This window comes from Indolivaga capnocytophagoides DSM 22835 (genome assembly GCF_000426485.1).
Taxonomy (GTDB): domain Bacteria; phylum Bacteroidota; class Bacteroidia; order Bacteroidales; family Dysgonomonadaceae; genus Dysgonomonas_A; species Dysgonomonas_A capnocytophagoides.
Genome location: NZ_AUFL01000017.1, coordinates 57672 through 110871, shown reverse-complemented (window position 1 = coordinate 110871; position 53200 = coordinate 57672). Strand labels below are relative to the sequence as shown.

Annotated in this window: 36 protein-coding genes (1 of these 36 running past the window's edge); 23 read left to right on the top strand and 13 right to left on the bottom strand. The window is 39.5% G+C overall.

Annotated elements, in window-relative coordinates; all coding sequences use genetic code 11:
- Nucleotides 1–242 precede the first annotated feature (242 nt).
- On the bottom strand, nucleotides 243–1307 hold the full coding sequence (locus K322_RS0110495) for a hypothetical protein (RefSeq protein WP_026626852.1): 1065 nt from the start codon (nucleotides 1305–1307) through the stop codon (nucleotides 243–245).
- A gap of 396 nt (nucleotides 1308–1703) precedes the next feature.
- On the opposite strand from K322_RS0110495, the gene K322_RS0110490 reads away from it, so the two are divergent.
- The 4 genes from K322_RS0110490 to K322_RS20290 all read left to right on the top strand — a co-directional run bounded on the left by K322_RS0110490 (nucleotide 1704) and on the right by K322_RS20290 (nucleotide 6212).
- Nucleotides 1704–2327 (top strand): porin family protein, encoded by a 624-nt coding sequence (locus K322_RS0110490; RefSeq protein WP_051290754.1) that lies wholly within the window; start codon nucleotides 1704–1706, stop codon nucleotides 2325–2327.
- A 9-nt stretch (nucleotides 2328–2336) separates the two neighbouring features.
- Nucleotides 2337–4790: a replication restart helicase PriA gene (gene priA / locus K322_RS0110485; protein ID WP_026626850.1), complete on the top strand. Its 2454-nt coding sequence runs from the start codon at nucleotides 2337–2339 to the stop codon at nucleotides 4788–4790.
- Nucleotides 4741–5541: a M15 family metallopeptidase gene (locus K322_RS0110480; RefSeq protein ID WP_260203789.1), complete on the top strand. Its 801-nt coding sequence runs from the start codon at nucleotides 4741–4743 to the stop codon at nucleotides 5539–5541. The genes priA and K322_RS0110480 overlap by 50 nt, the downstream gene beginning before the upstream one ends.
- 71 nt (nucleotides 5542–5612) lie before the next feature.
- Nucleotides 5613–6212 carry an energy transducer TonB gene (locus K322_RS20290; protein ID WP_051290753.1) on the top strand — a complete coding sequence of 200 codons (600 nt, stop codon included), beginning with the start codon at nucleotides 5613–5615 and terminating at the stop codon, nucleotides 6210–6212.
- Nucleotides 6213–6304: 92 nt separating this feature from the next.
- Here K322_RS20290 and K322_RS0110470 read toward each other — a convergent pair whose 3' ends face one another.
- Nucleotides 6305–6958 carry a DUF1349 domain-containing protein gene (locus K322_RS0110470; protein ID WP_026626848.1) on the bottom strand — a complete coding sequence of 218 codons (654 nt, stop codon included), beginning with the start codon at nucleotides 6956–6958 and terminating at the stop codon, nucleotides 6305–6307.
- Between the two features lie 96 nt (nucleotides 6959–7054).
- Between K322_RS0110470 and K322_RS0110465 the strand changes: the two genes are divergently transcribed.
- Nucleotides 7055–7819, top strand: a complete 765-nt coding sequence (locus K322_RS0110465; protein ID WP_026626847.1) for a helix-turn-helix domain-containing protein — start codon at nucleotides 7055–7057, stop codon at nucleotides 7817–7819.
- Nucleotides 7820–7886: 67 nt separating this feature from the next.
- Here the strand turns inward: K322_RS0110465 and guaA are convergent, their stop codons facing one another.
- Complete coding sequence (gene guaA / locus K322_RS0110460) at nucleotides 7887–9404, bottom strand: glutamine-hydrolyzing GMP synthase (protein WP_026626846.1); 1518 nt, start codon at nucleotides 9402–9404, stop codon at nucleotides 7887–7889.
- Nucleotides 9405–9682: 278 nt separating this feature from the next.
- Between guaA and K322_RS0110455 the strand changes: the two genes are divergently transcribed.
- The 4 genes from K322_RS0110455 to K322_RS0110440 all read left to right on the top strand — a co-directional run bounded on the left by K322_RS0110455 (nucleotide 9683) and on the right by K322_RS0110440 (nucleotide 12131).
- Nucleotides 9683–10168 (top strand): DUF4252 domain-containing protein, encoded by a 486-nt coding sequence (locus K322_RS0110455; RefSeq protein ID WP_026626845.1) that lies wholly within the window; start codon nucleotides 9683–9685, stop codon nucleotides 10166–10168.
- Between the two features lie 73 nt (nucleotides 10169–10241).
- The gene (locus K322_RS0110450) at nucleotides 10242–10736 is read left to right on the top strand and encodes an RNA polymerase sigma factor (protein ID WP_026626844.1); all 495 of its coding nucleotides are present in this window, start codon (nucleotides 10242–10244) and stop codon (nucleotides 10734–10736) included.
- A gap of 28 nt (nucleotides 10737–10764) precedes the next feature.
- Nucleotides 10765–11298 carry a hypothetical protein gene (locus K322_RS0110445; protein WP_026626843.1) on the top strand — a complete coding sequence of 178 codons (534 nt, stop codon included), beginning with the start codon at nucleotides 10765–10767 and terminating at the stop codon, nucleotides 11296–11298.
- Nucleotides 11295–12131 (top strand): DUF4252 domain-containing protein, encoded by an 837-nt coding sequence (locus K322_RS0110440; protein ID WP_035331871.1) that lies wholly within the window; start codon nucleotides 11295–11297, stop codon nucleotides 12129–12131. Before K322_RS0110445 ends, K322_RS0110440 begins: the two co-directional genes overlap by 4 nt.
- An 88-nt stretch (nucleotides 12132–12219) precedes the next feature.
- On the opposite strand, the gene K322_RS0110435 is transcribed toward K322_RS0110440, so the two are convergent.
- The 9 genes from K322_RS0110435 to K322_RS0110395 form a co-directional block, all read right to left on the bottom strand.
- A complete protein-coding gene (locus tag K322_RS0110435; protein ID WP_026626841.1) occupies nucleotides 12220–13707 on the bottom strand; it encodes a UxaA family hydrolase in 1488 nt (495 codons plus the stop codon).
- An 88-nt stretch (nucleotides 13708–13795) separates the two neighbouring features.
- On the bottom strand, nucleotides 13796–14218 hold the full coding sequence (locus K322_RS0110430; protein ID WP_026626840.1) for an HIT family protein: 423 nt from the start codon (nucleotides 14216–14218) through the stop codon (nucleotides 13796–13798).
- Nucleotides 14219–14272: 54 nt separating this feature from the next.
- Nucleotides 14273–15712, bottom strand: a complete 1440-nt coding sequence (locus tag K322_RS0110425) for a tagaturonate reductase (RefSeq protein ID WP_026626839.1) — start codon at nucleotides 15710–15712, stop codon at nucleotides 14273–14275.
- A gap of 28 nt (nucleotides 15713–15740) precedes the next feature.
- Nucleotides 15741–17177, bottom strand: a complete 1437-nt coding sequence (locus K322_RS0110420) for an MFS transporter (protein ID WP_026626838.1) — start codon at nucleotides 17175–17177, stop codon at nucleotides 15741–15743.
- Between the two features lie 17 nt (nucleotides 17178–17194).
- Nucleotides 17195–17869 (bottom strand): bifunctional 4-hydroxy-2-oxoglutarate aldolase/2-dehydro-3-deoxy-phosphogluconate aldolase, encoded by a 675-nt coding sequence (locus K322_RS0110415; protein WP_026626837.1) that lies wholly within the window; start codon nucleotides 17867–17869, stop codon nucleotides 17195–17197.
- Between the two features lie 44 nt (nucleotides 17870–17913).
- On the bottom strand, nucleotides 17914–18951 hold the full coding sequence (locus K322_RS0110410; RefSeq protein WP_026626836.1) for a sugar kinase: 1038 nt from the start codon (nucleotides 18949–18951) through the stop codon (nucleotides 17914–17916).
- An 81-nt stretch (nucleotides 18952–19032) separates the two neighbouring features.
- Nucleotides 19033–20439 carry a glucuronate isomerase gene (gene uxaC / locus K322_RS0110405; protein ID WP_026626835.1) on the bottom strand — a complete coding sequence of 469 codons (1407 nt, stop codon included), beginning with the start codon at nucleotides 20437–20439 and terminating at the stop codon, nucleotides 19033–19035.
- A 257-nt stretch (nucleotides 20440–20696) separates the two neighbouring features.
- The gene (locus K322_RS19150; protein WP_051290752.1) at nucleotides 20697–21941 is read right to left on the bottom strand and encodes a DUF4861 family protein; all 1245 of its coding nucleotides are present in this window, start codon (nucleotides 21939–21941) and stop codon (nucleotides 20697–20699) included.
- Between the two features lie 437 nt (nucleotides 21942–22378).
- Nucleotides 22379–26839, bottom strand: coding sequence for a hybrid sensor histidine kinase/response regulator transcription factor (locus tag K322_RS0110395; protein WP_035331879.1), 4461 nt, complete (start codon nucleotides 26837–26839; stop codon nucleotides 22379–22381).
- A gap of 389 nt (nucleotides 26840–27228) precedes the next feature.
- Between K322_RS0110395 and K322_RS0110390 the strand changes: the two genes are divergently transcribed.
- From K322_RS0110390 to K322_RS0110325, 14 genes are all read left to right on the top strand, one after another.
- A complete protein-coding gene (locus K322_RS0110390; RefSeq protein WP_035331869.1) occupies nucleotides 27229–30378 on the top strand; it encodes a SusC/RagA family TonB-linked outer membrane protein in 3150 nt (1049 codons plus the stop codon).
- An 18-nt stretch (nucleotides 30379–30396) separates the two neighbouring features.
- Nucleotides 30397–32055 (top strand): RagB/SusD family nutrient uptake outer membrane protein, encoded by a 1659-nt coding sequence (locus K322_RS0110385; protein WP_026626832.1) that lies wholly within the window; start codon nucleotides 30397–30399, stop codon nucleotides 32053–32055.
- Between the two features lie 323 nt (nucleotides 32056–32378).
- A complete protein-coding gene (locus tag K322_RS0110380) occupies nucleotides 32379–35600 on the top strand; it encodes a SusC/RagA family TonB-linked outer membrane protein (RefSeq protein WP_260203786.1) in 3222 nt (1073 codons plus the stop codon).
- A 12-nt stretch (nucleotides 35601–35612) separates the two neighbouring features.
- Nucleotides 35613–37529, top strand: coding sequence for a RagB/SusD family nutrient uptake outer membrane protein (locus K322_RS0110375; protein WP_026626830.1), 1917 nt, complete (start codon nucleotides 35613–35615; stop codon nucleotides 37527–37529).
- 60 nt (nucleotides 37530–37589) lie between these two features.
- Complete coding sequence (locus K322_RS0110370) at nucleotides 37590–39212, top strand: DUF5123 domain-containing protein (RefSeq protein ID WP_026626829.1); 1623 nt, start codon at nucleotides 37590–37592, stop codon at nucleotides 39210–39212.
- Nucleotides 39213–39272: 60 nt separating this feature from the next.
- Nucleotides 39273–40883 carry a glycoside hydrolase family 28 protein gene (locus tag K322_RS19145; RefSeq protein ID WP_035331867.1) on the top strand — a complete coding sequence of 537 codons (1611 nt, stop codon included), beginning with the start codon at nucleotides 39273–39275 and terminating at the stop codon, nucleotides 40881–40883.
- A gap of 115 nt (nucleotides 40884–40998) precedes the next feature.
- Nucleotides 40999–42168 (top strand): glycoside hydrolase family 88/105 protein, encoded by a 1170-nt coding sequence (locus K322_RS0110360; protein WP_026626828.1) that lies wholly within the window; start codon nucleotides 40999–41001, stop codon nucleotides 42166–42168.
- Between the two features lie 64 nt (nucleotides 42169–42232).
- On the top strand, nucleotides 42233–43621 hold the full coding sequence (locus K322_RS0110355) for a pectate lyase family protein (RefSeq protein ID WP_035331878.1): 1389 nt from the start codon (nucleotides 42233–42235) through the stop codon (nucleotides 43619–43621).
- Nucleotides 43622–43671: 50 nt separating this feature from the next.
- Nucleotides 43672–44631 carry a pectinesterase family protein gene (locus K322_RS0110350; protein WP_026626826.1) on the top strand — a complete coding sequence of 320 codons (960 nt, stop codon included), beginning with the start codon at nucleotides 43672–43674 and terminating at the stop codon, nucleotides 44629–44631.
- 133 nt (nucleotides 44632–44764) lie between these two features.
- Nucleotides 44765–46312, top strand: a complete 1548-nt coding sequence (locus K322_RS0110345) for a glycoside hydrolase family 28 protein (protein ID WP_026626825.1) — start codon at nucleotides 44765–44767, stop codon at nucleotides 46310–46312.
- Complete coding sequence (locus K322_RS20285; protein ID WP_026626824.1) at nucleotides 46312–47694, top strand: rhamnogalacturonan acetylesterase; 1383 nt, start codon at nucleotides 46312–46314, stop codon at nucleotides 47692–47694. Before K322_RS0110345 ends, K322_RS20285 begins: the two co-directional genes overlap by 1 nt.
- Before the next feature lie 7 nt (nucleotides 47695–47701).
- On the top strand, nucleotides 47702–48490 hold the full coding sequence (locus K322_RS0110335; protein ID WP_026626823.1) for a rhamnogalacturonan acetylesterase: 789 nt from the start codon (nucleotides 47702–47704) through the stop codon (nucleotides 48488–48490).
- A complete protein-coding gene (locus K322_RS0110330) occupies nucleotides 48487–50118 on the top strand; it encodes a glycoside hydrolase family 43 protein (RefSeq protein WP_026626822.1) in 1632 nt (543 codons plus the stop codon). Before K322_RS0110335 ends, K322_RS0110330 begins: the two co-directional genes overlap by 4 nt.
- 28 nt (nucleotides 50119–50146) lie before the next feature.
- Complete coding sequence (locus K322_RS0110325; protein ID WP_051290751.1) at nucleotides 50147–51133, top strand: alpha/beta hydrolase; 987 nt, start codon at nucleotides 50147–50149, stop codon at nucleotides 51131–51133.
- A gap of 29 nt (nucleotides 51134–51162) precedes the next feature.
- On the opposite strand, the gene K322_RS0110320 is transcribed toward K322_RS0110325, so the two are convergent.
- Nucleotides 51163–53200 carry the 3' portion of a helix-turn-helix domain-containing protein gene (locus tag K322_RS0110320; protein WP_026626820.1) on the bottom strand. The gene runs 116 nt beyond the window's last position, so only the last 2038 of its 2154 coding nucleotides appear in the window; its start codon lies off the right edge, out of view — the gene reads right to left on this strand; the stop codon is at nucleotides 51163–51165.

Genomic DNA, 53200 nt, shown 5'->3' with positions numbered 1-53200 from the left:
TTATTTCGGACTGAAATATATAACACGCTGATATATTATGAAATAATTATCTCCGGTCGTGCTACATGAGAAGTCGCTTTTATAGCGGCTTCTTTTTGTTTTTAACGATATTTCCAAGAAATGGTACGGCCTGAGTATCTGTTTACTATGCAGATTCGATTTTTTACTTTTTATATAAACATAAAAGCCAGATGTAATTTAATATCCTACATCTGGCTTTCTCTTTGTATCTTTAGTTCTGTTTATTTATTCAGATATGCCTGATATGCCTTTGTCAAAGCTTCTTTCTTAGCGGCATCTGCAACGAATTCATAAATGGGGATTACAGCTCCTTTGAGTGATCTTTTTCCGAAATCGACAAGAACTGTACTTTCTCTCTCAATCGCATTTTTACGTAAATCAAATTTTACCTTGTCCTCATAGTTCGTAATGTCAAACATCCAGGCATTTGGCTTTTCAGTCGGATTTACCCCACTGATATATTCGGAATAGAGATTCTCCTTTTCTTCTGGATCCTGAGGAAGAGGTTCCATTAATATGCCCGGAGTAGAACTCAGAAAACGACCGCTGGCACTAACCATTTTTTCTTGCAGCTGTGAATTGGATGTAGACCTGTAATAGAAGTCCTGTCTCCAACCTGCGATAATATCCATCAAAACGTGTGTTCCGTATAATTTTATGATCTCATCAGCCGATTTTGAATTTAAATCCGATTTAAATTCGTCCGTTAGGTAATTGGTAAGAATAGATAGATCCTCATAACTTCGAAGATCAAAATAATGTTCGTACCAACTACTTACAAATGCATCCATTGCATAAAAGTATTTAAGATCGCTGTAAGTAGTGTCGTTTTCGAACGGCATTTCGAACATGGCTTTGAATATGTTATTATGTTCTGTTGAAGAATTTCCGATTACAATTTTTTCATCCTTTAATAATTGAGCTGTAATATCTTCTCTTGTCCCGGTCTTAGTTCCCCAACCTCCATGCACAAATACCTTCCAATGATGCATAACATCATAATAATGGTCATCTTCAAATTTCTGAGCATCTACAATCTTTTTTCTTATCCAATCGGGGTGAGCATATTTACCCGTAATGTCGTAGCCATAGCCTAGGGCGTGGAATGCTTCGCCGGTAAACGTAGAGTGGGGCTTTGCTAAAGGATAAGTTTTAGAGAGATCGGTTCCTGTTTTGTATTTGTTTTGTTCAGTTGGCTGATCAATAGGATCCTGATTATTATTATCATCATCCGAACAAGATGTAAATAATATAATTGAAAATAAAAGAAAGAGTAGTTGTTTCATCAGTAAAATATATTGTTGGTTAGTTTTACAAAACTATAAATATTTACCGAAATAAAGGTGATTGATGTCTATTTTGGAAATATCGATTTCTTAAATAAAAAGTATCCTATATATGTAGGATGAAAAAAAGCAGGAACTTATGAACCAAAAAAAACAATAGATTGTTTCATTTAGTAATACACAGTATGCGTGAACTAATGAACGCGGGACATCTTATTATTCCGGAAGTATTTGATTTAAGAAGAATTCTTATCTTTGTACCTATTAGGAATTGTATAGCATCTGTAAGAAATACATCAGTTATAGTCAAAAGCCTGTTTAGAAAAGAATTATGTGTGCTCTTTATCTGCTGATAGACTAACTGACAGAACTCTTTATTTTCTAACAAATTTTATTATGAAAAAAAATTACATGAGTTTTATGAAATGCTTGGCTGTTGCAGCCCTTGTTTTTATCGGAGCAGCTCAAGCGAACGCTCAATTACGTTTTGGGGTGAAAGGTGGTTTTGATGTAAGTAGTAACCGTATCAATAAAGACATCTTGAATGCGAATAACCGTTTAGGTTTTCAAATTGGAGGAACGATGGAATTAATGGCTCCGATTGTAGGTTGGGGTGGTGAATTGTCTGTTTTGTACGGACATCAACAATATGATGTAAAAGGACTTAAAGACGGCAACGATGATGTTAGTTTATCCGATTATAATTATCTGAGAGTTCCTTTGAATCTTAAAAAGAAATTCAGTATAATGGGTCTTTTCGGAGTATTTATCCAAGCAGGACCTTATGCCGAGTTTAAACTGAGCGGAGGTGATGTTAAGGGTGTTGACCAGCAATGGAAATCAAAATCATATGGTATGGGTTTGAATGCCGGAGCCGGTGTTGAATTGCTTAATCATCTTGAGGTGGGAATGTATTACCGTAAGTCATTGACCGATAATTATGGTGATAATGCACATTGGGGTAATATAGTAAAAAAACGCCCTGATAACTGGAGTGTAAACCTTACTTACTTCTTCTGAGAAATATAAATGACGTATATTGATGTAATAGTTCCGTTGCCTTTGCAGGGAGTTTTCACCTATTCGGTTCCCGATTCGATGAAAGATGAGATTGATATAGGCTGCAGGGTAATAGTACAGTTCGGAAAGAAAAAATACTATGCGGCTATTATACATCATATACATGAAAATAAAAAGATAGAAACGGAGATTAAAGAAATAATCTCCGTTTTAGATAAATATCCGGTCGTATTGCCGGAGCAACTGCAATTCTGGGAATGGATTGCATCGTATTACATGTGCACCTTGGGCGAGGTAATGAAGGCTGCCCTTCCTGCAGCCATGAAGCTCGAAAGCGAAACTCACGTTCTGCTTGATCCCGATTTCGAAGCACATCAGAAATTTACCCCAAATGAAGAAAAGATATACTATCTTCTCTCCGACACAAAACCTTTACGGATATCCGAAATAGAAAAACAGACTAAGATCGCAAATGCTATTCCGTATGTAAAATCACTTGTTGATAAAGGAGCTGCATATATCAGCGAAAGAGTCAAAAACAAATATTCGGCAAAGACCGAAACTGCATACAAATTAGCAAGAAACTACACAGAAGAAGAATTATCGCTGATTATAGATGACCTGAAACGGGCAAAGAAACAACAGCAATTACTCTTCGTATTTCTCCAACTGAGACACGAAGCCAATAACTCGGATGACTTTTATATTCTGAAAAAACAGTTATTGGAAGAAGCGGGAGTAACCGCTGCTGTTGCAGATGCTTTGGTTGAAAGAGGTATCTTCGACAGCTTTCAATATGAAACCGGACGCTTCGATTATTCCGATACTGCTGTTAACTATCAAAAAATATTAAGTCCCGATCAGGCAAAAGCCCATGATGAAATACTTACTGCTTTCGAAAGCAAGCAGATAGTTTTGCTGCACGGGGTAACATCATCGGGTAAAACCGAAGTTTACATCAAGCTGATACAGGAAGCCATTGCACGGGGGGAACAAGTACTATATCTTTTGCCCGAAATATCTTTGACTACACAGATCACAGACCGGTTGAGATCGGTATTCGGCAGTCAGCTGATGGTTTATCATTCCAAATTTAATGATAATGAACGTGCCGAAACGTGGCAGTCATTATTGTCGAAAGACGAATGCAAAATTGTACTAGGTGCAAGGTCTGCTATATTTGTTCCTTTTCGAAAACTGGGGTTAATCATCGTTGACGAAGAGCATGAAGCATCTTACAAACAACAAGATCCGTCGCCTCGTTATAATGCTAAAAACGCAGCGATAGTATTAGCCGGAATCACACAGTCGAAAGTACTGCTGGGAACCGCTACTCCAGCTATCGAAACATATTATAATGCTTTAAACGGACGCTTTGGGCTTGTGACTTTGTCGAAGCGTTATGCCGATATTGAATTACCCGAAATTATCACGGTTAATACCAAAGATCTGCGAAAACGCAAGCTCATGAAGACCATTCTATCTCCGCCCTTAGTGGACGAAATGAAGGCTGCGCTGAGTAAGCACGAGCAGATTATTCTCTTTCAGAACAGAAGAGGGTTTGCTCCATTGCTCGAATGTAAAACCTGTTCGTGGACACCCAAATGTGAACATTGCGATGTAAGCCTTACCCTGCATAAAGGACAGCGGGTGATGGTTTGCCATTATTGCGGAGCGGTGTATTCTATCCCTACCATATGTCCCGAATGTAAGACTCAGACTCTGGATATGCAGGGATATGGAACCGAGCGTATAGAAGAACTTGTGCAGGAACAGATACCTGAGGCGAATGTTGTACGCATGGATATGGATACGACCCGAAGCAAACGTGCTTATGAACGTATAATTACGGACTTTGAACTGAACAATACGAATGTACTGATAGGTACACAAATGGTATCGAAAGGATTGGATTTTGATAATGTAAGTGTAGTAGGCATCCTGAATGCCGATTCGATGTTGAATTATCCCGATTTCAGGGCTCACGAAAGAGCTTTTCAGTTGATGATGCAGGTCAGTGGGCGTGCCGGACGGAGAAATAAACGGGGGCGTGTATTGCTTCAAACCGCACATCCGGGGCATCCTGTTATTGCTTATATACGAACGAATGATTATCAGGCATTTTATGAAACTCAGATAAACGAACGGCAGTTGTTCAGGTATCCGCCGTTTTTCCGTCTGATAGAAATTGTCCTGAGAGCAAAAGACGAAAGGTTGGTTGATTCGATGAGTAACGATCTGGGCAGGATACTCAATCAGACATTTGGAGAAAGGGTTCTTGGTCCCACCAAACCGATGGTTTCCCGTATTCAGTCGTTGTATATCCGAAAGATATTACTTAAGATTGAGAATCAGGCTTCGCCATCGAAAGTAAGGGAAATAATAGACCAATGTCACAGCTACGTTTTGCAAAATGAAAAATATAAATCAGTACTTATTCATTATGATGTCGACCCGATGTAAATTGATCGTGTCTTTGGCTTGTATACTCTTGGTGTTCTCCGCTTGTTCGGATTCACGTGATAAAAAGTCAGACAATCATACAACAGAAGATGTACTTTCGGAGGTAAAACAAGATACCATTTCGGTTGAGAAAATAGAACCCGTTAAGTCCCGAATATCTCTTTATTTAGAAGGGTTGGGTTTAAAAGATGTACAGTTATTAGATTCTTCTATATTTGTAGAGATAAAATATTCGACAACAGACAATTTTACGAAAGTTGTACTTTATGATTCTTTATATCAGGCTTATCTGCATCCTATGGCAGTAGATAAACTGCTAAGAGCTCAGCGTTTGTTGAAAGATGGGCATCCCGATCTGTCTTTGCTCATTTATGATGCCGCCCGTCCTATGTCGGTACAGAAAAAGATGTATGCAGTAGTTCAGAATACACCTTTTCATGCTTATGTAGCTAACCCTTCACGCACAGGAATGCACAATTACGGAATGGCTGTGGATCTGACCATCTGCAAAGAGAATGGAGATCCTTTGGATATGGGCACTCCGTTCGATTTCTTCGGGCGTGCTGCCGGTATCAATAAAGAAGACCTGCTTGTGTCGGAAGGAATTTTGACAAAAGAGCAGGTCGATAACCGCAAACTTCTCCGCCGTATAATGACTGATGCCGGATTTATAGCTATTCGTGGTGAATGGTGGCATTTCAATGCATCGTCTCTCGAATATGCGAAAAATAACATACCTCTGATTGAATAACCTCTGATTGAATATTTATGGAATACAAGATGGAATATACTCTATTAAGTATAATCTAAACTTGTGAGACCATGAAAACAGACAACTTCTTACTTATCTTTCTTATTTTTGCGCTGATAGCGTGTACTGATAAACGAGCGGAAGCTCAAGGTAAGGTGATGGAGAAAGATTCTTTATCTAATCGTATTAGTCTTAAATCTGTAAAGGATACTTTGGTCAAGACTTTTTCTGTTTCTGAGATATGCTTTACTCCTCCTGTTATTACTGACTGCGTAGATGAGGTCGTAAACGTTCTTACTTGTTCCTATCCTATTTGCAGAGAGCCTGTACCCGATAGTATTCCAGAGAAACCGGACGGATTTATTTGTTGTATATCAGAAGAAATGCCTTCATTCCCCGGTGGAGAAGAAGCTTTACGGCAATTTATAGCCGAGAATCTCCAATATACAAATTCAGAATCGTGTATTCAAGGGAGGGTAGTGCTTCGCTTTGTAGTTGATAAGCAAGGTTATATTAAGAATGTAGAAGTCATGAGAAGCTTAGATCCCCAATTAGATAAAGAAGCTGTGCGTGTAGTCGAAGCTATGCCTCGCTGGAATGCAGGGAAGAGTAATGGATTCGCAGTTGATACATATTATACATTGCCTATATCTTTTAAAGTATCGCAATGATTCTGCTTCGAAATATCCCGTGCTTGGCACGGGATATTTTGATTATTACAACTAATTCTAGTAAGTTATATCAGACAAAGCGAACCTTACTCCTAATTTTCTTGAAGCCATTTTAAACGGCGTTGATCGGGAAGATGTTTTACTTCGAAGTTTTCGAATTTGGCGGTGAATCCACTACCATCAGGACAAGCACCCATCAATCCTACCATGATCGGACGATTGTCTTGCATCCAAGCATTACGCATCATGATATAGTCTTTATCATCAAACGAATAGAATATTTCAACTGCATCAAGGCGTCTTACTGCCTTTATCCAGATAGACGATGCGGGTTTGTCTAATACAATTACACTCCAATCGCTGGTTTTATGGGTTACAACAGTGCTGAGGTTGTATTTGCCATCAACAAATTCTATTCCGGCTTTGATATAATTTTCATGATCTATTCGGAGCATTAATCCCGATTGGTCGAAACGGGTTTTATAATCTCCCGATATTTTGACTTTCGTCTCGAATTCTCCGCCATACGTCGAATACAAAAAAGGAGCATCATCTACTGTAAAGCCATAGTGGGATATTCTCCAATAATCACTTTGTGGTGTGACATACATTGATAGTACGTTGTTTTTAACCTCCCATTTTGCGGGTTCATTAAACCATTGCATTTTCTCCAAAGTTTGCGACATAGCTTTATGTATAGATAAAATAGATAGAGCTATGCTCAATAAAACAGTAAGCTTTTTCATATAATGTTTGTTAAAAAGATCATTCAAGATAAGTTACACCAAAGGTAAAATACTCTATATTTATAGTCAATACTGATAGATAACCATTTTTGCAGGATGAATATAATCACGACATTAAATGAAAAGCTGTTGGAACAGGACTTTTCAGAAGAGCAAGACAGCAGCCATTTGTTGTCGCAATACAGAGTTGTCGCGAATGCGTATGCAAAGATCGAAAACTCGGTAGCTGTTTTGAGTGATTTGAAATCTGATAAGAGCTATATTTATTATGGAGGTCTTGCAGTGCAATTAGGACTTGCTCTTAAACACACACAGAAAGAGATTGATTCTATCTGGGAAGAAGATATCTTCGCCAAAATTCACCCCGATGATCTGGCTGCAAAACATATGCTCGAATACCAGTTCTTAGACCTGTTGAAAACCGTGTCGATTGAAGACCGAGCCAATTTTTATGTTTCGAGCAGGATGCGTATGCTCAATGCCATTAATGAGTATATATCGGTGCATCACCGGATGTTTTATTTATCGAGCAGTCCATCGGGAACTCTTTGGTTTTCATTGTGCTTGTACAATAACTCTTATGCTGAAGATACGGTTTTACCTGTATCGGGTAATATATTGAATTCAATGACAGGAGAAGTCATTAATCTCGACAGGCAGAAGTACGAGAATATCCTGTCTGTGAGAGAAAAGGAGATATTGAAGCTGATAGAGAAAGGGAAAATAAGCAAAGAGATTGCCGATCAGTTGTCTATCAGCAAAAATACGGTAGACAGACATCGACAGAATATACTGGAAAAGCTGAGGGTTAAGAATTCTCTCGAAGCTTGTAGGGTAGCCAAGTTGATGGGTTTGTTATAAAAAACAAGGAGCGGTAAAAATTACCACTCCTTGCGTTTATGATTTATAGAGGGGAGGTCTGAGACCTTTATTCCCATTCGATTGTAGCTGGTGGCTTAGAGGATATATCGTAAACAACTCTGTTTACTCCTTTAACTTTATTGATGATTTCATTCGAAACCTTAGCCAGAAACTCGTAGGGTAGGTGAGCCCAATCGGCGGTCATGGCATCGGTTGATGTTACGGCACGCAATGCAACCGTATATTCGTATGTACGCTCGTCGCCCATTACTCCTACCGATTTTACGGGAAGCAATATTACTCCTGCCTGCCATACCTGATCGTATAAATGAAACTCATTCATTGTACGCATATATATATCATCGGCATTTTGCAGTATCTCTACTTTTTCGGGTGTGATATCTCCTAAAATACGGATACCAAGTCCGGGACCGGGGAAAGGGTGACGTTTGATAAGGTGTTCCATCATTCCCATTTCCAAACCTACACGGCGAACTTCATCCTTGAATAACAAACGAAGAGGTTCTACCAGTTTCAGATTCATCTTTTCGGGTAATCCGCCTACATTGTGGTGAGATTTAATCACGGTTCCCGTAATAGACAGCGATTCGATGATGTCTGGGTAAATAGTTCCCTGTCCGAGCCATTTTATATCTTTCAGCTTATGTGCTTCTTCGTCAAAAACATCAATAAAGCCTTTTCCTATGATTTTTCTTTTCTGTTCGGGATCACTAATCCCTGCTAATGCTGAGTAAAACTTGTCTTTAGCATTTACTCCGATAACATTCAGCCCAAGGTGTTCATAATCTTTCAGTACACGTTTGAACTCATCTTTACGTAGCAAGCCGTGATCGACAAATATACAAGTCAGATTTTTGCCTATTGCCTGATTCAAGAGAACGGCTGTAACTGATGAATCAACACCTCCCGATAATGCAAGAATAACTTTATCATCTCCGAGTTTAGCTTTCAGTTCGGCAACGGTAGATTCTACAAAAGAAGCCGGAGTCCAGTCTTTCTTGCATCCGCAGATGTTCAGGAAGTTATTCAGTATGCGGGTTCCGTCTGTTGAGTGGTAGACTTCGGGATGGAATTGTACACCCCATGTTTGTTCTCCTTCTATTTTATAAGCTGCCGCCTTTACATCTTCGGTACTTGCTATGATTTCGAAGTTTGAGGGAAGTACTGTTATTGTATCTCCATGCGACATCCACACTTGAGAACCTTCTTTTATCCCATCAAATAAAATATCTTTGTTTATTGTAACCAAATGAGCACGGCCGTATTCGCGCGAATCACCTTTTTCAACTTTTCCTTCGGATGTATGAGCAAGGTATTGAGCTCCGTAGCATATGCCGAGTAAAGGCAGCTTATTTCGGATTTCGGACAGATCGGCACGGAATGCGTCTTTGTCATTCACCGAAAACGGACTACCCGAGAGGATTACTCCTTTTACTGTAGTATCGTCTTTCGGAAATTTGTTGTAGGGTACGATTTCGCAATAAGTGTTTAGCTCGCGGATGCGTCTTGCAATCAATTGGGTGGTTTGTGAACCAAAATCAAGGATAATGATTTTTTCCGTCATGGATATTGTCTTATTTTATTTAATTCTTGTCTTTCAGTTTTTTATGTCAAAAGGTTACAAAGGTTACACGAAAACTGTATTTTGGGCGGTGTTTCCTTTTTCGACTTATATTATTCACCTTCTGTATAGATAAAAACATAATAAGAGGGTATGTGTCCCCAAAGATAAGAAAAGATTATCAAAAAATATTTTTAATCGGTGTAACATCTGTTGTTTATATTTCGTCTTATAGATAAAATCAGGAAATTTGAGTGGAAATTGATAATGTCTAAAATAGAATGAAGAGAGTAATATATATATTTACGTTTATACTTCTAAGCCTTTCGATTCAGGCTCAGGACTTAAATAAATTAATTAAAGATTTTTCGAAACGGCCGAATGCCGAGAGTGTTCATTTAAGGAAGTTCTTATTTTCGATAATGAAAATAATGCCTGTAGGAAAGGATGCTTCACAGGCTATGAAGAAGATAAGTTCGATACAGGTTGTAGATCTGAGCGATTGCTCTCCGCCTGATAAGGAAAGTTTTGCTCGATCCGTTTCAAATATAAAAGAGAAAGACTATGATTTACTTTTGCAGGCGAAAGACGATGAAGATAATGTGCTGATTTATTCAAAAACAAAGAAACGAAAGATACGGGAACTGGTTGTTATCAACTGCGATTCTAAGGAGCCCGCAATAATAAGGCTGAAAGGAAAATTCTCACTCGATGATTTGCCGGGTATCAAAAAGGAATATGGAGGCAAAAAGAAGAATAAGATATAAATAGTTTATTGTGTTGTCCTTTAGTTATAAATAGGCAGGTCTGTGGACTTAATAGAGCTGATTGCTGTAAAAGATGGATTCATCCACGTTTAAAGAAAAATATATACCTTACCATCAGAAGATGTTCAGAGTTGCATATCGTCTTGTCGAGGATGTATGCGATGCCGAAGACCTTGTGCAGGAAACGTATATAAAAATGTGGAACAAAAGGGATGATCTTTTATTGGTAGATAATGCCGAATCGTACTGTATAACTATGTTGCGCAATTTGTGTCTCGATTTTATTCGATCGAGAGCCAGACATCCCTCTCAATCATCAGAAGATCTCCAGATTGCGGATAAAGTGGAGATTGTATCCGAGATTGAACAAAAAGAAGATATACTCTATGTGGAGTCATTGCTGAAACAGTTGCCCGAGCAACAGCAGCAAGTTATAAAGCTGAGGCACTTTGACGATTGTTCGTCCGAAGAAATAGAACAAATAATGGGGCTTACCAGTGTAAATGTGAGAGTATTATTATCAAGAGCAAGGAAAAGAATTAAAGAGTTGTATAATGTGAGCCGCTGATTATGCTGAGACCTTTAAAGTGAAAGTTATGGATATTAAATATATAGAACAATTATTGGAGTCGTTTTATGAAGGAGCGACCTCGATAGAAGAGGAAAGAGTTTTGTTTGACTTCTTTCAGGGAACAGATGTACCCGAATCGATGAAGGATGAGCAGCAATTGTTCCTTAAATTATACCGTTCGGAAGAAATAGCTGTTCCGTTTGGTCTGGAATCTAAGCTGGAAAACTTGATTGATGAACTGGATAAAGACAATAAAAGCGATACGAAGCCTGCTAGGCCAAAGATAAAATCAATAAACTGGAAATGGGTTTCGGGAATAGCTGCAAGTATTGTTATCTTCATTTCTGCGGGATTGTTCTTTCATAAGAGTTTTGATAAGAAATCGGATTTTGTGGTACAGGATACCTATTCTGATCCTAAGGAAGCCTATCGCGAAACACAAAAAACGATGCTCCTTGTGTCTAATAAGTTGAACAAAGGATTACAGCAGGTCGAAACTGTACAGGGAAATGTGGATAAAGTAAATAAGATAATGAACAAAAATAATATTCAGCTATGAAAAAGTTAGTAATGCTGATGATAGTTCTCGCTTTAGTTATTGTGCAGGGATATGCACAAAAGAGAACGGCGACTGATCATATTGATTGGGCCAAAATGTCTGAGGAGATATCCCGGAGTGTAGAAGAAAGTTTAACGGGATTGGATATTGATCTATCTGATATGGAACTGCAGATAAAAAATATTCCTGAGTTTACGATGGATTCGAATACTCTTAAAGAGTTGAGTAATATCAAAGTCTATGCTTATAATATGGATGTACAGGGAACGGGAGAAGAATTAAAAGCACAGCGTGAAACCGAAAGGGCACGCCGTGAAGCAGAGCGTGCCCGAAGAGAAGCAGAGCGAGCACAACGTTCAAATAATAAAACTTATTCGTACGCTTATTCCTATAATAGTAATGAGTCTCAGCAAAGCAGCAAAGGAGATACTTTTGAGAATCTGAGTAACATAAAAGGAGTTGAGGTTGTATACATAACAAAGGCTCTTTTGGGCATGATGCCCGATATGGATATGCCCGGAGTGAATGTAGGAAAGGTCGCCGGTAAACTGGAATCTTTACAGATATATTCGGCGGAAGACCGCAGTCCTGCAATAATTCTCAAGCAGACTATAAGCCGATTGGTTAAGTCTGGTAATTATGAAACTCTTATGTTGGTGAAAGACAGCGACTCGAAAACTGCATTTTATCTTAAATCCGAAGGTAAAGGTAAGAAATCCGAGCTACTGATGGTTACAGAAGACGGTTCGGATGTAAGTGTAATCAGAATGCTAGGAAACTTTACATTACAAGACATCCAAAGTCTGACAAAAGGGCAAACGATAAAGAAGTAACGGTTCAGTCTTTTTCAGGACGGTTCAGATATATAAGAAAGCCGATAAGTTATTTACTTATCGGCTTTTCTCAATTTACTAAAACATTCTATAGAGTAACACCGGTCTTGAATATCGCTATTTCTTTGAATCCGGTGATTTCGTGCTTCAAATGTTCTCCGTCACACGTTTGAACAATGAAGTTTACAAAGTCTTTTAATACATTCTCCATACTATTTCCTTCCAAAAGTACTCCGGCGTTAAAATCGATCCAGTTACTTTTGAAATTAAACAGGCGAGTGTTTGTCGAGATTTTCATTGTGGGAACAAACGCCCCGAATGGGGTTCCACGTCCTGTAGTGAACAGTACCAACTGACAGCCCGAAAGAGCCAATGCCGATGCTGCAACAAGGTCATTACCCGGTGCATTAAGCAGATTTAAGCCGTGTTTGGTTACAGGCTGAGAGTAATCCAATACATCTACCACCTCGGAGTTTCCTCCCTTTTGAGTACATCCCAGCGATTTATCTTCTAAAGTTGTGATACCGCCCGCTTTATTTCCCGGTGAAGGGTTTTCATAAATCGGCTGTTCGAATTTGCGGAAATAATTCTTGAAGTTATTGATCAAGGCTACCGTGTCATCAAATACTTCTTTGCTTTCGGCTCTGTTCATCAGAATGGTTTCAGCACCAAACATTTCGGGAACTTCGGTAAGTATAGTTGTTCCTCCCTGACCTATCAGCCAGTCTGAGAATTGTCCTACTAGCGGATTTGCTGTGATACCCGAGAATCCGTCGCTACCACCGCATTTCAATCCTACTTTCAGTTTAGATAAGGGTAGGGGCTCACGTTTGTCTTTGCGCATACGCTCTACTAATTCGGACATCATTTGAAATCCTACCTCTATTTCGTCCTGTACTTCTTGCGAAATAAGGAAACGAACCCTTTCGGGATCCCATTCTCCCATTTCTTTTTTGAAATCGGCTTGTTGGTTGTTTTCACATCCTAAGCTCAAAACAAGTACTCCTCCTGCATTCGGATGTTTTGCGAGTGCAGCCAGAGCTTTTTTTGTATTATTATGGTCGTCTCCCAATTGAGAACAGCCGTAGTTGTGGGTATATACCCGTATATCATCAATATGGGCAACATCCAATTCTCGTTTTACCCTTTCGATAATTGCTTGCGCCTGACCATTTACACAACCTACAGTCGGTACAATCCACAATTCGTTGCGGATACCCATATCTCCGTTGTAGCGCAGGTAACCGTTGATTTTGAGGTCGCTTTTCGGGATGTTCAGTTTTGGATGTACCGGAACATACGAATATTGCAGGTTGTCATGCAGGTTTGTTTTCACATTCTGGGTGTGTACATGTTCACCTGTATGAATATCGGTTGTGGCATGTCCGATTGGATAGCCGTATTTAACAACATTCTCATCGGTCTTTATTTCTTTGATGGCAAACTTATGCCCTGTTTCTATCGGATTCTTAATCTCGACAGGTGTCCCTTCTACATTGACAATATCACCGGGAGAAAGATTCTCTATGGCAACGCATACATTGTCGTTCGGGTTGATCTTTATATATTTATTCATATCTATAAGTGAATGAGAGCATTTAATAATATATTATAATATTATAGCTGGCGGTGGTATTTATCCTTGGCAAAGCTATAAAAGAGGTCTAAGACCTCAATTCTTTTTTTATGGAGTCGATCATTTCTGTATATTCTGAGTCGGTAAGATATACCTTTTGAGGATTCATTACAAAAGTTGAACCATAATCAGCCCCGTCAACATATTTCGGAGCCAGATGTATATGAAGATGAGGCAGCTTGTCGGAATATGCTCCGTAGTTGATTTTTGCCGGATTGTAAAGTTTTGCAATAACTGAAGCTACTTTGTTTACATCAGTCATGAACGCCAGAAGATCTTCAGGCGACAGTTGGTATAATTCAACGTTGTGATCTTTGTAAGCTATCACGCAACGTCCTTTGTATGTTTGTTCCTTAAAAAGGAAAACGGTAGATACACTAAGAGAGCATATCTCTATCATCAGGTCTTTTTGAGTCTGATTTTTATTGCAATATAGACAATCATTATTCATATTGGCAGTTTATTTAAGGAAGGAGGATTTAGTTCCTCCTTCCTGATCTTGTGATTAAGCTATGATCGATTTAAGAGCTTTAAGCATACCTCCGTTCAGAATCAGTTTGACATCGTTTGCAACTTCATCTGCGAACTGAGGAACTTCATTGAAGTTTTCTTTCCACATATCTTTATGAGAAATAATACCTTTTACCCATCCGTTGATATCGTATTCTTTGAATGTCGATTGTATGAACTCGATAAATTCGGCTGTATCGTTCGGTGTAAATGCTATTTCAGATTTTCCGCTATAAAGCACGAGCAATGCGGCAAAAGAGAAGATAGTGAGTTTAGCATCCTTATCCAATTTTTTGTAATTGTCGAACACTGTCGGATAATCGCGAGTTTCCCATTTCGAAAGAGAATTCAATGAGATATCTTTCAGATAATGTTTCAGGAAAGGATTGTAAAATCTTTCGAGAATTTTTGCAGCGAAAGCTTTCAATTCTTCCGGATCTTCGTTGATTACTGCCAGTACTTCGTTGGCTACCATCTGATTGATATATTTTTCTACTTCGGGCGTATTGAATGCGTCCATCACAGTTTCGCACCCTAATTGTAAGGCAACAGGAACCATTGCGGTATGCGCACCGTTGAGGATACGTACCTTTTTTGCACGGAATTCTTTGATGTCATCCATATAGATCACATTCAAACCGGCTTTATCCAATGGTAGTTTTTCTTTGATGATAGAATCACCTCCGATTGCCCATACATGGAAGTATTCGCCTTTTACAACAAGATTGTCGTCGAAGCCGATTTCTTCTTTGATTTCGTTGATGGTTTCTTTCGGAAATCCCGGAACGATACGGTCTACCAATGTATCGTAGAAATGACATGCTGTATTAACCCAATTGATAAAATCGTCACCCAGTTTATTGAATTTCGCATGTTTCAATACATAGTCGTGCAATGTCGAACCATTGTCTTCGATCAATTCGCAACATACGATAAGAAGTCCTTTGTCGGCGTTACCATTGAATTTTTTGAAACGCTTGTACAATAGGGCTGTCATTTTTGCGGGGAACGATTTCGGAGGGTTTGCATTCAGGTCGTCTCCTTCTTCGTAACGGATACCCGCTTCTGTTGTATTCGAAATGATCATTTCCAATTCGTTACTCAAAAATATCTTTTCGTATTCGGCATATTGGGTATATGGATTCAGTACTTCGTTGATACTCTTTACCAGTGATACTTCTTTTACAGGTTTTTTGTCTTTGATACCTTCCAGATATACATGATACATAGAATCTTGCTCTTTGAAAAGGTTCGCAACGAATTCTCCTCCGGGGATGGGTTGTACAGCCACAACTCCATGATTCATTACTCCTGCATCGTTTGCTTTGTCAATCATCCAGTCAACAAAGGCACGTAAGAAATTACCTTCTCCGAATTGAAGTATTTTAACGGGAAGTTCTTTCTTTTCTACTGTCGATTTATTTAGCTTTTTCATTTTATATAATTTTTTTTTGATTCGTTACTTATAGATCTGTAATTGGTTTGTATTTCGGAACGAGAGACTTCATAATTGCCCATCCTATCAGATAAGCCACAGCACATACACAAAAGATGATAAAGTATCCGGCCGGTTTTCCCGAAAATCCCATAAACTCCATTTGTACTTCATCGGCATATACAAAGAGGTTTCCTGCACATTTTTGCAGCAGCATAGATCCTATACCTCCGGCCATTCCCCCTATTCCGGTGATGGATGCGATTGCTCCTTTCGGAAACATATCTCCTACCGTCGAGAATATATTGGCAGACCACGATTGGTGAGCCGCTCCTCCTATACCGATCATAATTACCGGTAACCACGGAGAAATAGTACCTAAAGGTTGTGCAAAGAGTACCACCAGCGGGAAGAATGCGAATATAAGCATGGCTCTCATTCTGGCTGCATAGGGATTCAGTCCTGTTTTATTCATGATTATCGTAGGCAGTTTTCCTCCGTATATCGACAACATGGTGATGGCATATAGTGTAAATATGAGGGCGATACCTAAGCCTTCGGAAGTTTTGATCCCGAATTGTGTATTAAGGTAAGATGGCGTCCAAAATAAGAAGAACCACCATACCCCATCGGTCATGAATTTACCGGCGGCAAAAGCCCAAGTTTGTTTGTATGAAAAGCATTTCCAGAAAGGGATTTTCTTTTCGTCGCAGTGGCTTAGTCCGTCTGCTTGATCTTCTACTTTATCCTGCTCGATGTATTCCAATTCAGCAGCATTTACATGCTTACTTTTGTTGGGGGCATCGTATAAAAATACCCAGAATCCCATCCATATAAAACCTAAAGCCCCTATAACGATAAAGGCCATCTCCCATCCCCAATGTTTAGCCAACAGCGGAATAGAAAGAGGTGCGATCAAGGCTCCGATAGATGCTCCTGCGTTGAAAATAGAAGTGGCATAGGCTCTATCTTTTTTGGGAAAGTATTCGGCGGTAACTTTAATGGCCGCAGGAAAGTTCCCTGCCTCCCCTAAAGCCAATATACATCGTGCAAAAAGGAAGCAGTACATACTAACTGTTGCGATAACGACTACTACATCTCCTGTTGCGGCAGCCAGTTCGGCCGCAGAGTGCAATCCCACATATTGCTCGGTGGCTACACCGCATAGAGCATGGAGACATGCTCCTAATGACCATATGCCGATTGCCCAAAGGAATCCTTTTTTACTGCCCATCCAGTCAACAAATCTTCCGGCAAATAGCATACATATTGCATAAACGATAGAAAATACGGCTGTGATAGTCCCGTAGTGAGATTCATCCCAATGGAATTCGGGTTTTATAAACTCATCCCATGTGAGGGACAACACCTGCCTGTCGAGATAATTGACAGTGGTGGCAAAGAATAACATGGCACAGATTACCCACCTGTAATTTGTCATCTTTGTATTATTTTGTGTACTCATGGTATCGGTTTAGGTTATTATTTAGTTCTTGCTTTTTTGATGAATTCCAAAGCTTTCTTGCTCATATCTGCAATCTTCGACCATTCCTTCGCCGCAATCACCTCTTTAGGGAAGAGGTTCGAACCCATGCCTACTGCAGTAACTCCAGCTTCTACCCATTTAGTGAGGTTTTCTTCGGTAGGTTCTACCCCTCCTGTCACCATAACAGAAGACCATGGCATCGGAGCTTTCACGTTTTTAACGAACGAAGGACCTCCTACATTTCCTGCAGGGAACACCTTCACAATTTCCGCACCTAATTCCTGTGCATATCCGACTTCTGATACGGATCCGCATCCGGGTATATAAGCTACCTGACGTCGGTTGCATACTTTAAATATATCTGGGTTGAGAAGAGGTCCTACAACGAAGTTTGCTCCCAGTTGAAGAAACAATGATGCTGTTCCGGCGTCAACTATAGAACCTATTCCGAGGATCATATCGGGACATTCTTTAGCAGCCCATTTGTTTAGCTCGCCGAATATTTCGTGAGCAAAATCCCCTCTGTTTGTAAATTCGAATGCACGTACCCCACCTTGGTAGCATGCTTTTACCACTTGTTTTGATATTTCCAGATCGCTGTTATAAAATACAGGAACCATTCCTGTTTCTGCGACAGCCTGACAAACTTGTATTCTTGAAAAACGAGCCATAGTTTTTAAATTATAGAATGTAAATAGTAAATTTTCAGATTGAATTAACGAGAAACACGTCCCGAACCATCTCCCTTCATCAGGTTCTCTACTTCAGGAACAGTCACTAAGTTGAAGTCTCCGTAAACAGTGTGTTTCAGACAAGAAGCCGCTACTGCAAATTCAAGTGCTTTCTGATCATCAGAAGGATAAGAAATCAAACCGTAAATCAAGCCTCCCATAAATGAGTCCCCGCCACCTACACGGTCAACGATATGAGTAATATCGTAACGTTTGGACTGGTACAATTTGTCTGAATATAAACATCCGCCCCAAGTATTGTGGTTGGCATTGATTGATCCACGAAGGGTAATAATTACTTTCTTGGCTCTTGGGAATTTTTTCATCATCTGAGTACAAACCGATTCAAATTCAGCCGCATTAACTTCTCCTCCAGTGTGAGCCACATCGAATCCTTCGGGTTTGATACCGAATACTTTTTCTGCATCTTCTTCATTTCCAAGAATCACATCACATCCCTCTACCAAAGCGGGCATTACCTGATCTGCAGTTTTGCCGTACTTCCAAAGGTTTTTGCGGTAGTTTAGGTCGGTTGAAACGGTTACCCCCATTTCATTCGCTATTTTGATAGCTTCCAGACAAGCATCAGCAGCACCTTGCGAAAGCGCAGGAGTGATTCCTGTCCAGTGAAACCATTGAGCATCTTTGAAAATTTCTCTCCAGTTGATCATTCCGGGTTTGATGTCAGCGATTGCCGAGTTTGCACGGTCATATACCACTTTTGAAGCACGAGCCACCGCTCCTGTTTCTAAGAAGTAAATCCCTACACGGTCACCGCCTCTTTCGATATTGCTAACGCCTACATTATATTTTCTAAGGTCTGATATACACCATTCTGCAATGTCGTTTTTAGGCAGGCGTGTAACGAAGTCAGTGGGTATTCCATAGTTAGAAAGTGACACCGCTACGTTTGCTTCACCACCACCAAAAGTAGCATTAAGGTTTGTCGACTGTATAAAACGTTGGTATCCGGGAGTTGCAAGGCGCAACATGATTTCTCCGAAGGTTACTACTTTTTTCATATTTAGATAAATAAAATATTTTAATAATGTTGTTTTAGGTTATAATAAGCTCACATTGTTGTACTTGTCAAAGCTGTAAAATTAGAATTTAAAGAAGTTTTTTGCATTATAATATGATACATCCTCAACTAATTGTCCTAAGAATGGTAATTCGGATGCAGGGAGTAAGCCCTCTTCGACATCATTACCGATCAGATTACATAGAATTCTTCTGAAATACTCGTGACGAGGATATGATAAGAAACTGCGGGAATCGGTCAGCATACCGACGAAACGGCTCAGTAAACCAAGGTTCGAAAGAGAATTCATCTGTGCCTCCATCCCTGTTTTTTGATCAAGGAACCACCATCCCGATCCGAATTGAATTTTTCCGGCAACCGATCCATCCTGAAAATTTCCGATCATCGTAGCTATCAGATCGTTGTCTCTGGGGTTTAGATTGTAGATGATTGTTTTAGCCAGTTGATTGTTTGTATCCAGTCTGTTGAAAAATTTAGACATTGCTTTGGCAATGGTAAAGTCTCCGATGGAATCGAATCCTGTGTCTGGTCCTAGTTGGTTAAACAGGCGTGTGTTGTTGTTACGGATAGCTCCATAGTGGAATTGCTGAGTCCAGCCTTTTTCCCAATCCATGATAGCACCTTCGACCAACATTGCCGATTTGAATTTTATGATTTCTTCTTTGGTAAGTTCTTTACCTCCGTATACTTTGTTGAATATATTTTCTATCTCAGCTGTTGTGTAATCTTCAGCATAAAATTCTTCGATACCGTGGTCTGATAATTTACATCCTACGCTGGAGAAGAAATCGTGACGGTTGCGCAATGCAGCAATCAGGTCTGCAAACTTACTGATAGATACTCCTGATATAGCAGATAATTTTTCTACATAAGCTCTGAAATCAGCAGGTACCTCTACTCCCATTGCTTTGTCGGGACGCCATGTCGGAAGAATTTTGATCGAGAATCCTTCTTTTTTCAGAGACAGATGATATTCAAGAGAATCTACCGGATCATCGGTTGTACAAACGGTTTCTACATTGTAATGTTTCATCATACCTCTTGCCGAAAATTCGGGAGTACGAAGTTTAGCTGTACAGATGTCGAATATTTCTTTTGCTGTTTCGGGTTTCAGTAATTTAGTAACCCCAAAAGCTGTTTTCAGTTCAAGGTGTGTCCAGTGATAGAGAGGGTTACGCATTGTGTATGGAACTGTTTCTGCCCATTTCTCAAATTTTTCCCAGTCGGTAGTATCTTTTCCGGTACAAAAACGTTCGTCCACTCCATTTGTACGCATTGCACGCCATTTGTAGTGGTCTCCTGCCAACCATATTTCGCCAAGATTATCGAATTGGTAGTTTTCTGCGATTAGTTTTGGATCTAAATGGCAGTGGTAATCAATGATTGGTAATTTCTTCGCATGCTCGTGATAGAGCTGTTGTGCTGTTTCTGTTTGTAAGACGAAGTTGTCATCAAGAAATTGTTTCATTGTAAATGTCTTTATTATTTAAGTAAATAAAAGTATTTAATGATATATTTAGTTCATGGTAAACTTTGGTTATTATACTTCCCAAAGTGGTAAAAAGGTCTCAGTTCTTTAATCGTTTTTTGTCTGATATCAGATTATTCAAGATTCTGTTATATTGTATGTGTGCGAACACATATTTTGGCAAAAAATAAATCATGCTTGGAAAAGCATCCTGCAAATAAAGCTTAAAGGATGCTTTTTTCCAACAATATTGATGTTTATTTTAGTCCGGTTATGTTAATTTTACTATTTAAGCGGTTGAGTACTTCATCGATACACTTCATGAAAGCGGCTTCGTCCTTCACCGGTTCTTTGTCTAATTCCCATGTCGGCATAAAGTAGTATTCTACGTATCCGTTTTCTGGAGATAGTACCACAACGTGATTCAAATCGTCCTCCGTAATTTGTTTGATTTGTTTGGTTCGGGCAAAGAGTGCCAGACCCTGCATGTCTTTATTCAGACTTTGTTTGCCGAAGGTCGCAATGTATGACCATTCACTTCCGGCTTCGTTTTTCACGATAAGTTTGCCGTTTTTGTCTTTAATTATTCCGGTTGCAATGTTATCAATGTTTTTGTCTGTCAATAATTCCATGTGGGATGCTCTGCTTCCTGCATCAATAGAAATCAATGAAGTCAGATTGCATTTTGTGCCGTTGGCATCCCATCCATAATAAATAGTTTTAACCTGCGACCTGATTTTTCCGTCCATCGGGATAAGGCATGTTGTACTGTCCTTTTTTTCGACACGTACAGCTTTAGTTCCATTCCATATTGCGATTGTTCCGATACCAAGACCTGCGCCTACTTTCATATTATCCATACCCCATGCTGCCAGATTATGATAATTGGCAAATCCGTCTGTACCTACTGCAGGGAGTACAATGTCTGATGTCGTTTTTGCAAAAACATCGATTGCATTACGGTTATCGAGATAGAAACGGAATGCTACTTTGTCGCTCTCCCATCCGGGACCTTCGTATTTAATGTAGTAGGAATGGTCGGTAAATGTTCCGGGTATGGTCAGTTGGTTTGGTTTTACCCACGAAAAACCGCCGATATATTCTTTACCGATAAATTGTCCCCCAATCTTATGTGCAAGCTCAGCGTAGGTGCGTTTGGGATACGCTTCGCTTGTCCCGTTTTTGATTGTTACTTTGATTTCTTTATTTGCTTCTATTTTATCTATCGGCAGTATTGCAAAATTTTTCTTATAAATATTGCTGCTAATTTCCAGAGGAACAACTTTTCCATTGTATTCTGCTACATAGTTGCCTAAGGGCAGAGATAATTCCTCAAGAGGTATTTCTGCGGTGTAATCGATTATGGTTGCAGCAGAATTATTTTTCAAGCGGATTTCTTTACTTAGATCCTGGGCTGAAAGGCTCATGAATAGTGCAGGCTGCAATGTAAACAATAGTCCTGCATAGCTCATTTTTTTTGCGATAGATACAAATGCATTCATGTGATAAGGTTCTTCGGTTTCTTAGTTTTCCGTTATTTGTCTTATAGGTAATAACGGGTTACGAGATTACTTACACACAAATATAAATAAAAATATACGGGACAGAGAGGGGACATTTTGACTTTGTTAATTATTCCCTGTATTTGTACAATATTACATCAAGGTCTCAGATCTATTTGTTTCTTCATCCAAGCCTGTCCCCAATAGTTAGAGCCTGTTTCAATTTTAGCGAAAATTATCATTAAAGGCTCTTTAACCTAATTCTTAGCTGCTTTTTTCTGCTCTTGTGAGTCTGTTTTTTACTTTCTTTTCTTGGTTTAGCCCGCTAAACCTGTAGAAAAAAAGCAAAAAATCCATCTCACAACTGCTATAAAAAAGCTTAGCTATAAAATTTAAACAGGCTCTTAGTTATCTCTTAAAAATACAGTATAGAATACTTACTGCTTTTTATTTTTGATATCCGACTCTCTTGACTGGTTTCTGTATTCACTCGGAGGTACTCCGTATATCTTCTTAAAGCATTGTGTGAAGTATTTTGTATCGGCTATTCCGATCATAAAAGAGACTTCTTTTATTGTATAATTTTCATTGCTGAGAATTAGTTTGGCGGCATGTTTTATTTTTACATTCCGTACAAATTCAATGGGCGAGTAACCCGTCAGGCTTTTTAGTTTCTTGAAAAAAACGGTACGGCTCATTGCCATAGCCGAAACGAGATCTTCTATAAGAAAGTCGCTGTTGTCGATATTCTCTTCGATAATTTCTTCTACTTTATATAGGAAGTTATTATCGTGTATGGTGATGGACTGTCCCTCTTTTCCGGTGGTATTCTGATCATGAGGAATATTGTCCCCTGTCTTTTTTTGAACCCTGAGAGTATAAACTTCGTACAATCGTTTTCTTTGCTGTACGATATTGTTGATACGGGCTTTGAGGTATTTTACGCTGAACGGCTTAGTGATATAATCATCTGCACCGTATTCCAACCCGTTGAGTCTGCTTTCCATATCTGCTTTAGCTGTAAGCATAATGAACGGTATATGGCTGGTCTCGCAGTTGTTTCGTATTTGCTGCAGAAATTCTGCACCATCTACTTCGGGCATCATCAAGTCGCTTACAATAAAATCGGGAAGGCTGTTTACTGCAGTTTCATAACCTTCCCTGCCGTTTTCGGCTTCCAGCACATCATAAAAGGGCAGGAGTATAGTGCGTATGAAGTGTCTGAGGTCAGGATCATCCTCCACAACAAGTATTGTTGCTTTGTCGGGTGTATTGTCGGTTTCCTGAATTCTACTTATGGATATAGCTTCGGTATTCGTTGATAACGGATTTTCTGTATTTTCAGGTACGGAGTATACAGGCGATTCTTCCTGCTTTACAATATCTACTTCATCTTCGAAGTGCTCAATTCCCATATTGAAAATGACTGAAAAGCAAGAGCCTTCATTCGGACTGCTGTCGACCTGTATTTTTGCATGGTGTTTATCTGCAACTTCTTTTACTATCGACAACCCGATACCTGTGCTAGGTTTGCTTTTATCGGGATTAAAAGAAACGAAACGGGTAAATAACTTATTCAGTATATCTTTCGTCATTCCTTTTCCTTCATCTATAACCTGTAAAACCATAGACTTGTCTTTCCTGAAAATATTTACTTCTATGGATTTTCCTTCGGATGTGTATTTAAGAGAATTTGACAAGAGGTTGTATATTAGTTTTTCTACACTGTCGCGGTCGATCCATATTTTTTCGTGTTCGCTCCGGTCATTTATTTTAAGATCGATATTCTGAGTTTCTGCGGTTTTGAAAAAGCTCTGACATATTTCCGATACATAAGGTCCTATCTCGGTGGGCTGTACGGATAGTTGTTTCTTCTGTATCTTTCTGAAATCAAGAATTTGGTTTACCATACGCAGCATACGGTTCGCATTGTTCAGAACGAGCTGTAACTGCGATTTTGTTTCGTCAGGGGTATTTTCATCATCTATTATATTTTCAACCGGAGATACTATCATCGTTAACGGGGTGCGTATTTCGTGCGAGATATCGGTGAAAAAGCGGGTTTTCATTTCAGTTTGTTCATGTTCCATTACAACCCTGTCTCTCAATCGGTAGAATATAAATATAGTTCGGAGTATGGAATACAGTATGATGATGGCTGCGACGATATAGATCAGGTAAGCCCAGTTTGTCTGCCAGAAAGACGGAGTTATTTCTATGTGCAGTACATGTTCATTTTTCATCCAGATGCCATCGCTGTTTGTCGATTTTACATGGAATATATACTTACCCGGAGCGAGATTGGAATAGTTGGCAATCCGCTGTTCTTTGGTGATTACCCAATCTTCATCCAGCCCTTCGAGTTTGTAGGCATAGCTTATGCGCTTTGGGTCGATATAGTCCAGTGCAGCGAACTCGATGCTAATAAAATTTTGCTTATGATTTAGCTGCAGATGATTTATGTCATCAATATTTTCTTTCAGAGGAGAATCTTCTCCGATCGGCACAGGCTTGTTGGATATCAATAGCTTAGTTAGCGCTACATAAGGAATATATGTGTTTCGTCCTATTTTTTGAGGGTTGATAGATATAAAACCTTTTGAGTATCCGAAAGATACGATACCCGAACGGGAGGTATATCTTGATCCTTCAGAGAAATTCTGCCCTTTGATAAGTCGGCTTACTTCGCTGTAGGTTTCGCATGATTTTGTCGCCGGATTAAACTGTGTCAGATTCCCTTCGGAGGCTATCCACAGATTATTTTGGTTGTCCTCTACAATGGTTAGTACAACATCGGATGCCAGTCCGTCGTTGGTGGTGAATGATACAAACTGTGTTGGGAACCCCTCTTTGTCTGTCTCGTTTATCTTATTGATACCTCCCCCGAAAGTTGCCAGATAGGTATCTCCGCTGCGTGTTGTACATATATCGTACACATCGTTGTTGTTTATACTGGTTCCGGTTCCGGGTATGCGGGTGTATGTTTTGTATTTTATTGACTGAGGCGAATTGAATGCCGATGAAAACATGATTAATCCCAATGTCGTTCCGATACAAATATTGCCCGATTTATCCGCAGAGATGATTCTTATTTTTGCTCCTTGATGTATCGGGAAATCACGCATGTCGTTTTTGTGATTGTAAAACTTCCCTTTTAGATGTTTATCAACCAGATTGAGACCTCCTCCATAAGTGCCGATCCATATCTGGTGTTTTGCATCCTCATATATACTGTACACACTGTTGTCGCTCAAACTGTATTTGTCGGTCGGCGAGTTTTTGTAATGTTCTATTGTATAGGATTTAGGATCAGATGTTTTTATCAATTTGTAAACACCATCACCTTTTGTTCCTATCCAGATATTCTTTTCGTGATCCTCTGTTATGCTGTAACTTATTCCGCTTAGGGGTGTACCCGTGCCTATTTTGCCATTTGCGCACATATATCCTATGGGAGTCAGATCGGCATCATATATCATTATTTTACCTCCTTTTGTAGATACCCACAACCGTTGATAAGAGTCTTCGAAGATACTTCTGACATCATTGTTTATAGTAGAGTGTGTATCTGTATCTATAAGAGTAGATCTGAATACACTGTTGTTGAAAATTATTTTTTCGAGTCCGTGCGATCGGGTGCTTAACCAAAGGTTGCCTTGACGGTCGGAAAAACCGGAATGCAGCATATTGGAGAATCTCCACGAAGGAGATGACGGTTCGTTGTAGAATGGGATGAGCTGATCAGTCAGAGGATCGTAATAGCCGAAGCCTCCTCCTCTTAAATGTACATACAGATGATCTGCTTTGTCTTCGAAGATGAAAAAATTAGGAGGAAAAACATTCGAAATGGCACTTTCTATCTTCATTTCGAAGTGTTTTATCTGTTTGGTTGTAATGTTGAATTTCGAAACACCCAATAAATCCATTTCGAACCAGATGTTTTTGTTTTTGTCTATATAGCTCGATATGATTGTATTGCTTCTCAGATTTAGAGTGTTTGTTTTATTGTATTTGGCTAATTCGTTCGTGTTTTTGTTGTAAATACAGAAACCCTGCCCGTTGCTTATGATCAAAATCAGATTTTTATCGATTCGTTTTATTTTCGATATATCTGACGATATCCCTGTGTCGAAAGGTAAAAAGCTTCTGTTGTTTTTGTCGTATCTCCATATTTTGCCCTTGTTGCTTCCGAACCATATTTCGTCGTCTATTTCCTGTGCCGAAAAGAAGGCTTGAGGTTTAATTGCAGAAGTATTTTTATCTAAGAAATAAGCTTTTGGAGTACTCATGTCGGGAGTGAGTGAATATAGTCCGTTTTCAGTCAATATCCACGACTGAAAACTTTCGTCTTCGTATACTTCGTTGATCTTATTGTTCTGTATCTTTTTATTGTTAGTGTCGAAAATTTCGACTTTGAAAGTTGAATCTGTAATGCATACTGCCCCCATTTTTTCAGATAAAAGCCACACCTTCCCCGACTTCATCGGGGCTATGCGGGTTGCGTTGAAGGTCAGATCTTTGTATTCTTTGATAGATCTCAACCCCATAAAACGTTCTGTTTTGGGATCGAAACGGTGAGCCTCGTTGTCGTATGACAGAGTCCAGATGTATCCGTATTTGTCGTTTACAATATGATCTATGCGGTTGCTCATCATGTGATAAGAGTCTCCGTCCTGAATTTTGTATGTTGTAAAGTTGTACCCGTCAAACTTACATAGTCCGTTCCATGTCGAAAACCACATAAAACCTTTTTGGTCTTGCAGTATGTCCATTACTGTATGCTGAGGGAGTCCGTCTTCTGCTCCATAATGTTCGAAGAAACATTTTGGCTGACATTTTGAATCTTCCGTATATAGTATAAGTCCGAGTAAAACAAAAAGGTAATATAGTTTATTCATGATAGAAAGTTGAAAGGTCACACACAAAGATAATAAATGTATTAAAATAGAATTTTATATTGGAGATTACCTGTATTTGAATTGTTTTCGGGTCTTATTGTCAAATTTGTAATTTATGTTTTTCTAATCATAGAGGTTTTTCTTTTATATTGCCTGTGTTTTACATGGTTTGAGAGTTTTGTCTTATTGTCTATTTTTGTTTTTGTTTTTGGCTGGAGTGTCTGTGTTTAGTGTCTTATAATCGGTATGGTCGGTCGGAAGATAACAATTTCACACCCCCTAATAGTCAAATTCACCCCCGGTGTAGTTGGCGATATATTATATTATTGCCGTTGAAAGCTTAATTACAGCTAACTGAGAATCTAATTTTAAACACATCTTAAATTACCATGCAAAAAACAAATTTGAGAATCCTATCTCTCATGTGTATATTGTGTTGTCTCTTTACATGGCACAATGTTCAAGCACAGCAAAAGAAAGAAATCAAAGGTACAGTAGTTGACATAAAAGGAGAAGGCCTTATCGGTGTCTCTGTGTCAGTTAAAGGAACGACTGTGGGGACAGTCACGGATCTGGACGGGCATTTCGTATTGTCAGCACCAGCTGATGCTAGAAGTCTGGAAGTAAAGTATATCGGGATGAAAGACAAAATCGTACCCATAACCGGTTCAGTTGTTAATATTACTATGGAAGATAATTCCTCGGAGTTATCAGAGATTGTGGTTATCGGTTATGGTACAATGAAAAAGAATGACCTGACTGGTTCTGTCGGCAGTATTTCTTCCGATAATATTACAGCGAAAGGTACAACCAGTGTTTTGGAGTCTATGCAGGGACAAGTTGCCGGTGTGGATATTTCTCAGAATTCGAGCCGTGCCGGTGGAGGTTTTGATATTCAGATCAGAGGGCAAAGCTCTATGCAGGGAGGAGGTCCGCTTTATGTCGTGGACGGAGTTGTAACTGATGGAATTGATTTTCTTAATCCTGCTGATATCGACCGTGTTGATATTCTTAAAGATGCGTCTTCAACAGCTATTTACGGATCGAGAGCGACTAACGGAGTTGTGATGATCACAACGAAACAGGCGAAAAGCGGTGAAGGCGGGCGTACTGTGGTTTCGTACGACGGATATTATGGCGTGAAAAAAATAGCTCGTATGCCCGATTTTATGTCGGGTGATGAATTTTCCGATTATCGTTTCGCCCGTTATACTACATTGACCAAAGGGGCGAACACTGCCGCTGGAATTCCTACATATGAGATGACAGACGGTAATCTCAAAAACTTCTGGAATGCAGACAGTGAAGTAATGAAACGTAAATTTGCCCAAAAAGATTATACCGACTGGCCTAGTTTGGTAACACAAGATGGTCAGCAGCAAAACCACTTTATAAGTGTTAACGGCAGTGGAAAAAATGTTGCTTACAGAGCAGGCGTGGGATATCAGAAGGAAGAAGGGATATTTGTAAATGACAATTATCAACGATTTAACTTTAAAGGTTCCGTCGATAATAAGATCAATGATAAATTTTCTGTTGGTTTTTCTGCAAATATGGCATATACCGATAAGGATTTCGGCAGTAAGAATGCGGTGTTGAATTCGTTCAGAACGAATCCTTATTTTATCCCTTATGATAAAAATGGCGACTTGGTATTATTACCCGGAGGAAAGGACATATTTGAGAGTACAGGACAGTTTTCTGGTATTATCAATCCTTTGCTCGATATGCAGAATGCCGTGAACGAGACCAAAACATATGATGTATTAGCAAATATTTATGCTCAGTATAATCCTACAAAAGATATTACGCTGAAAACAACATTCTCTCCGACTTATAACAAAAGCCGTAATGGTATATTTAATGGAGTATATACTGCGGCTCAGTATTCGAAAGGAGTAAATGCTGCGGAAGTAAGAAATAAAGAACGCTTTAACTATACATGGGATACACAGATCAACTATCAGAAAACATTCGGAGATCATGATCTGAGCGGGATGTACTTATTTAGTGTTTTTGATGATAAATACGATGAGGATTATATCAGTGTGTCGGATATGCCTTTCGATACAGGATATCACAATGTTGGTTCGGCTGCAAACGTGGAGAAAAAAAGCAGTGCCTATAGCCGAATCTCCATGTTGTCTCATGCTTTGAGATTTAACTACAGTTATAAAGGCCGGTATCTGGCAACAATATCCAGCCGGTGGGACGGATCGTCTAAATTTGCAAAAGGTAATAAATGGGGTGTATTTCCATCTATGGCTTTAGCGTGGAGGATATCAGAAGAGGAATTTGCAAAATTTGATGCCCTTAGTAACCTAAAGCTGAGAGCCAGTTTCGGATATACCGGAAATAATACTCCTGTGGGTGCATACGATACTCAGTCTCTGGCAAGTACAAAATATTGGTATGACTTTGGCGGAACACTTGCTAACGGGTATGGGCCTAACGGGTTGGTATATCAGAATTTGTCGTGGGAAAAATCGAGAGAATTTAATGTCGGTTTAGACTTCGGGTTCTTTGGCGGCAGGATTTCAGGAACAGTTGATTACTATAATAAATTATCAACTGATTTATTGTTAGAACGCCCTATGCCACTCGAAACAGGTTCGTCTACCGGGGTAATGTGGGACAATGTAGGAAAAGTACGAAACAGCGGTATCGAAATCGGATTGACTACAAAAAATATCGTAACTAAAGACTGGCAATGGAGTACAGTTTTCTCTTTTTCAGCGAATAAAAACCGAATAGTTGATATTGATGGATCGAAGCAAGACAATGTGGCAGCCAAATGGTTTATAAACAATCCGATCAATGTCGTTTACGGTCATAAAATTACAGGGGTCTGGACTGCTGCTGAAGCTGCCGAAGCTGCCAAATACGGACAGTATGAGGGACAGGCAAAAGCCCTTGATGTAGATAAGAATTATGTTATAGATCAAAAAGACGCTGTTATATTAGGTCATGCTGCTCCCGACTGGACAGGAAGTTTTACCTCTAATCTGGTATGGCGTGATTTTGATTTTTCTTTTTCGATTTATGCAAAACAAGGATCTACTGTATCCAGTCCGTTTATGATCGAATTTACGGATTATAAAGACCGTGGACGTTCTAAAATAAAGATGGATTATTATATCCCCGCAGGCACTCCTGTGCTGAATGCAGATGGAACTGTGGGAGTATCTTCGGGACATAATAACCAGAAGAACCCTTATCCGAATAACAGCGGAACTAATTATGGGGGAGGAACATATTGGGGAACATCCAATACAAGTGATACTTATGATTATGCAAACCACAGTGTAGATGCATCGTTCGTGAAAGTGAAGAATATAACGTTTGGTTATACTGTTCCTCGTAAGTTGTTATCAAAGGCGGGCATATCCAATCTCAGAGTATATATGAATGTTCTCAATCCTTTTGTATTTACCGATTATAAAGGATTTGATCCCGAATGGGCAGGAGCATCTATCTCAGATGGTAGCGGAGGTCCTAGTTCTGTGACCTACCAGTTCGGAGTAAACCTTAAATTCTAATCAATATCAGTTTACAAGATGAAAAAAATATATTATATATTGCTGTTATGCTTGCTGGGATCTGCAAGCTGTAGCGACTTTTTAGATCAGGATAATAAATCTTCCGTTCCTTCAGATGGTTTTTATTCCACCAAAAGTGGATTTCAAAGCCTGATGAATTCTGTATACTCTTCCTTGCGTCCGGTTTATGGTAAAGAACCCTGGGTGTTTAGCGCAGGTACAGATTTATATGCATCCGGACGTAATAAAGTGCCTGATGGATTAGGTACATACAAGGCATTGTTAAGTACCGACTCCGATGTAAGTACTTTCTATTCGAACTGTTACAAAGGGATCCAATTGGCTAATACTGCCATATATTATGCCGATCATACAGAGCAAACAGATTATTTGTCGCAGTATAAAGCTGAAGCCCGTTTTATTCGTGCATACTATTATTATCTGTTGGTGCAGCAATTTGGCGGTGTGCCTATTGTAACCGATATGATAAATTCACCTCAGTTTGAGTTCGAAAGAAAATCTGCTGAAGATGTGTATGCTTATGTTTTGTCGGAAATGGATGAGGCTTTGACATCGCTCCCTGCAACAACAAAAACATTCGGGCATGTAGATCAGAGAACGGTAAATCACTTTATCGCTAAAACTTATTTGTGCCGGGGATATGAGACCTTCGGTTCTAGTTCCGATTTTCAGAATGCAGCTAAATACGCTGATCTTGCCATAGGGGGACAGAGTTTATCGGTAACTTATAAGAATCTGTTCTGGCCGTCGAACCAAGAGAACGAAGAAATTATATGGTCAGTTCAATATGATAAAACTTCTATTGAAGATCCATCTTCCGATGGAAATATGCAGCAATCTTTTTTCGGAACATATCTGGGAGGATCAGAAGACGGACATAAATATACGACTTCTAACCTGACTCCCACATTACGTTTGCATCAGTTGTTTACAAAAGGAGACTCTCGTTATGAAGGTACATTTATGGTTCAGCTTTATAATAAATATTATGACTACTATAATTTGAAAGATTCGGAACTTGCTTCCGATAAGGTCTTATATTATTACCCTCCGGTGTGGGCTGTTGCCGATACTGCTGCGTGGCGTGCTGCAAATACAGCGACTCGAGCCAAAACAATCATTATCCCGATGCAAGAAAATACGCTGACAACTTCGGGCAAATCTACAACTTATGTTTCGGCTATGTCGGGTGATGTATACGGAGTGTCGGTTGTCCGCAAATTCGATGATCCCGATTCTAAATTCAGTACCAAGAGCAGTACTCGAGATATTGTGTTGGCGAGAGTCGGAGAAAGTTATCTGGTTGCCGCTGAGGCCTATTTTAAAGCCGGAGATTTGACGAATGCTGTAGCACGAATCAATTCTGTAAGGGCGAGAGCCGCCGAGTCGGGATATGATCTGTCTATTTCGAAAGAAGATTTATCGATTGATTTTATTCTGGATGAAAGAGCCCGTGAGCTTGCCGGTGAATATCATCGCTGGATGGATTTGAAACGTACAGGGAAACTGATAGAGTATTGTGTGAAATACAATCCAGATATAGCTAATGCCGACTATTTCAAGGGAACGGACGGACAGAATAAAATATTGCGCCCAATACCGTTGTCTGCAATAAATCTGAATAAAGCGACAGTAACACAAAATCCGGGATATTGAGATCTGGACTTTTATAATCAAAATAAATGAAAACACAGGGGGAGATGGTAATTTCCTCCTGTGTTTTTTTAGTAACAGAAAGTATTTAATGATGTGTTTTTTGTCTATAACAGACTGTGGCTGCTATACTTGAAAAGTCAACAAATAGGTTTAAGACCTTATTTATGCGGGGTGAGTAACAATTTTACACCCCCGAATAGTCAAATTCACCCCTTGACGCAAAACAGACTTGTTTTAATATTGCATATCAAAATCTAATTAAAGAGGTCTGTGACCTTAATTTAACTTTAAACACATCTTTTTTTACCATGCAAAAAACAAGTATGAAAATTTTCTCTATGATGTGTATTATATTCAGCCTGGTTTGTTGGGGGAATGTATATGCACAGCAGAAAAAGGAGATAAAAGGAACTGTTGTCGATGGCGGCGGTGAAGGGTTGATAGGCGTTTCTGTCTCTGTGACCGGAGCTTCTGTCGGAACAGTTACAGATTTGGACGGGAACTTTACTCTTTCGGTTCCGGCAAATGCAAAAACATTAGAAGCCAAATATATCGGGATGAAAACACAAACAGTGCCCATAACCGGCTCAAAAATCACCATCACAATGGAAGATAATTCTTCGGAACTGGATGAGGTAGTAGTGATCGGTTATGGAGCAGTGCCTAAAAAAGACCTGACCGGATCTGTTTCTTCTGTTTCTGCAAAAGATTTGAAAAATGTCCCTGTTGCTTCGGCTGCAGAAGCTATCACCGGTCGTATGGCAGGGGTGAACGTTTCTATGGCTGAGGGTTCTCCCGATGCCGATATTCGCATTCGGGTACGTGGTGGTACATCCATTTCTCAGGATAATTCGCCTTTGTATGTTGTTGATGGAATACAGGTAAACTCTATCTCGGATATTCCCCCTTCGGATATAGCGTCAATCGACATTTTGAAAGATGCTGCAAGTACTGCTATTTATGGAGCTCAGGGGTCTAACGGTGTTGTATTGATTACAACAAAAAGCGGACGTGAAGGGAAAATCTCCGTTTCGTTCAATGCATCATACGGAGCGAAACGTACCGATGATTTTATAAAGGTCTTGAGTCCTTACGAGTATGTCTATTATCAGTATGAATTGGATCAGTCAGAAACATTTCAGAATTATTACGGACGTTTTCAGGATTTGAATATCTATAAATCGGATAAAGGAATTGATTGGCAGGATAAGCTTTTCGGAAATACAGGAACTCAGCAATCTTACAATGCCAGTATTTCCGGAGGGAGTAAGTCTACTGTGTACAGTTTGAGTTTTGCCCGGAACGACGAAGATTATATTATGATCAATTCCGGGTATAAAAGAAATAACATAAACTTAAAGGTAAATACAAAAGTAAGTAATACTGTAAGCTTCGATTTTAATGTACGTCTGGCTGACGAAACTATAAACGGACCGAGTATATCTTCGGGGTCGGGTTCCAATACGAAGTTGCGTAATGCTGTAAAATACGCTCCGACCAGAGGTTTGTCTGCATTCAATTCATCTGTGGATGATGATGACGACCAATCGGGAGCCGAAGCCAGCAGTTTACTGTTGAATCCGATTGAGTCAATTGAAAATGAGTATAAAAAACAAAATAAGTTCACAAATGCTTATACGGCTACACTCGGATGGAATATTCTCAAAGAATTGAAACTGACCAGTATGTTTAATTATACATACCTCAAAAATAAAACAGATAATGTATGGCTGCAAGGTACAGGTGTATCCAAAAATTACGGTAACCAGCCTATTGCACAGATAACTGATCAGTACGGAAAATCATACCGGTTCAGTAATACGTTAGCTTATAACTGGAAGATAAATAAAGAACATAAAATTGATTTTCTTGTAGGTCAGGAGATTTATGAAAGTGTTACAGATCAAAAAATAACTGAAGCTCGCTTCTTTCCTGTCGATTTTTCGGCAAAAGAGGTCTTGGCTCAAATGAACAATGGTAAAGCGGAGCCTATAAGAACATCGATAGGTGAACCGTCTCGTCAGATATCATTCTTTGGGCGTATAAATTATAACTGGAAAGACCGTTATCTATTGACCCTTACAGCACGGGAAGACGGGACAAGTAACTTTGGTCCGGGCAATTTTTGGGGATTTTTTCCCGGTGCAGCTTTGGCATGGAGAACATCAGAAGAAGGATTCATGGAAGGTACTAAAGGTTGGTTAAGTAACCTGAAAGCCAGATTGAGTTACGGTTCTGTAGGGAATGCAAGAGTAGGTTCGTACTGGAGACAAGATTACACATCGTCATCATCGAGTGTGTTTTATTTAAACGAATCGGCTACAAGTATTCTTACGCCATCTAGTACATTGAAAAATAATAAATTGACATGGGAAACAACCGAATCTACAAACTTTGGTATTGACTTCGGCTTTTTCAATAACCGGCTTTCGGGTACAATCGATCTGTATAATAATGTAACAAAAGATTTGATTGTAAGTACACCTATTCCTTCGACTTCCGGTTTTGATAATCAGTACCAAAATGTTGGACAAACTTCTAACCGGGGACTGGAGCTATCTCTTACGGGTTATATAATCGATAATAAAGACTTTACATTGAGCGGAACATTCAATATTGCGTTCAATAAAAATAAGGTTGATAAATACGGAAGAGGTGATGCCAAGTCGAAATTATACGGTTCGGGATGGAATGGGTCTGCAGAGCCTACTTATGATTATCTGATACAGGAAGGTAAATCTTTGGGTCAGATGTATGGATATGTAACGGATGGAATGTATTCGTTTGACGATTTTACATGGGATAATTCGAAGAATGGCTGGGTACTCAATGATGGTGTTGCTGATGACAGCAAGCTGATTGGTGCAGGAAATTACTTTGGTCCGGGAGCTCTTAAACTAAAGAAGATATCGGATGATGGAAGCACGGAGATAACCGAGAATGACAGAAAGGTAATCGGAAACGCTTTACCTATTCATACTGGAGGTTTTGGATTTAACGCTACATATAAAGGGTTTGATGCTGCTATTTTCTTTAACTGGTCATACGGTAATGATATTTACAATGCGAATAAATTAGATAATACGGCTTACCTGCAAACCCGGAAATATCAGAATTTATCAGCCGAAATGAGTTTGGATAAACGTTTTACAACTATTGATCCTTCTACAGGTAATAATATCTATTCGGGGAAAAATGCAAATCCGCAGCTTTTACAAGAACTGAACAAGGGCAAAGCGATGTGGCACCCGATAATGACAACTACGGTTTTCCACTCATGGGCTGTAGAGGATGGTTCTTTCCTGCGTTTGAATAACCTGACAGTCGGTTATACTCTACCCAAAAGTTTAACAAAAAAATGGCTGATAGAATCCTTACGTATTTATGCGACAGGATACAATCTGTATTGCTGGACGAACTATTCGGGCCCTGATCCGGAGGTTAGTACCCGTGGCGGATCTTCAAGCCCTTTCACTCCGGGTGTTGATTATTCCGCCTATCCGAAAGCGAAAACGTTTGTCGGTGGTATAAATGTAACATTCTAAAAGAATATATCTATGAAAAAAATAATATATATAACCATTGCTGCATGTTCGTTTGTATTCTCTTCATGCAATGATTTTCTGGAAACAGAAAGTCCGTCGAAAATGACTGACGAGACTGTTTACTCATCTACCTATTATGCCGAGTCGGCGGTATTAGGTATATACGACCGTATTGCCGATGCTCAGATGTATGCTCAGCGCATTTCTCTTAACTGGTCTACAAATAATGACATAGAATTTGTAGGGGCTGATGAAACATCTTATAATCAAAATTCAAATAGAGGAGTATCTAATTATTATGCTACTGCCGGGAATTCTGTTTTATTATGGACGAGAATATACCAGATGATAGAAAGAGCCAATCTTGTGATAGTAGGTTTGCAAAACAGTCCGCTGATGTCAGGAACAACTAGTGAGCAGGCTGCCTTCAAATCTTTGTTAGCCGAAGCAAAAGCAATGCGAGCTATGGGTTATTTCGAACTTGTAAAACATTGGGGTGATATTCCCTTCAAAACAGAACCCACAAAAAACGATTTATCGAATGTTTATCTCCCGAAAACAGACAGGGATTCTATTTATGATTTTATTATAGAAGATTTGACCGAGGCTCAGAAGGACTTGCCTTGGGTTGGAAATTCGGCCGGATCGGTTTCGTATTCAAATTCCGAGCGTATAACCAAAGGATTTGTGAAGGGATTGATTGCCCGTGTCGCTTTAGCTAGAGGTGGATACTCTCTTCGCGATAAGGCCGGATATCCGATGGAAAGAGGTGCAAACTGGGAAAAATATTATGAAATAGCAAGAGAACAATGTAAAGAAGTAATGGATCAGGGTATTTATACTCTGAAATCTAATTACGAAACAATATGGACAGACGTTTGTGCTTTAAATCCAGATGGTGTTAATGGCGAAAACCTGTATGAAGTAGCTTTAGGTTTAGGTCAGAGCGGAGAGATTGGTTATAGTATAGGTGTGAGATTTTATACAAATACAAAGTACGGATACGGCAATAATTCAAACGTAGTTAATACAAGCGCATACTATTATTATTCGTTTGACCAGAAAGATACCCGTCGTGATGCCACTATTGCGACTGCATCATACGGTAATTCTTCGGGAGACCTGAAAGAAGTATTTCAGTCTAATCCTCTGTCATACAACTTTGCAAAATGGGATCAACGCTGGATGAGTAAAAATGCAACATGGCTTTCTTATAATAAAGGTGCGAATAATAAGTGGGGATATGGTGTAAACTGGATTGTGATGAGGTATGCAGACATACTTCTTATGTATGCCGAAGCCGAAAATGAACTGAACGGGCCAACTGCTTCTGCTAAAGATGCTTTGAAACAGGTAAGGGCTAGGGCTTTTAACGGTGTTGCCAATTCTACTGCGGAGGTTACAGACTATGTAGATAACCTGACGTCTCAGCAACAATTTTTCAATGCGATTGTAAATGAAAGAGCTTGGGAATTTGGAGGGGAAGCTATTCGTAAATTCGACCTCATCAGATGGAATTTGTTGTCCAAAAAAATACAGGATCAAAGAGATGCTTTTGCAGAAATGATTAATGGCGGAACAGTTAAGATATTTGATAAAAGCTATGACAATCTGCCTCAGGCTATTTATTATCGATATAAAGACGATAAAGAGAATATTGATAAAGCAAATATAAACTACTATAAAGCGAATGCGGAGCTTGATGCCTTGAGTGACGATGAAGTTAAAAAGGCTGGTTATACTAAAGTGAAATGGATGTTCGGTTTCTCGGATGAGAATAAGACAAATTATCTGACAAGAATAAAACTGTTCAGCTCTGGATTGCAAAAAGCGTATAATGGAACTTGCGATGACAGATACCTCTTTCCTATACATACAAGTGTAATCGGAGATTACGGAGGTGTCGTTACTAACTCTTACGGTTATTAATACAGTGGGTTTCATTATCATAATCATTAATAGGTCTAGACCTTAAAATATAAGAATCAAATGATAAATAAATTTCTATATAAAATAGTGGGACTTCTTCTCTTTTGTGGTTCGGTTCTGTCATTTACATCATGTGATGATGTGAATGACTGGGCAACCGACGATAATGAGAATGGAATATTCAGTCCCGTAATATTCGAAACTTCAGATGTTGCTGCAACATCAGTGTCTCTTAAATTTTCGAGTGTACCAAATGCTGGAAAATATATTTTTGAATTTAGTAAAGACAGTTTACAATTTACGTCTATTGATCGAACTGTGGAAATTGATGCTGAAGATCTTGTAAAAGACTCGACTGATACGAAGATCAGGTATATTTTTACAGTTAAGAAACTGGACGCGGAGATTAGATATTCTGTCCGTCTGAAAGTAACGGGTAACAACGGACTACCCGATTCGAAATGGGTTTCGCTGACATTCAAAACTAAAGGAGAGCAAATACTGAATGCTGTTAAAGATATTTCGGAAGACTCTGCTTTGTTGACATGGGATCCCGAAAATGATGTTACACATATTACTTTAACCGAGAGTAACGGCACTGCTCAGAAAATAGACTTGACAACTGAAGAAATATCTCTCGGACAAAAATCTCTTTCGGGGTTGAAAGAAAATACTTCTTATTCGGTTCAGATCTTTAATAACGAAATCAAACGGGGTACGGTTTCCTTTACTACTCAGCCCAAGGTATCGGGAGACGGTGTAAAATATTTCCTTACAGGAGATGAAGATCTGGCTACTTATCTGGATAATATAACCGATGATGCAGTTATTCTGGTATTTCCCGGAGGATCGTCTTATACAATTAATTCAGCAGATGGAAACTGGTCAATTCCTGCTCATATAAAATCATTGACTTTATGGGGATTACCCAGTGGAGACGATAAAGTTCAGTTGAATTTAAAATCAATTAAACTAGACGACTCATCTGTATCGTTCAAGCTATGGGCATACAATCTCAAGATAACGGGTACAGATAATAGTGCAGATTATATATTGAATGATAATCCATCCGGAGCAAGGAGTCTACCCGAATTTAAAATAGATAATTGTACAGTAAATACTTTTAGGGGAATGATGCGTTTGAGAGGTGCTGTAAATATTTCCCGTTTTGAAATTACAAACTCTATTGTTTCTAATATCGGAAGTTATGGTGTGCTTACTGTAGATGCTGCGACTGTATCTGTTGGCAATGTTGTAATCTCCAATAGTACAATTTATAATCTGCTTAGTGCGAATGTTTTGACCTTCAAGTCACAGGCTTCGTCATTAAATATAACAAATTGTACGCTATATGATGCTCCCTCAAAAGGTAAGTATATTGTGAGCTTTGATAAGGCAGCAAGTATTCCTTCGACCTTCAATATAACATCGTGTATATTCGGAGCGTCTGATGCTGCTAATGAGATCAGAGCGACTACACCTAAAATAACAACAACATTTGTAACGGATTCTTACAAAACCAGCGATTTGTCGATTAACACAGGATACCCTTTGACTGGAGTATCCGAATATTCGAAAACGTCGGCCGATTTGTTTGTAGATCCTGCAAATGGAGACTTTACAATAAAAGATACTAATATAGGTAATGGAAATAACCCGGGAGATCCCCGTTGGTGGAACTAACTAAACTTGAAGAGTAGAACCGTTTTGTGCGGTTCTGCTTTTCTTGAAAACGCTTTACTCATGAAAAAGAAAATAGCTCAATTTTTTGTATGTTTATTCTTTATCGCTGGGTCGGTAAATGCAGATAACCTTTATTCAGAATATTATAAAGGATTACCATTCCCGATGCCGGTAATACAACAGCCTGTATTCCCCGATAATAAGCTTTCGCTGCTGGATGTCGGAGGTATACCCGATGGAATGACTCTCAACACAGAGGTGTTTTCCCGGGCGATGGATCAATTGTCGAAACAAGGAGGGGGAACCTTAATTGTTCCGGAAGGAATATGGTACACCGGACCGATTGTATTTAAGTCTAATATCAATATGCATTTGGAAAAAGGGGCTTTAATTCTTTTTTCCGGAAACTTTGATTTATATCCATTGGTTAATACCAGTTTCGAAGGTCTTGAGACACGCAGGTGCCAGTCTCCTATTTCGGGAAATGGTCTCGAGAATATAGCCATTACAGGAGAAGGATCAATTAATGGTTCGGGTGAATTCTGGCGTCCATTGAAAAAAAGCAAAGTTACAAGTGCTCATTGGAAACAGGTTGTAAACTCGGGAGGTGTTGTAAGAAACGGAGATTATTGGTTCCCTTCTGAAAAGTCACTCAGAGGTTTTGAAAAAAGCGATATGAATGTGCCCAAAGGCGAGCTTTCGGATAAAGACTGGAATGATATAAAAGACTTTCTTCGTCCGGTGATGGTTAGCTTCATTTCTTGTAAGAATGTATTTCTTCAAGGTGTTTTATTTGAAAACTCCCCGAGTTGGAATATTCATCCGTTGATGTGCGAGAATGTAATTATAGATCGGGTTTTGGTTCGTAATCCGTCTTATGCACAAAATGGGGATGGGCTGGATTTAGAGTCTTGTAAAAATTCGATCATCGTAAACAGTGTCTTTGATGTCGGTGACGATGCAATCTGTATCAAGTCGGGAAAAGACGAAGACGGCCGATTGAGAGCAATGGCTACAGAGAATGTGATTATTGACAACTGTAAGGTTTTTCAAGGTCATGGCGGATTTGTTGTCGGAAGTGAAATGTCCGGAGGTGTGAAAAATATCTCTGTCAAAAACTGTCAGTTTCTCGGAACAGATGTCGGTTTGAGGTTTAAAAGCCGCAGAGGAAGAGGGGGTGTTGTGGAAAATATACATATAAGTGATATTTTTATGTTTAATATCGCTACGGAATCATTCTTATTTGATCTTTACTATGGCGGTAAATCGGCTTCCGAATCATTGGAGGATGGAGACGAAACACCCGAATCGGATGTTGTTGTTCCTGTTGATGAAACAACTCCCGTATTCAGAAAGATATATGTGAAAAACCTGACATCACGTAATGCACGCCGAGCTATGTTTTTTAATGGTCTGCCTGAGATGAATATTAATGACATACATATTGAAAATGTTACCATATCGGCTCAATATGGAGCTGAATTGGTAGAATCTCAGGATATTACATTCAAGAATGTGAAGATCGTTCCTCAGGAAGGTGCAGCTTTGATTCTCAAAAATGTACAGAATATGAAAGCGGATAATTTTTCGTATCCCGAAAATCTGAAAGATCCGGTAAAGATAAGCGGAGATAAGACAAAAGGCATCCAATTACCCGGTATTTCTAAATAAATAACAGAAAGTATCTGATGTACTATCTTTGGTTTACAACATATTTTGGATGTTATATTTACTAACACACTAAATAGGTCTGAGACCTTAAGAAGACCTTAAATTAAACAATAATATGAAATTACGATTTTTATCAATAGTTTTATTTGTTTTCGGGTTTACGCTTTGCTTACAGGCCGGAGATAAATATTATGTAAAAATGGCTGATTCGGAAATGAAGCGTAATCCGGAATCGTGGATGCTGGATTTTTCTTCTGCTCCAAAGTGGAATTATTGTCATGGACTGATGTTGCAGGCAATACTTCAGACATGGGAGAAAACTCACGATCAACGTTACTTCGACTATGCTTATAGCTATGCAGATCTTATGATCTCGGAGGACGGGCAGATCAAAACCTACAAACTAGCCGAATATAATATCGATAGGGTAAATACCGGAAAAATATTATTCCCGATTTATAAACAAACCGGAGAAGAACGATTTAAAAAGGCGTTAGATCTTTTATGTAGTCAGATGGATACCCATCCCCGTACTGCAGACGGTAGTTTCTGGCATAAAAAAATATATCCGCATCAGGTGTGGCTGGATGGGCTGTATATGGCATGTCCGTTTTTAGCCCAATACGGAGAAACTTTTGATAAGCCGGCATTATATGATGAGGCGGCTCTGCAAATTATAGATGCTCATAAATATTTGATTGATGCCAAAACAGGCTTGTATTATCATGGTTGGGATGAAAGCCGTCAACAGCGTTGGGCTAATCCCGAAACAGGGCTTTCTCCTAATTTTTGGTCTCGCAGCATCGGTTGGTACATGATGTCGATGGTGGATGTTTTGGACTTTCTTCCGGAAAATCATCCTGAAAGACCTGAAATTATAAAAATATTGCAGGATATTAGTGCTGCTGTAGAAAAGTATCGTGATTCTAAAACGGGCATGTGGTATCAGGTGACTGATCAGGGTGCACGTAAAGGCAATTATGTAGAATCGAGCGGATCAGCCATGTTTATTTATACATGGGTCAAAGGTGCACAAAAAGGATACCTTGATAAGAAATACCTGAATAAAGGGAAAAAGGCTTACGATCAGTTTGTGAAACGATTTATAAAGACTGAATCCTATGGAACGATATCTGTCACAGACGGATGCAGTGTAGCAGGTCTTGGCGGTGAGAAAGTGTATCGTGACGGAAGTTTCGAATACTATATTTCTGAACCTGTACGAGATAACGACCCTAAAGCCGTAGGACCTTTCATTATGCTTAGTCTTTTATTGGATAAGTAAGATTCAGACCGTTGTAAGCATAAAATACAGCAGATCTTTAATAGTTGTAAAAAAAAATAAAGTCATGAAAAAAGGATGTTTTTTTATTCTTTGTTGCGTATTGTTGTCTACCCTTTCATTGTGTGCCCAGACACCTGCATTTCCGGGGGCTGAGGGGGCAGGAATGTTCACCACAGGCGGACGAGGTGGGACTGTTTACTATGTGACGTCTCTCGAAGATACGCTTGTTGGTAATAAAAAGCTGAATGAGGGAACATTCCGCTGGTGTCTGAAAAGACCGGGAGCGAAAACAATCCTTTTTAAAGTGGCCGGTATCATACATCTCAAGTCGAGATTGACCATAACAGAGAATACAACGATAGCCGGGCAGACAGCCCCCGGCGACGGAATTTGTATTGCCGACAATAATGTGAAGATATCTGGAGATAATGTGATTATTCGTTTTATGCGATTTCGAATGGGAGACTTAACAGGATTGGAAGATGACGCATTGTCCGGTTATCGGAATAAGAACGTGATTATCGATCATTGTTCTATGAGTTGGAGTACTGATGAATGTGCCTCTTTCTATGATAATGAGAATTTTACTCTGCAATGGAGTATCCTTTCTGAGAGTTTAAGAGCATCGGTACATCGTAAAGGCAATCATGGATATGGAGGTATCTGGGGTGGACAGGGGGCTACATTCCATCACAACCTGCTGGCACACCATGATAGTCGTAACCCTCGCATGTGTGGTTCGAGGTATTCAAATCGTCCGGATCTGGAGTTAGTTGATTTCCGCAATAATGTGATTTATAATTGGGGAAGCAATAGCGGTTATGCCGGAGAAGGTGGACGCTATAATTTTATTAATAACTATTATAAGCCGACAGCCGGATCGGTACATAAAAACCGTATATTTTCACCCAATGCCGATGATGGCTCAAACAAACAACCTCAGGGTGTTTGGGGGGAGTTTTATCTGCATGGAAATGTAATAGCAGGAGATCAGGCAGCGACAAAAGACAATACGCTCGGTTTTCAGCCGAACCCTGCATCAAAGGATAAATCGGAATTATTATCAAAGAAAGAATTTTCGGTTTCTCCTGTGAAAACAGATAAGGCAATCGATGCCTATATCAAAGTTCTGCAAAAAGCCGGAGCTAGTTACGTGAGAGACAATACCGATGCTCGTATTGTAAATGAAACAAGAAACGGGCTTACTCCCGTTAGGGCATCCCACGATAGCAACACCCGTCCGGGGATGATCGATTCTCAATCGGATGTCGGAGGATGGGATGTATATAAGTATGCAAAATCAGAAGTTGTAACTGATTCCGATAATGACGGGATTCCGGATGGGTGGTTAGAAAAGAAATATCCGGGAAAAACAGCAAATGATCTTAATCCGGACGGATATACTTATTTGGAAGTGTACCTGAACAGTTTGGTTGAACATATTATAAAGTAAGGTCGAGCCTTATCAATATATCCTTAAATACCTTTAGTTACTTATTTATCATGAAAAAAACTATTTATTTATTCTTTCTCCTATGTTTTTCTTTGACATTGTTTGCTTCGGAAGATAGCAGAACTATTGTCGTAGATCGTAACGGAACCGGACATTTCCGTAATATACAACAAGCTATAGATTCGGTCAGAGCTTTTGATCCGAAAGGAGAAATAACCATTTTTGTCAAAAAAGGAGTATATAAAGAGAAGCTTATTCTGCATTCGTATCTGACTAATGTAAAGTTGGTAGGAGAGGATAGAGATAAAACAATCATTAACTACGATGACCATGCCAATATAAATAAGATGGGCACTTTCAGAACATATTCCTTTTTATTAAGCGGAAATGATATAACTGTAGAAAATCTTACTATTGAAAATTCTGCGGCTCCAATGGGACAGGCAGTTGCTCTGTTTGTTGAAGGAGACCGTGTCATCTTCAGGAATTGCCGTTTTCTGGGAAATCAGGATACGATTTATGTAGGACGAGAGAATATGCGTCAATATTTTGAGAACTGCTACATCGAAGGTACGACTGATTTTATATTCGGACCCTCGACCTGCTGGTTCGAAAACTGTGTGATTTATTGTAAATCCAACTCATATATAACAGCTGCAAGTACTCCCGAGAATATAAAGTACGGGTATATATTCAATAATTGTAAAATAGAAGTTGCTTCCGAGGTTAAGAATATGTATTTGGGACGTCCATGGAGAGCTTATGCTATGACATTATTTATGAATTGTTATTTGCCGAAAGGCATTAAAGCCGAAGGATGGCATAACTGGAGTAATGCGGAAAACGAGAAGACCGCCCGCTACATGGAATACAATAATACAGGAGAGGGTGCGTCTACATCCGGGCGTGTCAACTGGGTGAAAATTCTGAATAGACAGCAAGCTGCCGAATATACGGTTGAGAATGTATTTAAGGGTTGCGACGGTTGGAATCCTGTAACAAAGAAATGATATCAAAGTGTGTGGATCAACACCCTTAAAATATAAGTAACAGCAAGTATTTAATAATATACTTTTAGTTTATAACAGGCTTTGGTTTTTTTACTTATCAAAGCTATAAATAGGTTTGAGACCTTAATAGTCTATGAGAAAGATATTTTTTAGTATAATATTCTGTTTGAGTATATTGGCAATTCAGGCAAAGATATATGATATAAAAAGCCTGGGAGCCGATACTTCAGGAAAAGTAGCTTGTACAGATCTGATCAAGCAAAGTATAAAGAATGCGTCGGCCGAAGGTGGCGGTACTATTTATTTTCCTGCGGGAACTTATCTTACAGCTGCAATTCATCTTGAAAGTAATATTACACTTGATATAGAATCGGGTGCTGTATTGAAGTTTTCGACAATATTCGAAGATTATCTTCCTTTTGTGAAAGTCCGCTGGGAAGGTGTCTTCATGAATAGCCTTTCTCCCCTTATTTATGCCGATAAGGCCGAGAATATCACTATTAAAGGTCGGGGAGTTATCGACGGACAAGGTCATACATGGTGGAAAGAATCTCGCCGGTTGATAGACGAAATAAGAAAAGACGGAAAAACTTCAGCTACCAATAAACTTCAGCAGATGTGGCTTGATGCGAATAAAGGCATTAAGGTAAGTCCATATTATGAGTCGACACTTGAGCGTAAATTTTTCCGTCCGCCGTTTATTCAGTTTCACGAATCGAAAAATATACTTATTGAAGGAATAACAATCATTAATTCTCCTTTTTGGACAATCAATCCTATCGGTTGTGATGATCTGTTAATACATGGTGTTACGATCAACAACCCGTCTTCGAACCCTAAAGGACATAATACCGATGGCATTAATCCCGAATCATGCAGGAATGTCCGCATTTCTGATTGTTTCCTCAGTGTCGGGGACGACTGTATCACCATTAAATCGGGAAGAGACGAAGACGGACGAAACTATGGACGTCCGTGTGAAAATATAACTATAACCAATTGTATCATGCTGGCAGGACATGGAGGCGTGGTTATCGGAAGTGAAATGTCGGGAGGAGTAAAGAAAGTCACTATCTCCAATTGTGTATTTAACGGAACAGATGCCGGAATACGTCTTAAATCATCAAGGGGAAGAGGTGGTATTGTAGAAGAAATACGTGTTGATAATATTGTCATGAATAATATTCAGCGGAACGCATTTATTTTCGATCTTTTTTATGACAAGGATTCTAAGGAAGAACCCGTATCGGAGCGTACTCCTGTATTCCGCAATATTCATATCAGTAATGTTACAGGTAGTGATGTGAAAAAAATAGGCTATATAACAGGAATCAATGAAATGCCCATATCGGAAATCTCATTTTCGAATATAAATATGGTTGCCGAAAATGGCTTTACCGCTAAAACCGCTAAGAATATTACATTCCATAATATCGACTTTTCAGTAAAAAAAGGGGCTGCTTTGGCTTTTGATGAATGTCAGGATATTATTATTGATAATGTTCACTCAAAAGCACCCTTGGCTAATCAGCCGATCATAGAATTAAATAAGGTGAGCAATGGTTTTATCAATAACTGTATTCAGCTAACTAAAGCCGATATTTTTTGTAAAGAAATAGACAGTGAGATCGTATGGGGAAATAACTTTCTGAATAATGTAAAAACGGTAAAAATTAAGTAATGAAAAGATATTTTTTGCAAATCGGTCTTGTTGCAATAGTTCTCTTAGTGCAGGTCGGAATATTAAATGCGCAGGTGCGTATTCTTACCATAGGAGATTCTACTATGGCGGACTATGATGTGGAAAAGCGAACAGGAGAAAATGAAATGCGAGGGTGGGGGCAGATGTTGTCTCTGTTCTTAACCAATGGCGCAAAATCGGAAAATGCAGCGAAAAACGGACGCAGTTCTAAGTCGTTTTATTACGAATTCTGGTTAGAATTGAGGAATACTTTGAAACCGGGAGATTATGTTTTTATCCAGTTCGGACATAATGATGAAAAGAATCAGGGCTTGGATACCGATCCTGCTGACACTAAGGAACGGGGAACGGCTGCATGGGGGCAGTATCAGGAATATCTTACACGGTATGTAAGCAAATCTCGTGAAAGGGGAGCTATACCTGTTCTGCTGACTCCTATTGTACGTTGTCTGCCCGAAGATAGTGATACGACCAGGCTTTCGGGTACCGGGCTGCATAATCTGAGGGAAATCGCCGGAAACGATTCGACAATGAACTACCCTATGGCTATGCGTGCTCTTGCCCGTAAACTGAATGTCCCTTTGGTGGATATGACCGCATTGACCGAAAAACTGGTATTGGAATACGGGCCTGTAAAAGCACGCCGGATTATTTATGCGAAGAATGACAATACCCACTTAAAAGCAAAAGGTGGAATTTTATTTGCCCGTTTGGCAGTACTAGATCTGTTGAGTAAGAATATTTTATCCGATTATTTGTCTATCCCGGTTGATAGTGTATTATTCAATACTGACCGATTATCCGAATTGGAAAAATCACAGAAGGAGCAAACGAGACATCTTAAAATTCAGGAATATAAGAGCAAAGGGGCAGAAGCGGCTTATCTAACTTATGTTCCGAGTCTGAAATCTCAGAATGGAATTCCTTCATATATTACGGTGATGGAGCAATTGGAAGGTCTGAAATATACAGCCGATAATAAGATAATCATTGACGGGGAAAGATGGCCTGACGGGGACATAGACCAGAATGCAAACCGATATATTCAATTCTCGATTAAGCAGGGTAAGGGTGAGCTTTGTGTTGATTCAATCGGAGTACAGTTGAAAAGTCTGAAAGGCGATGGAATGTATGTTACTGTATTGATAAGTACTGATTTTTCGTTTTCTAAAGCGGAAACTCTGGCTTCTATGGAAAAACTACCGAAAGATAAAATAGCTTATTTTGATCTTAAAACCTGTATTGAACTGAAAGATGACAGAATACTTTATCTGAGAATATACCCTTGGTATAGCAAAGCTGCTTCGGGTAAATATCTGGAAGTAAGCAAGATTTCAGTTAATGGCCTAATTTTAAGATAAGGAGCTTATGAAATCAATAAAGATATCTTTTTTTGTATTGTTGATAGCGGCGGTGCTTACAGCATCTAAAGAAAGACCTGTGCATATATTTATGGCGGGCGATTCTACTATGGCTTTAAAACCTTTAGCAAAGATGGTGTTGGATAGCATTTCTGGAGACAGTATTTCGGAACCTTTTCCCGAAAGGGGATGGGGACAGGTTTTGCCTGATTTCTTTAATGAAAATATTGTCATTGAGGATTATGCGCAGAATGGGCGCAGTTCCAGAACTTTTATAGAGCAAGGATGGTGGCAGAAAATACTGGATGGAGTGCAAGCCGGAGATTATGTGGTGATTCAGTTCGGACATAATGACGAAGCTGCGGACAGACCCGATAGGTATACTCCACCGGAACAATATGTGGCGAATTTAGCCCGCTTTGTAGACGAAGTCAGAGCTAAAGGCGGCAACCCTATTATTTGTACATCTGTAGTGAGAAGGCGTTTTGATAAGAATGGTAATTTTTTAAATTCGCATGGTGTTTATGTTGATCTGGCTCGGAAAGTGGCAAAGGATAAAGGTGTATATATGATAGATATGTATGAGAAAAGCAAAAAATATATTGTGACGATGGGAGAGGAAGAATCCACTTCGTTATTTCTCCATCTAAAAGATGGGGAGAATCGTAACTTTCCGGGAGGAAGAATTGATAATACCCACTTTCGGGATAAAGGAGCCAGAGTTATGGCATCCTTATTTGTTGAGGGATTGAATGAAAATAATATTAGAAGTTTAACCAAAAATTTAAAACAATGAATATTCTGAATTTAGGTGTTGCCGGATTGTTGTTCAGTTTATCGCTGACAGCAGTAAACGGGCAGAACAATATATCGCAGACATGGGTTGCGGATCAGGGGAATGGTACTTATCAAAATCCGATACTGTATGCCGATTATTCCGACCCGGATGTTTGCAGAGTCGGAGATGATTATTACATGACAGCTTCAAGCTTTAACTGTATCCCTGGATTACCGATTCTTCATTCTAAGGATTTAGTTAATTGGACTATCATCAGCTATGCAATTAAAGATGGTCAGCCTCCTGCTTCGGTATTTTCTAAGGTAATGCACGGCGGTGGCGTTTGGGCTCCTGCGATCCGTTATCATAAGGGTGAATTTTATATTTATTACGGCGATCCGGATTATGGTATCTATATGACTAAAACTAAAGATCCGGCAGGAGAATGGGAGCCTTTAGTATTGGTAAAAGAAGGCAAAGGGCTGATAGATTCATGTCCGTTGTTCGATGACACTGGAGATGTGTATCTCGCTCATGCTTATGCCGGAAGCCGTGCCGGAATCAAAAGCCTTTTGGCTGTAACAAAGCTGACACCCGATGGTAAGAAAGCTATTGGAGAATCGAAGATTATTTATGATGGGCATGATTTGGATCCAACTATAGAAGGTCCTAAATTTTATAAACGCAACGGGTATTATTATATATTTGCTCCGGCCGGAGGTGTTGCTACTGGCTGGCAATTGGCAATGAGATCGAAATCTCCTTTTGGTCCTTACGAGCGTAAAGTTGTTATGGCTCAGGGACAGACTCCTGTAAACGGGCCTCACCAAGGAGCATGGGTAGACACTACAACCGGAGAAGATTGGTTTATTCATTTTCAGGATGTTGGTGCATTAGGACGTATTACCCATCTGCAACCAATGAAGTGGGGGAACGACTGGCCTGTGATCGGGGTTGACAAAGATGGTGATGGATGCGGCGATCCGGTTTTAAGCTATAAGAAACCAAATGTAGGAAAAAGTTATCCTGTTGCAACACCTGCCGAAAGCGATGAGTTTTCGACAAATGAATTGGGTTTACAATGGCAATGGCATGCAAACCCTCAGTCGTGGTGGTATTTTACCGACCAGACAAGAGGTGTTTTGAGTTTGTATTCCGTACCGGTAGTCGATGGTTATAAAAGCCTTTGGGATGTACCTAACTTATTGATGCAAAAAACACCTGCTCCCGAATTTACTGCAACAATGAAACTTACACTTTGTCCTGATAACCGCTATTTCGGCGAACGTACAGGATTAGTGGTAATGGGATTGGATTATGGAGTGCTTGCTTTTGAAAATACCGAAAAAGGATTTGTTTTGTCTCAGTCGGAATGTATCAACGCCGAAAAAGGATCAGAGGAAAAGGTGAATGCTTCGGTAACACTAAAGGACTCTACTGTATATTTGAGAGTAAAAGTCTCGAAAGATACATCTTGTGTATTTTCTTATAGTGAGGACGGAAAGAAATTTACCATATTAGGAAATCCCTTTAAAGCGAAAGAAGGTAAATGGATAGGTGCTAAAGTAGGGACATTCTGTACTCGTCCGATTCAGAAAAATGATGGAGGACGTGTTGATATAGACTGGTTCAGATTAAGTAAGTGAGAAGTATTCAATAATGAATAAGTATCTGATGAGAATAGTTTTTGTTATTCTGATGGTTTTCAATTTTATCTTGGTTTCATCGCAAGGAGGAAAGGTGGTAGTGCCTCGTGATACGAGCTTTGCTTTGTATAGCACTTATGTGAAGGAATCAAAGAGAAGACCTTATATAAAAATGGTAAAACCCAATCTTCCGCAGGGGATGCTTGCTTTTGAAAATATCGGGTATTCACATCCATACGAAGGCAGATCGCTCTTGCTGAATGTATACCGTCCCGATAATAAGAATAAATATCCTGCATTGATACTTGTTCACGGAGGAGGATGGAGTTCAGGCAACTTATCTATGGAGGTTCCTATGGCACAGGCTGTTGCTCAGAAAGGGTATGTAACCATTCCTGTTGAATACCGACTATCTCCCGAAGCAGAATATCCGGCAGCTGTTTTCGATCTGAAAACAGCTGTCCGCTGGGTGAAAGCTAATGCTGAGAAGTATGGTATTGACACTACTCATATAGCTATTTCAGGCACATCGGCAGGAGGTCAGCTTGCAGCATTGATCGGTATCACCAACGGGCAAAGCCAATATGAGGATCGATTGGAGTATAGCGAATATTCGAGTACAGTTCAGGCTGTTATTAATATTGACGGTATCACCGATTTTACCGATAAAACGGCATTGGAGAATGTCCGGGAATCTTTGGATAAGGGTAAGATTCCGGCTTCTGTCAAATGGTTCGGTGGCAGTTATGATGAAAAAAAGGACGATTGGATTGCCGCTTCTTCTGTTTTTCATATAACCGGGCAGTCGGCTCCGATTTGTTTTATAAACAGTTCTATCGACCGTTTTCATGACGGGCGGGATCAGACCATCGCGAAATTAAATGGATATAATATATATTCGGAAGTACATACTTTACCCGATACTCTCCATCCTTTTTGGTTGTTCGATCCTTGGTTTGAAACTACTACCGGATATATGACCGCTTTTTTGGATAAGATATTTAAATCCAATTAAGCAAATGAAAGTATTTAAGGTCTCAGACCTTAGTTGTTCTGTAATTTGATGTGGTTCAGTACAGCTTTGATTTCCATATAGGTACATTCTTTGGGCAGAAGTTCTTTAAAGAAAGACAAGGAGTTCTGCTCAGGATGTTTCTCTAAGATGGAAATCATATAACCTAGTTTCGCCTGAGGAACGAGCAGGTCAACAGATATATCTTTAGTCAGGATAAATTCAGCTAAATGATTTTCTATAGTAGTCGTAGATAGACTTCTTTCCGATGCTATTTCTTTAATGCTTTTTCCTTCTTTGAATAATGAGAGTGTTATTCTTTGGCTGTCTCCTTTCTTCGGTTTTGATTTTGTTTCTTCCTTTTCGGCAGACACGGGTGTTGGAGACAATCGCTTTAATATAAGATCATTTGTTAGATTAATATCTCCGTATCCGATGTGTTCCAGTTTTTCAAGCAGTTTGATAAGTGTGCTGTGTATTTCAGATACTTTTTTGACATAAGCTTTTACCTTAGACTTTTTCTGATAAGCCCGAAGATGTTCTTCTATTGGGAGTATAACCTTTATTTGCAGGTCGCGGTGGAAATACAAAATAGCCTTTTGTACCCGTTCTTCAAGTCTGTTTATGTCAGGTGACTGTACCGATAAAATCTGTTGTAATTCTTTTCTGAAATTCGCGGCGATCTTACTTTCATTGGATACCTCTTCGTAAATAGAAGATATGAGGGTAAGTATTTCTTCTTTCTCGGGAATTTTTTTATCTGAAGCAATTTCTCTGAATGTCTGTATGCAACGGATATACGGAGACCATTCGAAATTGCGGAGAAGTTGTTCTGCACAGAAACGGGGCTTTTCTTCTTCCAGAATATTGTGTAGTGTAGAAACCGGCTGTTCTCGTTTCGAAAACTCTATGGCATATGGGTCGGTACTTATACTTTGAGATGTAAGTTGTGAATACAAAATAATGCCATCGAGAGTGGTACAACGGCTCAGAGCGACATATACCTGTCCTGCGGCAAAGGCTTGTCCGGCATCGATAACAACTCTGTCGAAAGTTAATCCCTGGCTTTTGTGAATGGTTATAGCCCATGCCAGACGGATAGGGTACTGAGTGAATGAACCGAGTTCCTCTTCTTCTATCTCACCTGAATCTTCGTTTAGTTTGTATCTTACATTCTTCCATGACTCTTTTTCTACTTCCAGTAACTCGCCGTTCTCGAAACGGACTGTTATAGACTCTTCTTTCAGATTATCTATAATACCAATTTTTCCATTGTAATATCGGCGCGATTCACCCGAATCATTTTTGATGAACATGATTTGCGCTCCCGCCTTCAGGCTTAACTCGTTTTCGGTAGGCAAGGCATTCTCTGAAAAATCTCCTCTGATCTGCCCTCTGAAAGAATATTCCTTTCCCCCAAGCCTGCCTAATTCGGCTCTGTTTATTTGTTCCGCTTTATAATTGTGCGTACAGAGTGTTATATAGCTGTTTTCGGTAGACGGTGTAAATTGAGGATTATAATGGCTGTTCAGAAGTTTCAGGTCTTCCGATGTTGTACGATTATTGCGTATGCGGTTGAGTATTTCTACAAATAACGGATCGTTTTGTCTGTATACTGTTTTGAGTTCGAGGTATAATAACGGATAGTTTGCTAGTACCTGAGCATGAAAGAAAAATGGAGACTGATAAAAGCTGCGGAGCGTCTCCCATTCCGAATTCTGTACAACCGGAGGTAACTGAAACATATCTCCAATAAGCAAAAGCTGTACGCCTCCAAACGGAGCCACATTATTCCTGTACCGGCGAAGCATATAATCAATGGCATCCAGCATATCTGCTCTCAGCATACTTACTTCGTCAATGATCAGTAACTCCAGTTCTCTCAGCATTTCTATCTTGGAGCGACGAAGTTTGAAGTGATAATCGAGTTTCTTTTTGCCTTCAAAGTCCGGCGTAAACGGCTCGAACGGAAGTTGCAGTAAAGAGTGCAGGGTTACACCGCCTGCATTGATCGCAGCTACTCCTGTGGGAGCTGCTACAATGATGTTTTTGTGGCATGTGGCCCTGATA

Excerpts from the sequence above, each read along its gene's own strand:
- K322_RS0110480 (WP_260203789.1), top strand. The coding sequence starts at position 4,741 with ATGAAAAATATAAATCAGTACTTATTCATTATGATGTCGACCCGATGT.
- K322_RS0110355 (WP_035331878.1), top strand. The coding sequence starts at position 42,233 with ATGAAAAAAGGATGTTTTTTTATTCTTTGTTGCGTATTGTTGTCTACC.
- K322_RS20285 (WP_026626824.1), top strand. The coding sequence starts at position 46,312 with ATGAAAAGATATTTTTTGCAAATCGGTCTTGTTGCAATAGTTCTCTTA.
- K322_RS0110345 (WP_026626825.1), top strand. The coding sequence starts at position 44,765 with ATGAGAAAGATATTTTTTAGTATAATATTCTGTTTGAGTATATTGGCA.
- K322_RS0110380 (WP_260203786.1), top strand. The coding sequence starts at position 32,379 with ATGAAAATTTTCTCTATGATGTGTATTATATTCAGCCTGGTTTGTTGG.
- K322_RS0110385 (WP_026626832.1), top strand. The coding sequence starts at position 30,397 with ATGAAAAAAATATATTATATATTGCTGTTATGCTTGCTGGGATCTGCA.
- K322_RS0110395 (WP_035331879.1), bottom strand. The coding sequence starts at position 26,839 with ATGAATAAACTATATTACCTTTTTGTTTTACTCGGACTTATACTATAT.
- guaA (WP_026626846.1), bottom strand. The coding sequence starts at position 9,404 with ATGACGGAAAAAATCATTATCCTTGATTTTGGTTCACAAACCACCCAA.
- K322_RS0110445 (WP_026626843.1), top strand. The coding sequence starts at position 10,765 with ATGGATATTAAATATATAGAACAATTATTGGAGTCGTTTTATGAAGGA.
- K322_RS0110390 (WP_035331869.1), top strand. The coding sequence starts at position 27,229 with ATGCAAAAAACAAATTTGAGAATCCTATCTCTCATGTGTATATTGTGT.
- K322_RS0110470 (WP_026626848.1), bottom strand. The coding sequence starts at position 6,958 with ATGAAAAAGCTTACTGTTTTATTGAGCATAGCTCTATCTATTTTATCT.
- K322_RS0110420 (WP_026626838.1), bottom strand. The coding sequence starts at position 17,177 with ATGAGTACACAAAATAATACAAAGATGACAAATTACAGGTGGGTAATC.
- K322_RS19150 (WP_051290752.1), bottom strand. The coding sequence starts at position 21,941 with ATGAATGCATTTGTATCTATCGCAAAAAAAATGAGCTATGCAGGACTA.
- K322_RS0110415 (WP_026626837.1), bottom strand. The coding sequence starts at position 17,869 with ATGGCTCGTTTTTCAAGAATACAAGTTTGTCAGGCTGTCGCAGAAACA.
- K322_RS0110350 (WP_026626826.1), top strand. The coding sequence starts at position 43,672 with ATGAAAAAAACTATTTATTTATTCTTTCTCCTATGTTTTTCTTTGACA.
- uxaC (WP_026626835.1), bottom strand. The coding sequence starts at position 20,439 with ATGAAACAATTTCTTGATGACAACTTCGTCTTACAAACAGAAACAGCA.
- K322_RS0110455 (WP_026626845.1), top strand. The coding sequence starts at position 9,683 with ATGAAGAGAGTAATATATATATTTACGTTTATACTTCTAAGCCTTTCG.
- K322_RS19145 (WP_035331867.1), top strand. The coding sequence starts at position 39,273 with ATGAAAAAGAAAATAGCTCAATTTTTTGTATGTTTATTCTTTATCGCT.
- K322_RS0110435 (WP_026626841.1), bottom strand. The coding sequence starts at position 13,707 with ATGAATAAATATATAAAGATCAACCCGAACGACAATGTATGCGTTGCC.
- K322_RS0110325 (WP_051290751.1), top strand. The coding sequence starts at position 50,147 with ATGAGAATAGTTTTTGTTATTCTGATGGTTTTCAATTTTATCTTGGTT.
- K322_RS0110335 (WP_026626823.1), top strand. The coding sequence starts at position 47,702 with ATGAAATCAATAAAGATATCTTTTTTTGTATTGTTGATAGCGGCGGTG.
- K322_RS0110490 (WP_051290754.1), top strand. The coding sequence starts at position 1,704 with ATGAAAAAAAATTACATGAGTTTTATGAAATGCTTGGCTGTTGCAGCC.
- K322_RS0110430 (WP_026626840.1), bottom strand. The coding sequence starts at position 14,218 with ATGAATAATGATTGTCTATATTGCAATAAAAATCAGACTCAAAAAGAC.
- priA (WP_026626850.1), top strand. The coding sequence starts at position 2,337 with ATGACGTATATTGATGTAATAGTTCCGTTGCCTTTGCAGGGAGTTTTC.
- K322_RS0110495 (WP_026626852.1), bottom strand. The coding sequence starts at position 1,307 with ATGAAACAACTACTCTTTCTTTTATTTTCAATTATATTATTTACATCT.
- K322_RS0110330 (WP_026626822.1), top strand. The coding sequence starts at position 48,487 with ATGAATATTCTGAATTTAGGTGTTGCCGGATTGTTGTTCAGTTTATCG.
- K322_RS0110440 (WP_035331871.1), top strand. The coding sequence starts at position 11,295 with ATGAAAAAGTTAGTAATGCTGATGATAGTTCTCGCTTTAGTTATTGTG.
- K322_RS0110370 (WP_026626829.1), top strand. The coding sequence starts at position 37,590 with ATGATAAATAAATTTCTATATAAAATAGTGGGACTTCTTCTCTTTTGT.
- K322_RS0110410 (WP_026626836.1), bottom strand. The coding sequence starts at position 18,951 with ATGAAAAAAGTAGTAACCTTCGGAGAAATCATGTTGCGCCTTGCAACT.
- K322_RS0110450 (WP_026626844.1), top strand. The coding sequence starts at position 10,242 with ATGGATTCATCCACGTTTAAAGAAAAATATATACCTTACCATCAGAAG.
- K322_RS0110465 (WP_026626847.1), top strand. The coding sequence starts at position 7,055 with ATGAATATAATCACGACATTAAATGAAAAGCTGTTGGAACAGGACTTT.
- K322_RS0110425 (WP_026626839.1), bottom strand. The coding sequence starts at position 15,712 with ATGAAAAAGCTAAATAAATCGACAGTAGAAAAGAAAGAACTTCCCGTT.
- K322_RS20290 (WP_051290753.1), top strand. The coding sequence starts at position 5,613 with ATGAAAACAGACAACTTCTTACTTATCTTTCTTATTTTTGCGCTGATA.
- K322_RS0110360 (WP_026626828.1), top strand. The coding sequence starts at position 40,999 with ATGAAATTACGATTTTTATCAATAGTTTTATTTGTTTTCGGGTTTACG.
- K322_RS0110375 (WP_026626830.1), top strand. The coding sequence starts at position 35,613 with ATGAAAAAAATAATATATATAACCATTGCTGCATGTTCGTTTGTATTC.